Source organism: Streptomyces aureoversilis (assembly GCF_042657885.1).
GTDB classification, from domain to species: Bacteria; Actinomycetota; Actinomycetes; order Streptomycetales; family Streptomycetaceae; genus Streptomyces; species Streptomyces aureoversilis.
The window spans coordinates 1-56,892 of record NZ_JBHSKJ010000029.1 but is presented as its reverse complement, the minus strand read 5'-3'; the positions used below and the strand labels follow the sequence as shown (position 1 = coordinate 56,892).

The window sequence follows — 56,892 nt, the reverse complement described above, 5'->3', positions numbered from 1 at the left end:
CGGGGGCGACGCCGAGGACGCCGTCGGCGCCGTCCGGCCCGTGCCCCCGCCCGGCGATGATCCCGGCCATGGCGGTGCCGTGCCGGGCCCAGGCGCGGTCGCCGGGGCCGGCGCCGAAGCCGATGAGGTCCTTGCCGGGCAGCACCTGCCCGGCGAGGTCGGGGTGGCCGTCGTCGACGCCGGTGTCGAGGACGGCGACGGTGATGCCGTCGCCCTTGGTGGTCTGCCAGGCCTCCTCGGTGTGGAGGGCGTCGAGCGCCCATTCCTGGACGCGTATGGAGTCGGCGTGCGCGGCCTCGGCGGCCGGCAGCACGGCGAGGGCGGAGGCGAGGAGGACCGTGAGCAGGGGCCGGCGGCCCCGGGGCGCGGCGGCGGTCACCGGGCGTCCTCCTGGACGGTCCGGCGCAGGGCCTGCCGGAAGCCGCTCTCCACGCGCCCGGCGAGGGCGGCGGCCTCGTGGCCGAGTCCGGCCTGGGCGGGGGCGGTGGTGGCGCCGGGCCGGGTGGCGAGGGCGGCGGGCTGCGGGGGCGTGCCGGTGCGGCCGTCGGCGAAGCCGGTGACGGCGTAGACCACGGCGGGGGCGTCGGTGAGGACGCTGAGGGCCCAGCTGGCGCGCTGCTCCGCGCCGAAGCGCTCGGCGGCGGTGCCGCGGGGCGCGTACGGGCGGGGCATCAGGTCGGTGCGCTCGTCGAGCCGTTCGTCGGTGAAGCGGCGGCGCAGGTCGCGCATGCCCCGGTCGTCGGCGGCGGTGACGAGCAGTCCGACGGTGGTGACGGCGGTGGAGGTGGCGTCGGTGTAGGTGGCGCGCAGCAGCCGCGTGCAGCCGACGGGGGCGAGCGCCTTCTCCAGGAGCGGGTCGAAGGCCTCCTCGCACCCGCTGTCGGGGGCGACGCCGATCCGGGTCCACACGCGTGCGGCGCCGCCGGGGCCCGCGGCGTCGCCGCGCAGGACGGGCGGGAAGAGTTCGTCGACGGGGACGGTCCGCCAGAGCGTGGCGCCGCGGGCGAAGGCGCGTTCGGCCGCGGTGCCGCCGCCGGTGCCGTCCGCGAGCCAACTCCCGGCGGCGGCCCCTCCGATGAGCCCGAGTCCGAGCACGAGGCAGACGGCGGCGGTGAGGGTGCGGGCGCCGCGGCCGCCGTCCGGCTGGGGCACGTGCGGCGGGTGAGGCGGTTGGGGCGGCCGGGGTGCGAAGTAGGAGGAGGCCGGGAGAGGGCGGACGGGCAGCGCGAGTGCGGGGTCCGTCTCGGTGCTCACCCTGCGCTCCCCCTCGTGAGCCGTCTCCCCGCTACCGGGGCTTGGTTGCCCTCCGGGACAGGCCGGTTCGTATCCGGACATCACGCCGCCGGGCTGCGGCCCACGGTGTGTGCGCCACTCTACGGGGCGGGCGGCGGGCGCTGCCATCTCGCCCGCGCAGGGCCCCTATCCAGCGCCGGACGCCTCTGGCAAGCTGCGCCCCATGCGTCTTCCCGCCGCACCTCCCGTCGCCTGCGCAAGCGCCGAGCGGGCCCGCCTGGACCGGGCGACCGCCTCCTACGACGCGCCGCTGGCCGTGGTCGACCTGCAGGCGTTCGACGCCAACGCGGCCGATCTGGTGCGCCGGGCGCAGGGGAAACCGGTGCGGGTGGCGACCAAGTCCGTGCGCTGCCGGGCGCTGCTGGAGCGCGCGCTGGTACGGGACGGCTTCACGGGTGTGATGAGCTTTTCGCTGGCCGAGTCGCTGTGGCTGGCGCGTTCGGGCATCGAGGACGTGCTGCTGGCGTATCCGTCGGCGGACCGGGCGGGGCTGGCGGAGCTGACCTCGGACCCGAAGCTGGCCCGGGCGGTCACGGTGACCGTGGACGACCCCGCGCAGCTGACGCTGATCGATGCGGCGCGGGCGGGCCGCGAAGAGGTACGGGTGTGCCTGGAGTTGGACACGTCGCTGCGGTTGCTGGGCGGCAGGCTGCGGCTCGGGGCCCTGCGTTCCCCGGTGCACGATCCGGAGCGGCTGGCGGATCTCGCCCGGTCCGTCGTGCGCAGGCCGGGGTTCCGGCTGGTGGGCCTGCTGGCCTACGAGGCGCATGTGGCGGGTGTGGGGGATGCCGTGGAGGGACGGCCCCTGTACTCCCGTTCGATCCGGCTGATGCAGGCCGCCGCCCGCAGGGAGCTGGCGGCGCGCCGGGCGGAGGCCGTACGGGCCGTGCGCGCGGTGGCGGACCTGGAGTTCGTCAACGGCGGCGGTACGGGCAGTGTGCAGCACACCGCCGCGGAGGACGCGGTGACGGAGGTGGCGGCCGGTTCGGGGCTGTTCGCGCCACGGCTGTTCGACCACTACAGATCGTTCCGCGGCCGGCCGGCGGCCCTGTTCGCACTGCCGGTGGTGCGCCGTCCGGGGCCGGGCGTGGTGACCGCCCAGGGCGGCGGGTACCCGGCGTCGGGCGCGGCCGGCGCGGACCGGCTGCCGCATCCGTACCTCCCGGCGGGCCTGCGGCTGGATCCCCGCGAGGGCGCGGGCGAGGTGCAGACGCCGCTGACCGGGCAGCCCGCCGACGACCTGCTGGTGGGCGACAAGGTGTGGTTCCGGCACGCGAAGGCGGGCGAGATGTGCGAGCGCTTCGAGGCGCTGCACCTGATCGACGGCGACCGCGTGGCGGAGACCGTCCCGACGTACCGCGGCGAGGCCCGTACGTTCCTGTGAGTCCGTGTGTGAGTCCGCGCGCCCGCACCTGCCGGGTCCCGGGCCGTGCGCTGTGCTCCTGTGGCAGGAGGGGATACGGGGACCGGTGCGCCGTCGGCGACCGGTCCCCGTAGCGCGCGAGATCCCAGGGCGGCTCGGGGAGCCTCAGAAGGCCTTGTCGACCTGGTCCGGGATCACGGAGCCGTCGGCGCGCCGGACGGGCATCTTGGTGCCGTCCTCGGCGGTCGCGCCGGTCGTGGAGCACGGGTACGTGCCGGACTTGCGCGGCATCGGCTCGATGAACATCGGGTTGGCGACCCAGCGGCGGTCCGCGTCGTCGTAGGCGCGGCACATCAGCTCGGACTTGTTGCGGTTGATGGCCACGTGCGCGCCGGTGGCGTCGTTGACGAACGTCACGTCGGTGTCGGCGTCGCCGGCGCCGAGCGCGATGCGGTGACCGAAGTCCTGCTGCTGCCAGGCCTTGGCGCCCTTGATCTTGAAGATCTCCTGGTTGATCATGCAGCGCTTGCCGTCCATGTACGGCAGGGCGTCGCCGCGGCCGGTCTCGACGCCGCCGCAGCCCTTGATGGCCGTGGTGAGGCGGCCGTGCTGGGTGATGCTGCGGATGCCGATGGTGTGCTTGCGGTCCAGGCCCACGCCGCTCGACCAGGCCTCGGCGATCGGCTCGGCGGAGGCGGAGACGATGTAGACGTCGAAGCCGGCCGCCTTGAGCGTGCGGATGAGGTCCTTCTGCTGGTCGTAGTAGCGGACGTAGCCGGCGAGGGTGTGGGTGCCGACGGTCTGCTTGGCGCCGATCGGCGCCGCGAGCTGCTCGGCGCGCGCCTGCTTGGCGAAGGAGGTCAGGGCGGCGGGGGTGTGACCGGCGAACAGCTGGGGGATCCAGGCGTAGGCGGGCACGGTGCGGCGGTGGTTCCAGTCGCCGGCGAAGGCGGCCTCCCCGGCCATGGTCTGCGACTTCTCGCGGATCTCGAAGATCTCGTCGGCGCAGGCGGTGTTCTTGGAGGTGGGCAGCGGCCGGCCGGGGCGCACGGCCGTGCCGCACGCCTTGGCCAGGGCCTTGTCGGCGGCCGGGGTGAGCCAGGCGCTGGTGTCCTTCCAGCTCTTCGGCTGCAGGATCTTGTCGTGCTTGAGGGCCCAGGCGAGCGTGGCGTCGGTGATGTCGTTCTTGACGACGGTGTTGTCCCAGTCGAAGGCGGCGACGGGGCGGGGGCCCTTCTTGCCGGAACAGGTGCCGCGCTCGTCGATCATCTTCTGGAGCCTGGCGCGGTTGTCACCGGCCCAGGGGAGCTTCTTGTCGAGCTGGGGGCAGTTGCGGCGGGGGGCTTCGTGGGTGGGGGCCGCGGTGGCGGGAACCGTCGTGGCGAGGGCCGCGGCGGCAGCGAGGCCGACGACGATGGCGGACTTGGTGCGCATGTGCTCTCTTTGCGGTGGTGCGTGCGGTGGCAGGGAATCCACGGCGGGACCGGTCCGCGGGCCTGCGCCCGCGAACCGGTCCTACCGTTTGATCATGGACCCTACAGCGGGGTCACGTACGCGCCCGCGATGCCACCGTCGACGAGGAACTCGGCGGCGTTGACGAAGGACGAATCGTCGCTGGCGAGGAAGGCGACGGCGGCCGCGATCTCCTCGGGCTCGGCGAACCGGCCGACGGGCACGTGCACGAGGCGGCGCGCGGCCCGCTCGGGGTCCTTGGCGAAGAGCTCCTTGAGCAGCGGGGTGTTCACCGGCCCCGGGCACAGGGCGTTGACCCGGATGCCCTCGCGGGCGAACTGCACGCCGAGCTCGCGGGACATCGCCAGCACGCCGCCCTTGGAGGCGGTGTAGCTGATCTGCGAGGTGGCGGCGCCCATGACGGCGACGAAGGAGGCGGTGTTGATGATCGAGCCCTTGCCCTGGCGCTGCATGTAGGGCAGGGCGGCCTTGCAGCACAGGTAGACGGAGGTGAGGTTGACCTCCTGGACCCGCTTCCAGGCGTCGAGCCCGGTGGTGAGGATGGAGTCGTCGTCGGGCGGGGAGATGCCGGCGTTGTTGAAGGCGACGTCGACCGAGCCGTAGGTGTCGTAGGCGGTCTTGAAGAGCGCCTCGACCTCCTCGGGGCTGGTGACGTCGACCTTGACGAAGAGCCCGCCGGTCTCGGCGGCCGCGGCCTTGCCGGCGGTCTCGTCGATGTCCGCGCAGACGACGCGGGCGCCCTCGGCGGCAAAGCGGCGGGCCGTGGCCAGGCCGATGCCGCTGCCGGCTCCGGTCACGACGGCGGTGCGGCCGACGAGTCGGCGGCAGACGGGGGTCTGGTCGGTCACTTGTTCACTCCTCGGTGCTGATGAAGACGTTCTTGGTCTCGGTGAAGGCGGCCAGCGCGTCGGGGCCCAGCTCACGGCCAAGGCCGGACTGTCCGAAGCCGCCGAACGGCGTCCAGTAGCGGACGCTGCTGTGGGAGTTGACGGAGAGGTTCCCCGCGGTGACGGCCCGGGAGACGCGCAGGGCGCGGGAGACGTCGCGGGTCCAGAGCGACCCGGAGAGCCCGTAGTCGGTGGCGTTGGCGATCCGCACCGCCTCCGCCTCGTCCTCGAAGGGGATGACGACGGCGACCGGGCCGAAGACCTCCTCGACGGCGGTGCGGTCCTGCGGCCCGCCCTCCAGGACGGTGGCGGGGTACCAGAAGCCCTTGCCCGCCGGGGCCTCGCCGCGGATGGCGGCGGGGGCGGACTCGGGCACGTAGGACCGTACGCGCTCGCGGTGCGCGGCCGAGATCAGCGGACCCATCTGCGTCGCGGGATCCGCCGGGTCGCCCACGACGAACGACGTGACCGCCGGCTCCAGCAGCTCCATGAAGCGGTCGTACACGGAGCGCTGGACGAGGATGCGGCTGCGGGCGCAGCAGTCCTGCCCGGTGTTGTCGAGGAAGGAGCCGGGGGCGGCCGCGGCGGCCCGCTCGACGTCGGCGTCCGCGAAGACGATGTTGGGGCTCTTGCCGCCGAGTTCGAGCGTCACGCGCTTCACGCCCGCCGCGCACTTGGCCATGATCTGCTTGCCGACGGCGGTGGAGCCGGTGAAGACGACCTTGGCGACGCCGGGGTGTTCCACGAGGGCGTCACCGGCGACGGGCCCGGCGCCCGGGAGGACCTGGAAGAGGCCCTCGGGCAGCCCCGCCTCCAGACCGAGCTCCGCCAGCCGCAGGGCGGTCAGCGGGGTGGTCTCGGCCGGCTTGAGGAGCACGGCGTTGCCCGCGGCCAGGGCCGGGGCGAGGCCCCAGGCGGCGATGGGCATCGGGAAGTTCCACGGGGCGATGACGGCGACGACGCCGAGGGGCTCGTGGAAGGTGACGTTCAGGCCGCCCGCGACGGGGATCTGCGCGCCGGTGAGCCGCTCCACTCCCCCGGCCGCGTACTCCAGCAGGTCGCGGGCGTTGCCCGCTTCCCAGCGGGCGTTGCCGATCGGGTGCCCGGCCTCGCGGACCTCCAGCTGTGCGAGCTCCTCCAGGTGCGCGTCGACGACGGCGGCGAAGCGGCGCAGCTGCCGGGCGCGGTCGCCGGGGGCGAGCCGGGACCAGCTGCGCTGGGCTTCGGCGGCGCGGCGGACTGCTGCGTCGACGTCTTGCGGCGTCGCCGCGGGGACGGTGGCGACGAGTTCCTCGGTCGCCGGGTTGATGATGTCCAAGGCGGTGTCCTTACATCCGCTCGAAGGAGCGGAACCGCTCCCAGTCCGTGACGGCCGTGTCGTAGGCCTCCTGCTCGACGCGTGCCATGTGCAGGTAGTGCTCGACGACTTCGTCGCCGAAGGCCTCCCGGGCGATGGGGCTCTGCTCCCACAGCGCCGCGGCCTCGCGCAGCGTGGCGGGGACGTGCTGGGCATCGCCCGCGTAGGCGTTGCCGGTGCAGACCTCGGGCAGCTCCAGCTCGTGCTCGACGCCGTAGAGCCCGGCGGCCACCATGCCCGCGACGGCGAGGTAAGGGTTGACGTCCCCGCCGGGCAGCCGGTTCTCGAAGCGGTGGGAGTGGCCGTGGCCGATGACGCGCAGGGCGCAGGTGCGGTTGTCGGGGCCCCAGGCGACGGCGGTGGGCGCGAAGGAGCCGGGCCGGAACCGCTTGTAGGAGTTGATGTTCGGCGCGTAGAGGAGGGTGAAGTCGCGCAGCGCGGCCAGCTGGCCGGCCAGGAAGTGCTGCATCGTCCTCGACATGCCGTACGGGCCCTCATCGTCGGCGAGGACGGGCCGCCCGGCCTCGTCGCGCAGCGACAGGTGGATGTGACAGGAGTTGCCTTCACGGGCGTCGTACTTGGCCATGAAGGTGAGCGCCATGCCCTCCTGGGAGGCGATCTCCTTGGCCCCGGTCTTGTAGACGGCGTGCTGGTCGCAGGTGGTGAGGGCCTCGTCGTAGCGGAAGGCGATCTCGTGCTGGCCGAGGTTGCACTCGCCCTTGGCGGACTCCACGGTCATCCCGGCGGCGCCCATCTCGTTGCGGATGCGGCGCAGGAGGGGTTCGACGCGGCCGGTGCCGAGGACGGAGTAGTCGCAGTTGTACTGGTTGGCCGGGGTCATGTCGCGGTAGCCGCGGCCCCAGGCCTGCTCGTAGGTGTCCTTGAAGACGATGAATTCCAGCTCGGTGCCGGCGTACGCGCTCCAGCCGTGCTCGGCCAGCCGGTCGAGCTGGCGGCGCAGGATCTGCCGGGGGGAGGCGAGGACGGGCGAGCCGTCGTGCCAGGCGAGGTCCGCGGTGAGCAGGGCGGTGCCCGGGTTCCAGGGGGTGCGGCGCAGGGTGGAGAGGTCGCCGCGCATGGCGAAGTCCCCGTAGCCGCGCTCCCACGACGACATGGCGTAGCCGTCGACCGTGTTGAGGTCGACGTCCACGGCGAGGAGGTAGTTGCAGCCTTCGGTGCCGTGGTCGAGGACGTCGTCGAGGAAGAACCGGGCGGCGAACCGCTTCCCCTGGAGTCGTCCCTGCATGTCGGTGAAGGCGAGGACGACGGTGTCGATCTCCCCGGTGTCGACCAGCCTGCGCAGCTCCTCGACGGCGAGCGGGGGCGTGCGGTCTGCCACAGTGATGCCTCCTGTCGGTGCGACCGGAGGTCTTAAGGTAGGGCTGTAGACCATTAAAGGGAAGGGGTCAGATGAACGATCATGCGACGGACCGCCTGGCGCCGGTGCTGCGGCCGGTCCGCGCGGGCAACGGATTCGAGGAAGCGCTGGAGCAGATACTCCAGATCATGCGGCTGGGCCTGGTGGCCGAGGGGGAACGGCTGCCCGCCGAGCGCGAGTTGGCCGACCGCCTGCGGGTCAGCCGGGTGACACTGCGCGAGGTGCTCAAGGTGCTGCAGGACCAGGGCCTGGTCGAGAGCCGGCGCGGCCGCTACGGCGGCACGTTCGTGCTGGCGCGGCCGGCGACCGCGGGCGAGGAGGAGCTGCGGCGCCGGGTCGCCGACGTGGACGTGGAGGACACGCTGCGCTTCCGGGAGGTGCTGGAGGTGGGCGCGGCCGGGCTGTGCGCCGCGCACGGGCTCCCCGAGGGCGGGGCCGGGCGGCTGCGCGCGGCGCTGGCCGCCACGCACGACGCGCCGCTGGCCGAATACCGGCGCGTGGACACCCTGTTCCACCTGACGCTGGCCGAGCTGTCGGGATCCCCGTCGCTGGCCGCGCACTACGCGGCGGTGCGGGCGACGGTCAACGACCTGCTGGACTGCATTCCGCTGCTGGTGCGGAACCTGGAGCACTCCCAGCTGCAGCACACCGCGCTCGTGGAGGCGGTCCTGGACGGCGACGCGGAAGCGGCGCGCGAGGTGATGCGCGAGCACTGCTGCGGGACGGCGGCGCTGCTCCGGGGCTTCCTGGCGTAGCCCGCACGAGCCCGGTTAACCCACACGAGCCCCTCTCGTAACCAGTCTTTTACGCAAGGGGGTTGCCGAATCAGCCACGCCGAGGCAAAGGTATGGCGCAAAACCTTTACCTCCCGAGGCAGGAGCGGCAGCATGCCCGAACGCACGGAGACACCCACGGCACCGCCACGCGCCTCGGACCGGCCGGCGGACTATCTGGAGAAGCGCACGCTGCGCCGCGGCAGCGCCGGCCCCCTGCTGCTCACCGGCCTCGGCGTCGCCTACGTCGTCTCCGGCGACTTCTCCGGCTGGAACTTCGGCCTCGCGCACGGCGGCTTCGGCGGACTCGCCGTCGCCGCCGCCCTGATGGGCCTGATGTACACCTGCATGGTCTTCGCCCTCGCGGAGATGGCCGCCGTGCTGCCGACGGCGGGCGGGGGCTACGGCTTCGCGCGGCGCGCGCTCGGCCCGTGGGGCGGCTTCCTCACCGGCACGGCCATCCTCATCGAATACGTCCTCGCACCCGCCGCGATCTCCCTCTTCATCGGCGACTACGTGGAGTCGCTCGGCCTGTTCGGGCTCACCTCGTCCTGGCCGGTGTACCTGGCCTGCTTCGTCGTCTTCATCGGCATCCACCTGTGGGGCGTGGGCGAGGCCCTGAAGTTCAGCTTCGTCGTCACCGGCATCGCCGTCGCCGCGCTGCTCGTCTTCGCGGCGGGCGCGTTCACCGACTTCGACGCGGGGCGGCTGCACGACATCCCCGTCGACACCGGCGCGCTCGGAGCGTCCTCCTGGCTGCCGTTCGGGCTCCTCGGGATCTGGGCGTCCTTCCCGTTCGGGATGTGGTTCTTCCTCGGCGTCGAGGGCGTGCCGCTCGCGGCCGAGGAGACCAAGGACCCCGTGCGCTCGCTGCCCCGGGCCATGGCCACGTCCATGGGCATCCTGCTGGTCCTCGCGCTCCTGACCTTCCTCGCCTCCACCGGCGCGGGCGGGGCGGACGCCCTCAAGGACGCCGGGAACCCGCTCGTGGCCGCCGTGCAGCCGGACGGGCGGCCCACCGTGCTCGGCCGCATCGTCAACTACGCGGGGCTCGCCGGCCTGGTGGCCTCCTTCTTCTCCCTCATCTACGCCGGCTCGCGGCAGCTCTTCGCCCTCTCCCGGGCCGGCTACCTCCCCCGCTTCCTCTCCCTCACCAGCCGCCGCAAGGCCCCCTGGCTGGGCCTGGTGGTGCCGGGCGCACTCGGGTTCGGGCTCGCGGCGGCGAGCGGCGACGGGGCGCGGATGCTCAACGTCGCGGTCTTCGGCGCCACCGTCTCCTACGCACTGATGTCCCTCTCCCACATCGTGCTGCGGCGCCGGGAGCCGGGGCTGGAGCGGCCCTACCGGACGCCGGGAGGCGTGGCGACCTCGGCGCTCGCCTTCGTCCTCGCCTGCGCGGCCCTGGTGGCGACCTTCCTGGTGGACGTGACCGCCGCCCTCGTCGCCCTCGGGGTCTACGCCGTGGCCGCCGTGTACTTCGCCTGCTGGAGCCGGCACCGGCTCGTCGCCGGGGCGCCCGAGGAGGAGTTCGCGGCGCTCGCGGCGGCGGAAGCGGAACTGAACCGCGACTGACCATGTGATCAACGTCGTAGCGTACGGAACGACCACGTACGGAAAGGACCCGCTCCATGCTCCGCCAGCCACTGATCGGTGTCACCACCTACCTCACCCGGGCCCGCTGGGGCGCCGCGTGGGACCTGCCGGCCGCGCTCCTGCCCGCCTCCTACGCCCAGCACGTCCAGCGGGCCGGCGGCCTCGCCGTACAGCTGCCCCCGGACGAGCCGGCCGCCGCCGGCGACCTGGTGCGGCGGCTCGACGGCCTCGTCCTCGCCGGCGGCGAGGACCTCGACCCCGTCCTCTACGGCGAGCAGCCGCACCCGCGCGCGGGCGTCCCGGTCCCCGAACGCGACGCGTGGGAGCTGGCGTTGCTGGGCGCCGCGCTGGAGCAGGGCGTCCCGGTGCTCGGGATCTGCCGCGGCATGCAGCTGATGAACGTGCACGCCGGCGGCTCGCTGTGCCAGCACCTGCCGGACGAGGTGGGGCACGAGGACCACAACCCCGTCGTGGGCACCTTCACCGACCACCTGATCAAGCCGGAGCCGGACAGCCGCCTGGGCCGTCTCCTCCCCGAACCGTGCGACGTCGCCACGCACCACCACCAGTCCGTGTCCCGCCTGGGCGACGGCCTCGTCGCGACGGCCCACGCGGAGGACGGCACGATCGAGGCACTGGAACGCCCGGGCGACCTCTTCGCGGTGGGCGTCCAGTGGCACCCGGAAGCGCGGGACGACTTGCGTCTGATGCGAGCCCTGGTGGAGGCGGCGACGGCCCACTGACCTCCGGCCAACGCCGGCTCGGCACCGCCGGACACGTCGTATGCGGTGACTCGCCGTTGCGGCGGAGAGAAAGTGCCCGGCACGCACTTGCGCGACCGCCCGCATCCCCTTCCGCCGCAACGGCGGCCGGCCCGATACAACCTGACCGGCGGTGCCCGCCCTCACCAGCTTGCCGACCACGTCGTACGCGGTGCCGCGCCGTCGCGGCGTAAGGCAGTCGGCCGACACGCGCCCGTCAGGAGGCGCGGGTCAGGCCCAGCAGGTCGCGGGCCGGGCCCGTGGGGCGGTGGCCCGTGGGCCAGACGGCGCGGAGTGCGCGGTGCAGGTCGAGGTCCGCTACGGGGATCTCGACCAGGCGGCGGGCCGCCAGCTCCTCGCCGATGGCGAGCTCGCTCAGGACGCACGGGCCCGCCCCACTGACCGCGGCCGCCTTCGCCGCCGTCGTGGAGGCGAGTTCGAGCAGCGGCTCGGCGAGCCCCCCGTGCGCGGCGAGGGCCGCGTCCAGCACCTGCCGCGTGCCCGAGCCCCGCTCGCGGAGGATCAGCGGCGTGGCCGCCAGCTCGGCCGCGCCGATCGGGGCCCGCCGCCGGGCCCAGGGGTGGGCCGGCGCCGTGACGACCACGAGCCGGTCGCCGCCGACGACCGCGCCGTCCAGCCCGGCCGGGGCGGCGAGCCCCTCGACGAAGCCCAGGTCCGCCTCGCCGGCCCGCAGCCGCTCCGCGACGGCCGCCGAGTTCCCGGCGAGGAGCGTGACCGCCGTGCCGGGGAGCCGGGTGCGCAGGGCGACCAGCCAGCCCGGCAGCAGGTACTCGGCGATGGTCATGCTCGCGGCCACCCGCAGCCGCGAGTCCCGCTGCCCGCGCAGCGCCTGCGCCCCGGCGTCGAAGGCCTCGGCCGCCTCCACGATGCGCCGCGCCCAGTCGGTGACGAGCACCCCGGCGTCCGTCAGCCGCGATCCGCGCGGCGACCGCTCGACGAGGCCGACGCCGAGCATCCGCTCCGTGCTGCGGATCCGCCCGCTGGCGGCGGGCTGGGTGATGCCCATCTCGCGCGCTGCCCGCCCCAGGCTGCCCAGCCGCGCGACGGCCAGCAGCAGCTCCAGCGCCGCGAGGTCGGGCACGCGGTGTGCGAGCGGGCCCCGCCGGCCGCCGTCGTCCTCGTTACTCATAAATTCAGCTTATGTCCTCATAGAGACAAGGCCCCTGGTGGCCGGGGGCCCCGCCGCCGACGCTGGACGCATGAGCACCTCCGCCACAACCGCCCGCACCGCCTCTCCCCTCCGCCACCTGGGCCCGAACTGGTACGCCGCCGTCATGGGCACCGCGATCGTCGCGAGCGCGGGCGCGGCGCTGCCCGTACGTCCGCCGGGTCTGCGCGGGGCGTGCGAGGCGGTGTGGGCGCTGTCGGCGGCGGCGCTGGCCGTGCTGCTGGTGGCGCGGGCCGTGCACTGGGCCCGCCACTCCGACCAGGCGCGCCGCCACCTCGGCGACCCGGCCGTGGCACCGTTCTACGGCTGCGCGGCGATGGCGCTGCTGGCGGTCGGCGGGGCCACCCTGTCCGTGGGCTCAGGGGTCGTTGGCCAGGGCGCGGCGGTCACCGCGGACGCCGTGCTGTGGGTGGCGGGCACCGTGACCGGGCTGGCCGCGGCGGCGGGCATCCCGTACCTGATGGTGACCCGGCACCGCATCGAGCCGGGCCAGGCCTCCCCCGTGTGGCTGCTGCCCGTGGTCGCTCCGATGGTGTCCGCCGCACTGGGCCCCGCCCTGGTTCCGCATCTGCCGGCCGGCCAGTGGCGGGCGGCGATGGTGCTGGCCTGCTACGCCCTCTTCGGGATGAGTCTCCTGGCGACCCTGCTGATCCTGCCCGCGGTCTTCGCGCGGCTGATCCACCACGGCCCGCTGCCGCTCGCGCTGACCCCGGCCCTCTTCCTCGTCCTGGGCCCGCTGGGCCAGTCGACCACCGCGGTCGGCAACCTCGCCGACGCCGCGCGGGGCGCGCTTCCCGCCCCGTACGCGGACGCGGCGGCGCCGTTCGCCGTGCTGTACGGGGCCCCGGTGATGGGTTTCGCGCTGCTGTGGCTGGTCCTGGCCGCGGCCATGGTGCTGCGGGCGTTCCGGCAGGGCATGGGCTTCGCGATGACCTGGTGGGCGTTCACCTTCCCCATGGGCACCTGTGTCACCGGTGCCGCGGCCCTGTCCCGCCACACGGGCCTGCACGCCCTGACCTGGCTGTCGGCGGGCCTGTACGCGGTGCTGGTCACCGCCTGGGCGGTGGCGGCCGCCCGCACCGTGCACGGCCTGGTCAGCGGCCGGCTGCTCGCAGCGCCGCGCCCAGCACCTCAGCCGCTTCCCGCAGTGAGGGTCCGTACCACGTGAGGTGACGCCCGCTGACGAGCGCGCACGGCAGCCCGGGGAAGGACTCCGGGCCGTCGTCGCGCGTGAAGCGGTAGGGCTCGTCGGGCAGGACGGCGAGCTCGGCGCCGCACGCGTTCAGCTCGTCGAGGGGGATGCGCGGATAGCGCTCGGGGTGGCCCGCGTGGACGTTGGCGACGCCGAGCCGGGCGAGGACGTCGCCGGCGAAGGTGTCCCGGCCCAGGACCATCCACGGCCGCCGCCACACCGGCACCACGGCCGGTACGGCCGGCCCGGCGGCGCGCACGTCCCGCCACGCGTCCTCCGCGTCGGCCAGCCACGCGGGCCTGGCCAGGCCGCAGCCGCGCACCAGGACCCGCTCCAGCTCGGCGAACGCCTGGGGCAGCGTGCGCACTTCGGTGACGAGCACCTCCACCCCGGCGGCGCGCAGCGCGCCGAGGTCGGGTGCGCGGTTCTCCTCCTCGTTGGCGAGGACGAGGTCGGGCGCGAGGGCGGCGATGCGCGCCGTGTCGGGGTTCTTCGTGCCGCCGATCCGCACGACGTCCAGGCCCGCCGGGTGGTCGCACCAGTCGGTGGCGCCGGCGAGCAGCCCGGGCTCGGTCGCGGCGACGGCCTCCGTCAGCGACGGCACGAGGGAGACGACACGGCGTACGGCGGGGCGGCTGCTCCTGGGCGGGACCACCGCCCCACCGTACGCCTGTTCGTCAGTGGTGGACAGGCGCCAGCTTGTCGGCGAGGCCCGGGTGGGCGTCCAGCCAGCGGCGCGCGGACTCCTTCTCCTTGCCCTTGCCGCCGTTCTGGATCTCGACCTCCAGGGAGGCGAGGTCCTTCTCGGACAGCTCGAAGTCCTTCAGCCAGGCCGTGACCTCGGGGAAGTCCTTGCCGAAGTCCTTCTTGCCGACGGCGTGGATCTCCTCGCCCTTGCCCCAGGCCCCCTTGGGGTCCTTGAGCTTCTTCAGCTGGTGCTTGCCGTAGGCCCAGTGCGGCGACCACAGGGTGGTGACGATGGGCTCCTTCTTCTTGATGGCCCGGTCGAGGTCGGCGAGCATCGAGGAGGTGGACGAGGAGACGACCTTGTACTCGCCGTCCAGCCCGTACTCCTTGAGGACCTTGTCGTTGAGCGTGCCCATCATGCCCGCGCTGGACTCGATGCCGACGATCTTCCCGCCGAACAGGGCGCTCTTGCCCTTGAGGTCCTCCAGCGAGTCCACGCCCTTGACGTAGTCGGGCACGGACAGCTCCAGCGAGGTGGGCCCGTACCAGGCGCCCAGGTCGGTGAGCTTGTCGCGGTAGCGGTCCATGTACTGCTTGTGGGTGGTCGGCAGCCAGGAGTCGAACTGCAGGTCCATCTGGCCCTGCGCCAGCGCGGTGTACAGCGGCCCGGGGTCGAGCTGCTTGACGTCCGGCTTGTAGCCGCGGTCCTCGAGGATGTTCTGCCACAGGTAGGTGGTGGCGACGGCCTCGTCCCAGGGGAAGTAGCCGAGCTTGATGCCCCGGCCCTGGCCCACGTCCGCGCCCGCGGCCACGTTCTGCCGGTCGTCGCCGTTGCCGGCGAGGTTCATCCCGCCGGCGACCAGCGCGAGGACGACGACGCCGACGGCGGCGACGGCCGTGCCGGGCCGGTAGCGCAGGAAGGCGAGCCCGCGGGCGGCGGAGGCGGCCTTGGCTGCGGCGCGCCGGCCGAGCGGGGAGACCCGCTGGTTGAGGGCGCCGGTCATGCGGTCCAGGTAGATGGCGAGGACGACGACGGCCAGGCCGCTCTCGACGCCGCCGCCGATGTCGACCTTGGTGACGGCCGCGTACACGGCCTCGCCGAGGCCGCCCGCGCCCGCCATGCCGGCGATGACGACCATGGACAGGGCCAGCATGATGACCTGGTTGACGCCCGCCATGATCGTGGGCAGGGCGAGGGGCAGCTGCACCCGGGTCAGGGTGTCGCGCGGCGTGGTGCCGAAGGCGGTCGCGGCCTCGACGAGCTCGCCGTCGACCTGCCGGATGCCCAGCTCGGTCATGCGCACGCCGGGCGGCATCGAGAAGACGACGGTCGCGATCAGGCCGGGGATCGGACCGATCGAGAAGAACATGACGCCGGGGATCAGGTAGACGAAGGCGGGCATCGTCTGCATGACGTCCAGCACGGGCCGCAGCGCCCCGCTGACCTTGCTGCTGCGCGACGCCCAGATGCCGAGCGGCACGGCGACCAGCAGCGTGATCAGGCTCGCGACGAGGACGAGCGACAGCGTCGCCATCGCCGCCTCCCACAGGCCGAAGGAGTCGACCAGGGCGAAGCCGGCGAAGGTGAGCACGGCGGGCAGCAGCCCGCGCAGCCACCAGGCGACGACGGCCAGGATGCCGGCCATCAGCAGCGGCTCGGGGGCGCCGAGGACGGCGTTCACCCCGTCGTACATACCGGTCAGGACCGTGTTGATGACGTCGAAGAGCCCGCTCAGGTGGGTCTGCAGCCAGCTGACGGCGTCCTCGGCCCAGCTTCCGAAGTGGATCCTAGGCACGGGCGCTCACCTCCGCCTCGTCGGCGCGGGCAGGCGTGGCGGCCTCCACGGCCTCCGCGGCCTCCCTGGCCTCCACGGGCTCGCCGGGCCGCGGTGCGGGCACCCCCGGCTCCTCGCCGAGCGCGGCGAACAGCAGGTCACGGGTGACGACGCCGGCCGGCTCGCCCCGCTCGTCGGTGACGGTGACGGGGGCGGCGCTGCGGGCGAAGGAGGCGAACAGGTCGGCCACGGGCGTCGACGCGGGGACGGTGGCCGCCCCCTCGGCGCCGGAGGCCCGGCCCGCCCGGTCCATGATCGAACCGGCGGTCAGCACCCGGCTGCGGTCGACGTCCTGGATGAAGGAGGCCACGTAGTCGTTGGCCGGGCGCACGAGGATGTCCTCCGCGGTGCCGTTCTGCACGATCCGGCCGTCGCGCATGACGGCGATCCGGTCGCCGAGGCGCATGGCCTCGTTGAGGTCGTGGGTGATGAAGACGATGGTCTTCTTCAGCCGCGTCTGCAGGTCCAGCAGCTGGTCCTGCATGTCGCGGCGGATCAGCGGGTCGAGCGCGCTGAAGGACTCGTCCATCAGCAGCAGGTCCGCGTCGGTGGCCAGCGCGCGGGCGAGCCCGACGCGCTGCTGCATGCCGCCCGAGAGCTCGTCGGGCCAGGAGGCCTCCCAGCCCTTGAGGCCCGCGAGCTCCAGCGCCTCGGCGGCGCGCTCCTCGCGCTCCGCGCGGGCCACACCCTGCACCTCCAGGCCGTAGGCCGCGTTCTCCAGCACGCTGCGGTGCGGGAAGAGCGCGAAGTGCTGGAAGACCATGCTGATCTTCCGGGAGCGCACCGTGCGCAGGTCGCGCGGGGACAGGGCGGTCAGGTCCTCCCCGTCGAAGAGGACGCGGCCGGCGGTCGGCTCCAGCAGTCCGTTGAGCATGCGCAGCAGCGTGGACTTGCCGGATCCGGACAGACCCATCACCACGAAGATCTGGCCCGCCTCCACCTCGAACGAGGCGTCGATGACCGCTGCGGTGGTGCCGTCGGCACGCAGCTCGTCGCGGTCGGCGCCGCCTTCGAGCCGTCGGACGGCGGCTTCGGGTCGTCTGCCGAACACCTTGTACAGATGCTCGGCCTGGAGCCTGGACACATACACCTCTCGGGTCGAACTCAGGACGGCCCTGCCTCCCCCTGTGGCAGGGCCGTGGAGCGGTGCGGCATCGGTCCGCGTGCCCGCTTCCGGCACACGTGCCGAGGACGGGGTCCGCTCCGGTGCCGCGCCTGCCCCCGATCAATCCGGGCAAACGGAACAGTGACCCGGTTCACATCGGCGGGGTGGGGTTGCGGGAGGCGTGTCAGTGGTCTGCGGCATGATCGACCCGTGACGCGACGCCTGATGCTCCTCGACACCGCCTCCCTGTACTTCCGCGCCTACTTCGGCGTGCCCGACTCCGTCCGCGCCCCCGACGGCACCCCGGTGAACGCGGTGCGCGGCCTGCTCGACTTCATCGCCCGCCTGGTCCAGGACCACCACCCCGACGACCTGGTGGCCTGCATGGACTTCGACTGGCGGCCCCACTGGCGGGTCGAGCTCATCCCCACCTACAAGACGCACCGGGTGGCCGAGGAGACCGAGACCGGCCCCGACGAGGAGGAGGTGCCCGACACCCTCTCCCCGCAGGTCCCGGTGATCGAGGCCGTGCTCGACGCGATCGGCATCGCCCGGGTCGGCGCCACGGGGTACGAGGCCGACGACGTGATCGGCACGCTCGCGGGCCGCGCCGCGGGCCCGGTCGACATCGTCACCGGCGACCGCGACCTCTACCAGCTGGTGGACGACCGGCGCGGGGTGCGGGTGCTGTACCCGCTCAAGGGCGTGGGCACGCTGCAGACGGTCGACGAGGCGCTGCTGCGCGAGAAGTACGGGGTGGACGGATCCGGGTACGCGGACCTCGCGCTGCTGCGCGGCGACCCCAGCGACGGGCTGCCGGGCGTGCCCGGCATCGGCGAGAAGACGGCCGCGAAGCTGCTGGCCTCCTTCGGCGACCTGGCCGGGATCCTGGCGGCCGTGGACGACCCGGCGGCGAAGCTCACCCCGGCGCAGCGCACACGCCTGACGGAGGCCAAGCCCTATCTGGCGGTGGCCCCGAAGGTCGTCCGGGTGGCGTCGGACGTCCCGCTGGCGCCCTTCGATCCGGCGCTGCCGACCGAGCCGCGGGACCCGGAGACGCTCGACGCCCTGGCCGAGCGGTGGGGGCTGGGCGGCTCGCTGCAGCGGTTGCTGGGCGGCCTCGCCGGCTGAGCTGTTAGGTTAGGTGAACCTAACTTTTCAGGATCAGGGGATCAGGGGAGACACCATGGCAGAGCGTCCCGTCCGGCAGCGGCCGAAGCTGAACCAGGCCCGTGTAGTGCGCACCGAGCGGCTCACGCCGCACATGGTGCGCGTGGTGCTCGGCGGCGAGGGCCTCGCGGACTTCGGCGCGGGCGAGCACACCGACCACTACGTGAAGCTGCTCTTCCCCGTACCCGGTGTCACGTATCCCGAGTCCTTCGACATGGAGATCATCCGCCGCGACCTGCCCCACGAGCAGTGGCCGAAGACCCGTACCTACACGGTGCGCTCCTTCGACCGCGAGGCGCGCGAGCTGGCCATCGACTTCGTCGTCCACGGCGACGAGGGCCTGGCCGGCCCGTGGGCGGCCTCCGTCCGGCCGGGCGCCGAGGTGTTCTTCCGCGGCCCCGGCGGCGCGTACTCCCCCGACCCGGGCGCCGACTGGCACCTCCTGGCGGGCGACGAGAGCGCGCTGCCGGCGATCGCCGCGTCCCTGGAGCGGATCCCGGCGGGCGCGCGCGTGCACGCCTTCGTCGAGATCGCGGGCCCGGAGGAGGAGCAGAAGCTGGAGCTGGCCGAGGGCGTCGAGGTCACGTGGCTGCACCGCGGCGACGCGCCCGTCGGCGAGCCCCTCGTCGCGGCCGTGCGCGCGCTCGACTTCCCCTCCGGCGACGTCCAGGCCTTCGTCCACGGCGAGGCCGGCTTCGTGAAGGAGCTCCGCCGCTACCTGCGCGTGGAGCGGGAGGTGCCGCGCGAGCGCCTGTCGGTGTCGGGCTACTGGCGCCGCGGCCACGACGAGGACGGCTGGCAGGCGTCCAAGCCCGAGTGGAACCAGCAGGTCGAGGCCGAGCAGGAGGGCGCGGCGGCGGCATAGCCGCGACCGGCCGCCCGCCGCCTTCCCGAGCCCCCCGCAGGGGTTTCGGGAAGGCGGCGGGTCAGGGGAAAATCCCGCCGACGCGGCGGCGGGCAACCCCCACCGGAGGTGACCCGGGCCGGGCTCAGCCCACCGACGAGTACGCCACGACACCCCGCAGCAAGCCGTCCACCGCGCGCCGCGCATTGCGCGCCACCGTGCTGCCGTCCTGCGGCGCCGCCGCCGCGATCTGGCCCAGCACGTCGATCAGCTGCTTGCACCACCGCACGAAGTCGCCGGCCGGCATCTCGACCTCCCGCAGGACCTCGTCCAGGCCGTGCCCGGACGCCCAGCGGTACGCGGCCCAGGCGAAGCCGAGGTCCGGCTCGCGCTGGCCGACCCCCTCCGCCTGGTTGATCTTGTGCTGTTCCTCCAGGGCGTCGAGCCGGCCCCAGATGCGGACCATCTCGCCGAGGGCTTCCTTCGCCGGGCCCGTGGGCAGCTTCGGGGGCGCCGCGTCGTCGGCCATGCGCGCCTCGAAGACGAGCGCCGAGGCGCACGCCGCCAGCTCGGCCGGCTTCAGCCCCTCCCACACGCCGTCGCGCAGGCACTCGGAGGCCAGCAGGTCCAGCTCGCCGTAGAGCCGGGCGAGCCGCTTGCCGTGCTCGGTGACCTCGTTCCCGTGCAGGTAGTCCAGGTCGGTCAGGAGCGCGCAGATCCGGTCGAAGGTGCGGGCGATGGTGTTAGTACGCCCCTCGATGCGCCGCTCCAGCTGGCGGGTGTCCCGCAGCAGCCGGTGGTAGCGCTCCGCCCATCGGGCGTGGTCCTCGCGCTCGGAGCAGCCGTGGCAGGGGTGCGCGCGCAGGGCGGCGCGCAGCCGGGTGATCTCGGCGTCGTCGGCGCCGGACGCCCGGGGCCTGCGGTGCCGGTCGGGCACGATGTGGCCCGCCTTGGTGCGCAGTGCGGAGGCGAGGTCGCGGCGCGACTGCGGGGAGCGCGGGTTGAAGGACTTGGGGATCCGCATCCGCTCCAGCGGCTCGACCGGCACGGGGAAGTCCATGGCGGCGAGGCGCTTGACCTGCCGCTCGGCGGTGAGCACCAGCGGGCGCGGGCCGTCGTGGGCGTCGAAGCCGCGGTGGCGGTCGGCGCGGGCGGGCGGCAGGCCGGGGTCCAGCACGAGGGCCAGGCCCGCGTACTTGCCGGTCGGGACGTGGATGACGTCGCCGGGCTTGAGCCGCTCCAGGGCCGTCGCCGCGGCGGCGCGCCGCTGCACCGCACCCTGCTTGGCCAGCTCGTTCTCACGGTCCTTCAGCTCGCGGCGCATCCGGGCGTACTCCTCGAAGTCGCCCAGGTGGCAGGTGACGGCTTCGCGGTAACCCGCAAGGCCCTCCTCGTTCTTCTGCACCTGCCGGGAGATGCCGACGACCGACTTGTCGGCCTGGAACTGCGCGAACGACGTCTCCAGGAGCTCGCGCGAGCGGTGCCGCCCGAACTGCGAGACGAGGTTGACCGCCATGTTGTACGACGGCTTGAAGCTGGAGCGCAGGGGGTACGTGCGAGTGCCCGCGAGGCCCGCGAGCGCGGCCGGGTCCATGGCGCGCTGCCACAGCACGACGGCGTGCCCCTCGACGTCGATGCCGCGGCGCCCCGCCCGGCCCGTCAGCTGGGTGTACTCGCCGGGCGTGATGTCCGCGTGGGTCTCGCCGTTCCACTTGACGAGCTTCTCCAGCACCACCGTGCGGGCCGGCATGTTGATGCCGAGGGCCAGCGTCTCGGTGGCGAAGACGGCCTTGACCAGACCCTTGACGAAGAGCTCCTCGACGACCTCCTTGAAGGTCGGCAGCATGCCCGCGTGGTGGGCGGCGATGCCGCGCTCCAGGCCCTCGAGCCACTCGAAGTAGCCGAGGACGTGCAGGTCCTCGTCGGGGATGGCGGCCGTGCGCTCCTCGACGATCGAGCGGACCCTGGCGCGGGCCTCGTCGTCGTTGAGCCGCAGGCCGGCGTAGAGGCACTGCTGGACGGCGGCCTCGCAGCCGGCGCGGCTGAAGATGAAGGTGATCGCGGGCAGCAGGCCCTCGGCGTCGAGGCGCTCGATGACCTCCGGGCGGCCGGGCGTCCAGATGCGGCTGCGCTGGCGGCGCTCGCGCTCGCGGTCGGCCTCGCGCACCATCTTGCCGCGGCGGCGCTCGCGCGGGTTGTAGGTGCGGCTGTTCTCCATGCGGGCCATGCGCAGCAGGTCGGGGTTGACCTCGCGCCGGGCGGCGCCGCGGCCGCCGTGGTCCGTCTCCTCCTCGAAGAGGTCGTACATCCGCCGGCCGGCGAGCACGTGCTGCCACAGCGGGACGGGCCGCTCCTCGGAGACGATCACCTCGGTGTCGCCGCGCACGGTGTCCAGCCAGTCGCCGAACTCCTCGGCGTTGGAGACGGTGGCCGACAGGGAGACGAGGGTCACCGACTCCGGGAGGTGGATGATGACCTCCTCCCAGACGGCGCCGCGGAAGCGGTCGGAGAGGTAGTGCACCTCGTCCATGACCACGTAGCCCAGGCCGATGAGGGCCTGGGAGTTGGCGTAGAGCATGTTGCGCAGGACCTCGGTGGTCATCACGAGCACCGGGGCGTCGGCGTTGACGCTGTTGTCGCCCGTCAGCAGGCCGACCTTGGCGGCGCCGTAGCGCCTGACGAGATCGCTGTACTTCTGGTTCGACAGCGCCTTGATGGGCGTCGTGTAGAAGCACTTCCGGCCCTGCGTGAGGGCCAGGTGGACGGCGAACTCGCCCACGATGGTCTTGCCCGAACCGGTCGGCGCGGCGACCAGCACACCCTTCCCGCCCTCCAGGGCCTTGCAGGCGTCTATCTGGAAGGGGTCGAGTTCGAATTCGTACATCTCGCGGAACGGTGCGAGCGCGGTGGCCTGCTCGGCAGCGCGCACCCGTGACAGGGCGTAGCGCTCAGCAGGGGACATGTCGTCGGTCATCTTGTCTACGAGACTACCGGTGACCCCCGACAGCGCACCCGATCTTTTATGCAGCCTTTTCCGCAGCTCCGAGCAGGCGCACGGCCTCCGGCACGGTCTCGGCGGTCAGCGGCAGCGGGCCGAGCGGCTCGCCGTCCGCCCAGCCGGTGATCCCGGCCGCGGACAGTGACACCTTGGCGACGCGGTGCACGGTGACCGCGGGGTGATCGAGGTGGGTGCCGCGGTAGACCCGGGGGAAGACCTTCAGCAGGGTGGAGCGGCTGCACGGGCCGACGACGGTGATGTCGAACAGCCCGTCGTCCATGCGGGCGTCCGCGCAGATGCGCATGCCCCCGCCGTACGAGGAGCTGTTGCCGACCGCGACGAGGGTCGCCTCGACCTCCTGCTCCGGGCCGTCGTCCAGCCTGATCCGGTACGGGACGGGGCGCAGCGCCGCCAGCTCGGCGAGCAGGGCCACGTCGTAGCGCAGCCGGCCGGTGGGGAAGCGCATCCGGTTGCCACGGTCGTTGACGCGCGAGTCGAAGCCGGAGGCGAGCACCGTCGCGAAGTACGTCCCGCCGGCCCGGCCGAGGTCCACGGGGCGGCCGCCGTCGCCCTTGAGCGACCGGGCGATGAGCCGGCCGGCCGCCGCGGGGTCGCGGACGGGCAGCCCGGCGGCCCGGGCGAAGTCGTTGCCGGTGCCGGCGGCGACCACGCCGAGCGGGACGGGGGTGCCGGCAACGGCCTGGAGGGCCAGCGAGACCATGCCGTCGCCGCCGACGGCGATCAGCGCGCCGGTGCCGCCCGCCACGGCCTCGCGGGCCCGGCGCAGGGCGTCGGCGGCGTCCTCCCCGAGGACGGTGCGCACGGAGAACCCGGCGGCCCGCAGCGCCCGGGCGGCCGGCTGGGCGGCGGCCGCCCCGCGCCCGCGGCCTGCCGCCGGGTTGACGAAGAGCGTGATGTCGCTGGTCACCCGCCGGACCCTACCGGGTCGGAATGCGCCGAGGGGCGGCCGCTGCGTCAGCGGCCGCCCCTCGGCGGTGTCCGTGCGGCACGCTCCGTCCGGGCGTGCCGGCCCGGTTCACGTCACGTCGTCGTAGCTGTTGCGGGCCGCGTGGCTGCGGTCGTCGCCGGACCGCTCGTGCAGGGCCGGCATCGGCTCGGAGTCGCCGACGGACTGCGGGGTCAGGTCGAGGGGGGAAGCCTCGTCGTCGGACAGCAGCCGGTCGGGGTTGCGGCGCAGGCGACGCTTGTCGTTGAGCATCGAGAAGCCCACCGCACCGAAGTACAGGATGATGATCGGCACGGCCAGGATGCACATGCCGAACGGGTCGGTGCTGGGAGTCGCGATCGCGCCGAAGACGAAGACGCCCATGACGACGCCGCGCCACCACTTGATCATGGTCTTGCCGGTGACCATCCCGGCGATGTTCATCATGACCAGGAGCAGCGGCAGCTCGAAGGCGAGGCCGAAGACGAGGATCATCCGGACGGTGAAGTCGAGGATGTCGTCGAGGTTGAGGGTGTTGGCCGCGGAATCGGGTGTGATCTTCAGCAGCACCCGCATGCTCATCGGCATGATCTCGTAGGCCAGGTAGGCACCGGCGACGAAGAGGGGGGCGGCCGTCGCCACGAAGGCGATCGTGTACTTCTTCTCGTTCTTGTGCAGGCCCGGTGCGAGGAACGCCCACAGCTGGTAGAGCCAGATCGGCGAGGAGAGGGTGACGCCCGCGAGCAGGCACACCTTCACGATCGTCGTGAACGGCGAGGCCAGGCTGTTGAACACCACGACCGCGCAGTTGCCGCCGTGGCTCTGCGCCAGGTCACGGCCCGGGCACTTGGGAACGGGACTCGAGAGGAAGTCCGTGAGCTGCTTCTGGTAGAACGCGGCGACGATGGCGACCACGACGATCGCGATGACCGCCTTGGCCAGCCTGTTGCGCAGCTCACGCAGGTGCTCCGCGAGCGGCATCCGCCCCTCGGGGTCCTTCTCCTTCTTGCGGGCAGACTTGGGCAACCCACGTCCCTATCTCGTGCGGCAGACGGACGCCCCGCGGGCGGCCGCCTCGATCGTCCCTGAAAAAGTGCTGCTCAGCGCTGCTGCGCTGGTCAGTGCTGCGTGGAGCGGTCGCTCGGCTCGGTGACCGGACGCGCGCCGGCCACATCGCCGGGAGCCGCCTTGATCGTACGCGGGGCCTGGCCGGCGGGCGGGTCGGCCGGGGCGGAGGCGTTGTCCTGGCCCTCCGACTTCATGGCCTTCGCCTCGCTCTTGAGGATGCGGGCGGACTTGCCGAGGGAACGCGCCATGTCCGGGAGCTTCTTCGCACCGAACAGCAGGACGATGACGACGAGAATGAGGATGATCTCGGGGGCGCCGAGCCTACCGAACATTTGCGTTTACCTTCTCACCGAGGCGGCATGGGGTGGGGTACTGCCGACTGATCGGACATTTGTCCATCAGCCGTACGGCAGCGATCGTAACGCGCAGGGGTAAACGCCGGGCAATCCCCTTGCGTACTCCCGGCTGCGGCCCCCCGCCTCGTCGCCGGGGCCGCCGAAACAGCGTACCGCCCGGTCAGCGGCCCCAGGAGAGAGCGGGAGCGACGTTGTCAGAACCGCTCATTCCTGGCGCAAAGTGTGCGCGGCCTGCGCACTCGCCGCGGCGAGCGGCGTCGCGGCCCGCTCCAGGTCCTCCGCGGCCCGGCTGATCCGCTGTGAGCTCTCCGACACCTGGCGCGCCAGCCGCCGCACTTCGACCAGCACCCGGGCGGCCAGCACCCCGAGGACGGCGATCCCCAGGAAGGCGAGGGCTACGGCGAGCATGGGCCAGAACATGAGGTGAACCTATCGGGATGTCGGAATGGCTCAAAACAACTGTTTATCGGAGTGTTTCGTACGGACTGTGTTCGTACGCACCGGTCCCGGCAGCGGGCCGGGGCTCACACCGTCGAGTGCAGCCGGAGCGTCCGCACCCCGCCGCCGGTCAGCAGCTCGACGATCCGCTCCCCCGCCGGCTTGCGCACCGCGGAGCCGCAGTCCGGGCAGGTGAAGGAGTAGAAGGTGGTCCGCCGGCTGCCGCCGATCGCCAGCCGCAGCGCACTCGCGGCCAGCTCGAAGCGCCCGCGGCAGTCGGGACAGGCCGCCTTGAACAGCGCGGCTCCCGGCACTCTCCCGTCCATCGCGTCCACCCTCACTCCCCGTACGCCGCAAGGGCCTCGCGGGCCGCGTCCCGCGCGCTGGCCGCCAGCCCGGCCGGCGAGACGATCCGCCCGTCGCCGCCGAGCCGCAGCGCGAGCCGGCGCAGCGAGGCCGGGTCCGGGGTGCGCAGCGTGATCCGCAGGCCCCCGTCGGGCTGCTCCTCGGCGCTGTCGTGCGGGTAGTACTCGGCGACCCAGCGGCCGCCGGGGCCCACCTCGATCACGACCTCCGGGTCCTCCGCGGCCGGCTGCACCAGCCCCTCGGACAGGTCGCGCAGCTCGACCGGCGGCGGATCGGACGGCTCGTCGAGCAGCCGGATTTCGGCCACCCGGTCCAGGCGGAAGGTGCGCCGCGCCTCCGACAGCCGGCACCACGCCTCCATATAGGTGTGGCCCACGACGAACAGCCGGACGGGGTCGACCTCGCGCTCGGTGAGCTCGTCGCGCGCGGGCGAGTAGTACTTGATCCACACGCGGCGGCGCTCGGCGATCGCCCGGTCGACGTCGGCGAAGACGCCGCCCTCGGACTCGAAGGTCACCGACAGCCGGGAGCTCGCGCCCGCCGCCTCGCCGGCCGCGGCCTCGATCTTCGCGGTGGCCCGCACCAGCGCCTGCCGGCCGCTCTCCCGCAGACCGGGCAGCGTGGCCACCGCGCGCGCGGCCACCAGCAGGGCCGTGGCCTCGTCCGCGGCCAGCCGCAGGGGCTCGCCCGTGCTGCTGCCCGAGGCGTCCGGGTTGTGCCACCAGATGCGGTCGCCGTCGGTGTCGATGTCCAGCAGGTCACCGCCGCGGAAGCTGGTGCCGCACATCGGCAGGACGTCGAGGTCGCCGATCAGCTCGTCCTCGGTGATCCCGAAGGCGCGCGCCACGTCGGTGACCCGGGCGCCGGGGCGCTCCCGCAGATAGGTGACCAGCGACAGCATCCGCCGCGTCTGGTCAATGGCGTTTCCGGCCATCAGAAGTCGGTCCGTTCCTCTCAGCCCTCGTCGCGGGCCCTTCGGCCCGTATCCGCTCTCTCAGCCCTTGGCCACGGCGCGCAGCCGGTCGAGCACCTCGGCCCGCAGCTCCGCCGGTTCCAGCACCACCACGTCCGGCCCGAACTCCACGAGCCAGGCGTCCAGCCCGTGCCCGTAGGGGATCTCCAGCTCGTCCCAGCCGTCGCCCAGCTCGCGCGTGGCCAGGGCCCGGGCCCGCAGCGGGTACCCGTGGTCCGCCCGCACCTTGATCAGGGCCGTGCTCGTCGCCGTCTCGCCGGCCCAGCGCTCGACGGTCTCGCGGACGGTCACGTGGTCGGGCACCGGAGCCGTGAAGGGGATGCCCCGCGACCGCACCTTGCCGGTGATCCGGGACAGCCGGAAGACGCGCTCCGCCTTGCGGTCGCGGTCCCAGCCCGCCAGGTACCAGTGGCCGCGCCAGCACTCCAGCGTCCACGGCTCGACGTGCCGCTGCTCGGGGCGGGCCGAATTCGCCTTGCGGTAGTCGAAGGCGACGGGGCGCCGGTCGCGCGCGGCCAGCATCAGCGGCTCGAAGGCCGCCTCGTGGACCGGGATCCGCGTCTCCAGGGCGCTGTGGCCGTAGGCCTCCTCCGCGAGCGGCATCCCGGCGGCCCGCAGCTTCTGCAGCGCCCCGCTGGCCGCGGCGGCCAGACGGGCCTGCTGCCACACGCTGGCGGCCAGGCCCAGGGCGGCCGCCTCCTCGACGTCCAGCGTGATGGGGGGCAGGCGGTTGCTGTCGCGGCGGGCCAGATAGCCGGTCTCGCCGTCGACGCTCTCCACCGTCTCGATGATCAGGCCGAGCTCGCGCAGGTCGTCCTTGTCGCGCTCGAACATGCGGTTGAAGGCGTCCTCGCTGCCCGCGGCGTTGTCCGGGGCCCCGGAGGCCGTTCCGGACGCCGTGCCGTTCCCCGGCCCGAAGGCTTCGAGGTAGGCCTCGATGGAGCCCCTGAGCTCCCGCTTGCTCAGCGGACGGCGCGTCCCCAGCAGGCACAGCGCCAGGTTCATCAGCCGCTCGGCCTTGGCAATCGCCATCGACGCCCTCTCTACTTGTGCTCTCAACCGCTGACCGTACCGCTCCGGCCTGCAAGCGCAAAAGCCGAGGCCCCACGCCCGCAGGCGTGGGGCCTCGGCCCGCACGGAAAGGGTCAGCCCTTGACGGCGACCAGGTCGCAGACGAAGATCAGCGACTCGCCCGGGGCGATGCGGCCGCCACCGGCACCGCGGTCGCCGTACGCCAGGTGCGGCGGGATGACCAGCTTGCGGCGGCCACCGACCTTCATGCCCTGGATGCCCTGGTCCCAGCCCGCGATGACCTGGCCGGCGCCGAGCTGGAACTCCAGCGGCGTGCCGCGGTTCCAGCTGGCGTCGAACTCCTCGCCCGTGGAGAAGGCCACGCCCACGTAGTGGACCTTGGCCAGCTGGCCGGCCTTGGCGACCTCGCCGTCGCCCTCCCAGATCTCGGTGATCTCCAGGTCAGTGGGCTCCGGGCCCTCGGGGAAATCAATCTCGGGCTTGTCGATGCTCACGAAAGTGCTCCTACGAACGAATCTTGTAGACAACCGTGCAAGTCTGGCAGATCCCGGTCAAAGATCAGACCTTGCCCACGATATCGACGACGAACACCAGCGTGTTCTTGTCCAGGCCGCTGCCGGCCTGGCCCTCGTAGCCCAGCTTCGGCGGGATCACCAGCTCGACCCGGTCCCCGACGCGCTTGCCGACCAGGCCCTTGTCCCAGCCCTGGACGACCGAACCGGTGCCGATCTGGAAGCTCGTCGCCCCCGAGTGGTCCCAGGAGGAGTCGAACTTCTTGCCGTCCTCCCACTTCACACCGGTGTACTGGGCGATCAGCCCCTCGCCCGCCTTGATCTCCGGGCCGTTGCCCTTGATCAGCACCTGCTCCTTGAGGTCCGAGGGCGCCTTGGTGTCCTTGGGGATGGTGATCTCCGCGGCCTTCTGCGGGAGCACCTTCACCTCGGGCATGCCCTCGTCCGGCTTGGCCTGGTCACCCTTGACCTCGCTCTTCGGGTCGACCTTCTGGGCACCGACCACGTCGACGACCCAGACCAGGCCGTCCTCCGGCTCCAGGCCCAGCTGCGGGTTGACCTGCTCGCCGATGGTCTCCTTCACCGTGCCCAGGACCTCGACCCGGCTGCCGGCCCGCTGGCCGATCACGGCGTCGGCCACCTTCGCGGGCACCTGCTGGCCCGGCTGGCCCGCGGCGAAGACGTCCTGGCGGCGCACGTCCTTGCCGCCCGGCGTCTGCCCCTGGCTCGACCAGGAACCGCCCAGCGGCTTGTCGTCCTTCATGCTCTGCACGGCGAAGTCGAGGCGGACGAAGCTGCCCTTCTCGACCTTGTCGCCCTTGCCCTCCGACAGCGTCTTCACGGTGAGCTCGTCGCCCGGCTTCGACCCCTTCTCCACGGAGATCTCGGGCTTCTGGCCGAAGTCCCCCTTCACCGAAACCTTCGCTTCGGAGGAGCCCTTGTCGTCACCGCACGCGGCGGCGGAGAACAACAGGACAGGCACGGCCAGCGCCGCGGCCAGGCGACGCGTGTTCATCGTGAGGTTCATCAGTCCAACTCGGGCTAGGGGGTGGCAGAGCAGTGCCCGCCACTTTACGGCCTGATCCTGTGTGATCAACCCTGCCCGACACGGCGGTACGCCGGGCCCCGCGGCCCGGCGCACCCCGCCCGCTCACATCCCTGCGATCAGCTTCTCCACCCGGTCGTCCACCGACCGGAACGGGTCCTTGCACAGCACCGTCCGCTGCGCCTGGTCATTGAGCTTCAGGTGCACCCAGTCGACCGTGAAGTCGCGCCGCTGCTCCTGTGCGCGGCGGATGAAGTCGCCCCGCAGCCGGGCCCGCGTCGTCTGCGGGGGCACGGACTTGCCCTCGAAGATCTTCAGGTCGTTGCACACCCGGGCCGCGCGGCCGCGCTTCTCCAGCAGGTAGTACAGCCCGCGGCGGCGGTGGATGTCGTGGTACGCGAGGTCTATCTGCGCGACCCTCGGGTGCGACATGGTGATGTTGTTCTTCGCCCGGTACTGCTCGATGAGCTGGTACTTCATCACCCAGTCGATCTCGGTGGAGATCCGGTCCAGGTCCTCGTCCCGGACGGCCTCCAGGGTGCGGCCCCACAGCTCCAGGACCCGCTCCACCGTGCCGGTGCGGATGCCGCGGCGCTCGCAGAAGTCCACGGCCTTCTCGTAGTACTCCTGCTGGACCTCCAGGGCCGAGGCCTCGCGCCCGCTCGCGAGCCGGACCTTCCGCCGGCCCGTGATGTCGTGGCTGACCTCGCGGATGGCCCGGATCGGATTCTCCAGCGTGAGGTCGCGCATGACCGTGCCCGCCTCGATCATGCGCAGCACCAGGTCCGTCGCGCCGACCTTCAGCAGCATCGTCGTCTCGGACATGTTGGAGTCGCCGACGATGACGTGCAGGCGGCGGTAGCGCTCGGCGTCGGCGTGCGGCTCGTCGCGGGTGTTGATGATCGGGCGGGAGCGGGTGGTCGCCGAGCTGACGCCCTCCCAGATGTGCTCCGCGCGCTGGCTGACGCAGTAGACCGCGCCGCGGGGCGTCTGCAGGACCTTCCCCGCCCCGCACAGCAGCTGCCGCGTCACCAGGAAGGGGATGAGGATGTCCGCAAGACGCGAGAACTCCCCGTGCCGCGCGACGAGATAGTTCTCGTGGCAGCCGTAGGAGTTCCCGGCGGAGTCGGTGTTGTTCTTGAAGAGGTAGACGTCGCCCGCGATCCCCTCCTCGTGCAGGCGCCGCTCGGCGTCGACGAGCAGGCCCTCGAGAATGCGCTCCCCCGCCTTGTCGTGGGTGACCAGCTCGACCACGCTGTCGCACTCCGGAGTTGCGTATTCGGGGTGCGAACCCACATCCAGGTAGAGACGCGCTCCGTTGCGCAGGAAGACATTGCTGCTGCGGCCCCAGGAAACGACACGGCGGAAGAGGTAGCGCGCCACTTCGTCAGGCGACAGCCGGCGCTGTCCCCTGAAGGTGCACGTGACGCCGTACTCGTTCTCCAGCCCGAAAATGCGGCGGTCCATGCCTGAACATTACGCCTGATGCCCTGCGCTGAAACCGGGTTCGACCGCACCGTTCCGATCATTTTCCGACCGGGCCACGATGGGCGACGGGGTCGCGGGAGCCTGCAGCCACCGGCGGGCCGCCACCATGACGAGCAGCGCCGCCGCGCCGCCGCCCACGGCGACCAGGTACCCCGCCCGCGCACCGCCACTCTGGACCGCCGGGCCGACCACGCCGGAACCGATGGCCGCGCCCACGCCGAAGGAGGTCACCAGCCAGGAGAAGGCCTCCGTGACGGTGCCCCGCGGCGCGTGCCGGTCCACGACGACGAAGGCACAGGCCAGACAGGGCGCCAGGAAGATGCCGGCGACACCCGCGAGCACCGTCATCATCACGGTGCCCGGGACCAGCAGCAGCGGCACGTAGCAGACCGCGAGCCCGGCCACGAGGAGCCGCAGGCGCTGCTCCGGCGTGCCCGGCCACTGGCGGTGGCCGTAGACCGTGCCGCCGATGAGGGCGCCCACGCCGATCGCGGAGAGGATGTACCCGGCGGTGGCGTCGTTGCCGGCGTCCTTGCCGTAGGCGATCGCCGCCACGGCGATCGAGCCCAGCGCGGTGCCTATGAAGAAGAACGTGCCGAGGACGACGCGCAGCCCGGGCGAGCGCAGCGCGCCCAGCCAGTGCGCCTCGCGCGGCGCGCTGCGCCACTCCCGTGAGGGCCGCGAGGTGACGACGGCGAGCGCACCCAGGGCGCCGAGGGCGTTGATCACGAACAGCGCGGCGGCCGGGGACCACAGGGCGACCATGCCGGAGATGATCAGCGGGCCGACGACGTACATCAGCTCCTGGGCGATGGCGTCCAGGGAGTACGCGGCGTGGATCCGCTCCTCGCTCTTGAGGACCGAGGGCCACAGCGCCCGCAGGCCGCCCTCCAGCGGCGGGGTGAAGAATCCGGACACCACCATGGCCGCGTACGCTAGGAAGGCCGGCTCCGGGCCGGTGACGGCGAAGACCGCCATGCCGAGCGCGGCCATCAGGGCCGACGGGAGCATGACGCGGGGCTGGCCGTAGAGGTCGACGGCCCGGCCGAGCAGGGGCTGGCCGACGGCGTTCGCCACACCGTAGACGGCGGACAGTGCTCCGGCGAACGCGAAGCTGCCGCCCTCGGCGAGGACGAACAGCGGGATCGCGAGCGCGGCCGTGGCATTCGGCAGGCGGCCCACCAGCGTGCCTGTGAGCAGGCGCGCGGCGTGCCGCGTTCTGAGCATCTCGCCGTAGCCGGCCGCCATCGGTGACTTCCTCTCTTCCCCGAGCCTCGGGTTTTACGTATAACTAGAAGCGTCATACGTATCATGGCCGCAGCCCGCGGGTCCAACGCCGCAGGCTGCGCCACCAGGGGAGGCACCGACAGTGACCAGCGGCGACGAGACAGGGCAGCGCCGCGACGAGCGGTGGCCCACGGCCCGCGGTCCCCGCGCCGGGGCCCGCGCCACCAGCCGCGACGTCGCCCGGGCCGCGGGGGTCTCCCAGGCCACGGTCTCCCTCGTCATGGGCGAGAAGTGGCGGGGCCGGGTCTCCGAGCGCACCGCCGAGGCCGTCCGCTCCGCCGCCCGCAGCCTGGGATACCGCCCCAACCTCGCCGCCCGCGACCTCCGCCTCGGCCGCACCCGCACGGTGCTGCTCGTCGTTCCGGCGCTGACCAACGAATTCTTCGCCCGGGTCCACACCGGCGTGGTCCGCGTGGCACGCGAGCACGGCCTCGGCGTCGTCCTCTACCTCTCCCCCGAGGGCACCGGCCCGGCCCGCGACCCGTTCGCCTCCGCCAGCGCCACCCTCGACGGCGTCCTCGCCTCCTCGATGGCCGCCGAGGCGCTCGGCTCGATCCGGGGCGGCGGCCTCCCGCTCGTCATGCTCGACAGCGACCCCGGGCACGAGGGCGCCTCCGCCACCGTCAACCCCGAGATCGCCGACGGCATGCGCCAGGTCGCGGAGCACCTGCTGGGCCTCGGCCACCGGCGGTTCCTGCACCTCGCCTCGGACATCGACACCTGGACGTTCCGGGTCCGCGCCCGGGCGCTGGCGAACGCCCTGCGCGGGACGGACGGCGCGGTCGTGCGGACCGAGCGGGCGCCCCTGACCGTCGCCGACGGGCTGCGCGCCACCGAGAGGGCCCTCGCCGAGCCCGGCCACCGCCCGACCGCCATCGTCTGCGACGACGACGTCCTCGCCGCGGGTGCGTGCAAGGCCGCCCGCCGGCTGGGCCTGCACGTGCCCGCCGACCTCTCCGTCACCGGCTTCACCGACCTGGCCCTCGCCACGGCCGTCGAGCCCGAGCTCACCACCGTGCAGCTGCCGGCCGAAGCGGTCGGCGAGGCCGGCATGCGCGCCCTCGTGGCCGTCCTCGACGGGCGGCCGCCGGCCCCCGAGGCCCTCCCGGTCCGGCTCGTCACCCGCGGCACCACGGCTTACGCCCGCCCGTAGCGCCCGTAGCCTCCGTAGGCTTCCGTCGTTTCCGGGCGGCGAAACAGCGTGCGCCCCGCCGGGATGACCGGCGGGGCGCACGCTGTTTCGGCAAGCAGAAGAATCAGCTCTCGGACGAGGCCGCGCCGCCCTCCTCGGACGAACCCTCCGGCTCCGCACCGGACTCGGCGGCACCGGAGGCGGCCGCGCCGCTGGACGTGCCCTCCTCCAGCAGACGCGACAGCTGACGGCCCAGCAGCCGCTTGAACTTCCGCTGCTGCGGCCGCGTCCGGTCCAGGACGGCGACCTCCAGCTGCTCGGAGGTGAGCGTGCGCTCGCCGCCGTTGTTGTCGCGGGTGAGGGACTCGACCGCGAGCTTCAGCGCCTCCGAGAGGGTCATCCCGTCGCGGTGCCGCTGATCGAGGTAATTGCTGATCTGATCGGCATTGCCACCGACGGCGACCGAACCGTGCTCATCCACGATCGAGCCGTCGTGCGGCAGCCGGTAGATCTGATCGTCCTCGGGCGCCGCGCCGACCTCGGCGACGATCAGCTCCACCTCGTAGGGCTTCTCGGCGGCGCTGGAGAAGATCGAACCCAGCGTCTGTGCGTAGACGTTGGCCAGGCCACGGGCCGTGACGTCGTCCCGGTCGTAGGTGTAACCGCGCAGATCCGCGTAGCGCACACCGCCGATCCGCAGGTTCTCGAATTCGTTGTATTTGCCGACCGCTGCGAAAGCGATCCGGTCGTAGATCTCGCTGACCTTGTGCAGGGCCCGGGACGGGTTCTCGGCAACGAAGACAACGCCATCGGTGTACTGGAGCACCACGACACTGCGGCCGCGCGCGATGCCCTTGCGGGCGTACTCGGCGCGGTCGGCCATGGCCTGCTGAGGAGATACGTAGAACGGCGTCGACACCGGTTATCCGTCCCTTTCTGTCAATGAGGGGTACATGCTGACCGGGGCCTCAGAGGAGGGCGGCCCGGGGGCCGTCCGGCTCCTGGAGGCGCCGGTCGTGGATCGCCCGGACGATCTCGGAGCACTCCGCCTCGGTGAGCTTTCGGAACCCCTCGTCGGTGATGACGGTGACGATCGGATAGATACGGCGTGCAAGATCCGGTCCGCCGGTCGCGGAGTCGTCGTCGGCGGCGTCGTAGAGCGCCTGGACGACGAGCGTGAGGGCCTGGCTCTCCGTCAGATCCTCACGGAAGAGCTTCTTCAGCGCCCCCCGGGCGAAGACCGAACCCGAGCCGGTGGCGGCGAAGCCGCGCTCCTCCGAGCGCCCGCCGGTCACGTCGTAGGAGAAGATCCGGCCCTTCTGGCGGTCCACGTCCCAGCCGGCGAAGAGCGGCACCACGGCCAGGCCCTGCATGGCCATGCCGAGGTTGCCGCGGATCATCGTCGACAGCCGGTTCGCCTTGCCCTCCAGCGAGAGCTGAACCCCTTCGACCTTCTCGAAGTGCTCCAGCTCCAGCTGGAAGAGCTTGACCATCTCCACGGCCAGACCGGCCGTGCCGGCGATGCCCACCGCCGAGTACTCGTCGGCCGGGAAGACCTTCTCGATGTCACGCTGGGCGATGACGTTGCCCATCGTGGCCCGCCGGTCACCGGCCAGCACCACGCCGCCGGGGAACGACGCCGCGACGATCGTCGTGCCGTGCGGGATCTCCACGGCGCCCTGCACCGCGGGGAGCGGCCGGTTGCCCGGGAGCAGCTCCGGGGAGTGCGAGGCCAGGAAATCCATGAACGACGAGGAACCGGGGGTCAGGAAGGCAGCCGGCAGATGCCCGGTGCTACGAGTGTTGGCTTCCACACGTTTCCTTCCACGTATGCAGCGGCCCGCCCCATGACGTCCGCTCGATCCTTGAACCGCCCCAGGGCCGCGTCGGAGCTGGGGCACAGTACGCCACGGACCTTACCGGTCCCATGATCATGATCGACAGGCGTGGGCGGCCGCCTACTCGCCGCCCTTCTGCACGAAGGAGCGCACGAAGTCCTCGGCGTTCTCCTCGAGGACGTCGTCGATCTCGTCCAGCACGGAGTCGACGTCGTCCGACAGCTTCTCCTGCCGCTCCTTGAGGTCCTCCGAGACCTGCGCGTCCTGCGCCTGCTCCTCGACGTCCTCTGTGGATCGCGTGGCCTTCTGCTGACCGCCGCCGGTGTCCTTGGTCGCCATATCCCTCACCCCGCTCGGTTCGACGTACAAGATCGGACGTACTCAGTCGTACTCAGCCCTGCAAGATCAGACCCTACAAGCAGGGTCCGACATCGGCCCTGTACTTGCTACAACGTCCCGGAACCACGGTGATGATTCCCTGAACGCCGTCCTCTCAGACCTGCTCAGCCCCCGGAGAGCACCCGGACCAGCTCCTCCGCGGTGCGGCAGCGGTCCAGGAGCTCCTTGACGTGGTTGCGCGTACCGCGCAGCGGCTCCAGGGTGGGCACCCGCTGCAGGGAGTCACGGCCCGGGAGGTCGAAGATCACCGAGTCCCAGGAGGCCGCGGCCACGTCGTCCGCGTACTGCTCCAGGCAGCGGCCGCGGAAGTAGGCCCGCGTGTCCTCGGGCGGGACCGTGCGGGCGCGCTCCACCTCGGTCTCGTCCAGCAGCCGCTTCATCTTGCCGCGGGCCGCGAGCCGGTTGTACAGGCCCTTGTCCGCCCGGACGTCCGCGTACTGCAGGTCCACCAGGTGCAGGCGGGCCGCGTCCCAGCCCAGGCCGTCGCGGCGGCGGTAGCCCTCCAGGAGCTCCCGCTTGGCCACCCAGTCCAGCTCGCCGGCCAGGCTCATCGGATCGTGCTCCAGCCGGTTCAGCACGTCCTCCCAGCGGCCGAGCACGTCCTTGGTCTGCTCGTCGGCATCCGCCCCGAAGCGGTTCTCGACGTACTTGCGGGCCAGCTCGTAGTACTCCATCTGGAGCTGTACGGCGGTGAGCGTGCGGCCGCTGCGGAGCGTGATGAGGTGCTGCAGGGTGGGGTCGTGGCTGACCTGGTGGAGGGTGCGCACCGGCTGGTCGACGGCGAGGTCGGAGACGATGAAGCCGTCCTCGATCATGGACAGGACCAGGGCGGTCGTGCCCAGCTTGAGGTAGGTGGAGATCTCCGAGAGGTTGGCGTCGCCGATGATCACGTGGAGCCGGCGGTACTTCTCGGCGTCGGCGTGCGGCTCGTCGCGGGTGTTGATGATCGGCCGCTTGAGCGTGGTCTCCAGGCCCACCTCGACCTCGAAGTAGTCCGCGCGCTGGCTGAGCTGGAAGCCGTGCTCGTGACCGTCCTGGCCGATGCCCACGCGGCCGGCGCCGGTGACCACCTGGCGGCAGACGAAGAAGGGCGTCAGGTGGCGCACGATGTCCGAGAAGGGGGTCTCCCGCTTCATCAGGTAGTTCTCGTGGGTGCCGTAGGACGCGCCCTTGTTGTCGGTGTTGTTCTTGTAGAGGTGGATCGGCTGGGCTCCGGGCAGCTGGGCGGCGCGCTCGGCGGCCTCGGCCATGATCCGCTCGCCGGCCTTGTCCCACAGGACGGCGTCCCGGGGATTGGTGATCTCCGGGGAGCTGTACTCGGGGTGGGCGTGGTCGACGTAGAGTCGCGCGCCGTTGGTCAGGATGACGTTGGCGAGGCCGATGTCCTCGTCGGTGAGCTGGCTGGAGTCCGCGGCTTCGCGGGCGAGGTCGAAGCCCCGGGCGTCCCGCAGCGGGTTCTCCTCCTCGAAGTCCCAGCGGGCGCGTCGCGCCCGGTGCATCGCCGCGGCGTAGGCGTTGACGATCTGGGACGAGGTGAGCATGGCATTGGCGTTCGGGTGACCGGGGACGGAGATCCCGTACTCCGTCTCAATGCCCATTACTCGCCGTACGGTCATGCGGCCCTCCTTGCCCGGCGGCGCCCCCTGGTGGGGTCGGCGCTCAAGTACCGCTGCGCATCCGGTCCGTGTCCGGCCCTCGATCCCCCATCGCGCTGTGCGGCGGTATCGAAGAGCCTAGAACGGCTTTGCGGCGGTGGGGAGATCATTACAGTCATTGCTCCGGTTCGTGGCGTACCCGGGCCATGGACGCTCCCCGTGGCGAAATCCTGGCGAGAAACCCGTCGGAAAACGACGCGGGCGGCGGGAAAACACATCCGGCCGCGGTTGTCCCGGGTGTGCCCCCGCCGGGGCGGGGGGCACGGGACATCCGCAGCCGGACGCTGGTGCTAGAGGTACTGGCCGGTATTGGCCACCGTGTCGATCGAGCGGCCGGTGTCGGCGCCCTGCTTCCCGGTGACGAGGGTGCGGATGAAGACGATCCGCTCGCCCTTCTTGCCGGAGATCCGGGCCCAGTCGTCCGGGTTGGTGGTGTTGGGCAGGTCCTCGTTCTCCTTGAACTCGTCGACGCAGGCGGCGAGCAGGTGGGAGACGCGCAGACCCTTCTGGTTGTGGTCGAGGAAGGCCTTGATGGCCATCTTCTTCGCCCGGTCCACGATGTTCTGGATCATGGCGCCGGAGTTGAAGTCCTTGAAGTAGAGGACTTCCTTGTCGCCGTTGGCGTAGGTGACCTCGAGGAAGCGGTTTTCCTCGGACTCGGCGTACATCTGCTCGACGACCGACTGGATCATGCCGGCCACGGCGGCCTTGGGGTCGCCCCCGTGCTCGGTGAGGTCGTCCGCGTGGATGGGCAGGGTCCGGGTCAGGTACTTCGAGAAGATGTCCTTGGCGGCTTCCGCGTCCGGGCGCTCGATCTTGATCTTCACGTCGAGGCGGCCGGGGCGCAGGATCGCCGGGTCGATCATGTCCTCCCGGTTGGAGGCGCCGATCACGATCACGTTCTCCAGGCCCTCGACGCCGTCGATCTCCGAGAGGAGCTGGGGGACGATGGTGTTCTCGACGTCCGAGCTGACCCCGGAGCCGCGGGTGCGGAAGAGGGAGTCCATCTCGTCGAAGAACACGATGACCGGGGTGCCCTCGCTCGCCTTCTCCCGGGCGCGCTGGAAGATCAGCCGGATGTGCCGCTCGGTCTCCCCGACGTACTTGTTGAGGAGCTCGGGGCCCTTGATGTTGAGGAAGAAGCTCTTCCCCGCGGGCTTGCCGGTGACCTCGGCGACCTTCTTGGCAAGGGAGTTGGCGACGGCCTTGGCGATGAGCGTCTTGCCGCAGCCGGGCGGACCGTACAGCAGCACGCCCTTGGGCGGCCGCAGTTCGTGCTCCTTGAAGAGGTCGGGGTAGAGGTAGGGGAGCTCGACCGCGTCGCGGATCAGCTCGATCTGGTTCCCCAGACCGCCGATCTTGGTGTAGTCGATGTCCGGGACCTCTTCGAGGACAAGTTCCTCGACCTCGCTCTTCGGGATGATCTCGTAGACGTAGCCGGATCGGGGTTCGAGGAGCAGGGCGTCCCCGGGGCGGATGGTGGTGTCCAGCAGCGGCTCGGCGAGCCTCACCACCCGCTCCTCGTCGGTGTGCCCGATGACCAGGGCGCGCTCGCCGTCCTCGAGGATCTCCTTGAGGGTGACGATGTCCCCGGCTCGTTCGAACTCCATGGCTTCGACCACGTTGAGCGCTTCGTTGAGCATGACCTCCTGGCCCCGCCGGAGGTCCTCCGCGTCGACGCTGGGGCTGACGTTCACCCGGAGCTTGCGGCCCCCGGTGAAGATGTCGGCCGTGCCGTCGTCGTTGGCCTTGAGGAAGACTCCGAAGCCGGCCGGCGGCTGCGCGAGCCGGTCGACCTCCTCCTTGAGGGCGACGATCTGGTCGCGCGCCTCGCGGAGGGTGTTGGCGAGCCGCTCGTTCTGAGCGGACACTCCGGCCAGGTTGGTCTGGAGCTCGACGATCCGCTCTTCGAGAATCCTCGTGTGACGCGGAGAGTCGGCGAGCTTGCGCCGCAGGACGGCGATCTCCTGCTCGTAATAGGCAACCTGGCTCGCGAGGTCGTCGGACGCTCGTCCCGGCCGGATGCCGCGGTTCATGTCGTCGTCGTGGGCTGCCACGGTCCTCACCTCCTCCAAGGGGAGCTGGACGCTTCCTGACCCTACCTGGGCCGGTGCAGGTTGAAACCCCTAGATCACAAACCCGGTCGGAGTGTGTCCGATCTTCACCCTTGCGCACGTCCCCACAGCAGGGGAATACCCACCCATCAACATCGGAAAGCGGGCGGTTGTATCGTCGAGTCGGTCAACACCCGTCAGGGCTGGCTCCAATTGATTCACGTACGCAGGAAACGGCAGGGCGAGATGACCGTGCAGAACGACGACCGCGCGGAGGCGGCCGGGGTCCCGGCGGCCCCGGGGGCCACGGCGACCGCAGCGGACGGCCCGGGGCCCGCCCCGGAGGCGGACGGCGAGGCCCTGGAGGTCTGGATCGACCAGGACCTGTGCACCGGGGACGGGATCTGCGCCCAGTACGCGCCCGAGGTCTTCGAGCTGGACATCGACGGCCTGGCGTACGTGAAGAGCGCCGACGACGAGCTGCTGCAGGAGCCGGGCGCGACCACGCCCGTGCCGCTGCCCCTGCTCACGGATGTCCGTGACTCGGCCAAGGAATGCCCGGGCGACTGTATTCATGTCCGCCGCATTTCGGACAAGGTGGAGATCTACGGCCCGGACGCCGGGTAACGGATCACACACTCCCTGCTACGGGCATCGGCCGGAGCACGAACTTCCCGTTCTTCCAGTGCCATTCGACGGTCCGGCTCCTGTCCGGGCAGCAACGGGGCACGTCCGGGCCGGAGTAGCCGAGCAGAGTGGCCGAAACGGTGCCCCGGGTGACGGTGAGACCGGTGACGGTCATCTTCTCCCGGGGGTCCACGAGCGTGGCCAGGACGCGGGGCCGCCCGCCCGGCTCGCGGGGCGCGGCGAGGACGTAGACGCCGCTGGGCGGAGTGCCGCCGCCGGCGCGGCAGCGCGCGACGGCCACCGTCTCGGGCCGGCCGTCGCCGTCGAGGTCGCTGGTGACCTGCTGGACGACGTCGGGCCCGCCGCCGGGGCCGCAGCGCAGGGGGAAGCGGGCCGGGAGCGGTGCGGAGGCCTCTGCGGTCGCGGCGGAGGCGGCGGCCGGGGCGGGCGCGGGATCCTCGCGCGGGCCGACGGCCACCGCTGCCGCGACGACGGCGGCCAGGGCCGCGGCGGTGGCCAGCCAGTGGCCGGGCCCGGAGCGGGTGTGCGGCTGCGCGGCGGGCTCAGGGGCGGGACGGGCACTGTCTGCCGGTGGCTGCACGCGCGCTGACTCCTGTGGCGGTGGCTGCGGGGATGCGGAATCGATCAGCATCGTGCCACACCCCCGCGTACCGGGGAACAGCGGGCACGCCGGTGGAGGGCGTGCGAAAAGGCCGGGCGGGTGACGCCGCGGCGGGCCCGGCGGACGGGCCTAACGAAGAGGCGCCGCCCCCGAGTTCCCCGCGGTGCGGGGTCCCGGTGACGGCGCCCGGCGTGCCGTGCACGCGATGACGGGGGTCAGCCCTTGTTGGGGCCCTCGTAGTCGTCGCCGTAGGCGCCCTTGGCGGGGCGGCGGCGGCGCATCGGCGGCTCGACGCCGTCCGCGAGGCGGCGGGCGGTGACGAGGAAGCCGGTGTGGCCGATCATGCGGTGGTCCGGCCGGACGGCGAGTCCCTCGACGTGCCAGTTGCGGATCATCGACTCCCAGGGCTGCGGCTCGGCGAAGCAGCCGATCTCGCGGATGGACTCGACGGTCCGGGCGAGCTGGGTCGTGGTCGCCACGTAGCAGCAGAGGATGCCGCCGGGGACGAGCGCCTTGGAGACGGCCTCCAGGCACTCCCAGGGGGCGAGCATGTCGAGGATGACCCGGTCGACGTCGGTGTCGGACAGGTTGTCCTGCAGGTCGCCGACCGTGAGCTGCCAGGCGGGGTGCGGGCCGCCGAAGTAGCGCTCGACGTTCGCCTGGGCGATCTCGGCGAAGTCCGCGCGGCGCTCGTAGGAGTGCAGCATGCCCTGGTCACCGATGGCGCGCAGCAGGAAGGCGCTGAGCGAGCCGGAGCCCACTCCCGCCTCGACGACGCGCGCGCCGGCGAAGATGTCGGCGAAGGCCAGGATCTGCCCCGCGTCCTTGGGGTAGACCACGGCGGCGCCGCGGGGCATGGACAGGACGTAGTCGGGGAGCAGGGGGCGCAGCGCGAGGTAGGCGACGTTTCCCGTGGTACGGACAACACTGCCTTCGGGGGCACCGATCAGCTCGTCGTGGGGGAAGGCACCCTTGTGGGTGTGGAACTGCTTCCCGGCTTCGAGCGTGAAGGTGTAGTGGCGTCCCTTGGGGTCGGTGAGCTGGACCTGGTCCCCGACCTGGAAGGGCCCGCGACGGCGGGCGGCACCGGTCGGTTCGGACATGTGACCAGCCTACCCGCCATCCGGCGGGGGTACGGACACGGCGGCGCCCGCCGGGGCGCGGCGCGCGGCACCGGCCCGGCGGGGCGTGCGGCCGCGGGCGGTCAGGAGGGCGTACGGGCCATCGCCGCCACGAAGGCCCGCTCGACGTCGGTGGTGGCCAGGACGCCGTAGACCTCCCCCGTGGCCTCCACCACCAGGTACTCCGTGGCGGGCGTGGCGCGCAGGGTGTCGAGGAGCTCCTCGCCGGAGAGGTCGGCGGAGACGCGCATGCCGTCCTTGAGGTCCTGGGCGAGGGAGCTGACCGCGACCCAGGGGCGGCGGTGCTCGGGGACGCCGACGACGGCGGCCTCCCGGACGAGCGCGGTGGGGTTGCCCTGGCCGTCGACGACGACCAGGGCGCGGGCGCCGGCCTCCCCGGCGCGGCGCAGGGCCTCGGACAGGGGCGTGGCGGCCTGCACGGGGACGGCGCGGCGGGTGAGGGCGCGGGCGCTCAGGCCGGGGAGGCGTTCGCGCAGGCGGGCCATGCGGAGGCTGTTGCCGGCGCCGGTCCAGATGATGGCGGCGAGGATGGCCGCGAGCAGGGCGTCGGTGAGGGAGTCGAGGCCGCCGAGGTCGTCGCCGGAGGCGCCGATGCCGCCGGCGCGGGCGAGCAGCGGGAGGCCGACGAGGACGGCGACCGCGAGGGCCCGGCCGATCCAGGCGGCGGCGACCGTGCCGGTCATGGGCTTGCCGCTGATTTTCCAGACGACGGCGCGGAGCATGCGGCCGCCGTCGAGCGGGAGCCCGGGCAGCAGGTTGAAGGCCGCGACGAGGAGGTTGGAGATCATCAGGCCTGCGAGCAGGACGCCGGGGACGGTGCCGGGCTCGACGACGAGCATGCCGAGGTAGAAGAGGCCCGCGAGGACGAGGGAGAGGAGGGGGCCGACGAAGGCGAGGACGAATTCGCGGCCGGGGGTCTCGGTCTCCTTCTCGATCTCGGAGACGCCGCCGAAGAACTGGAGCTGGATGCGCCGTACGGGGAGCTTGAAGCGCAGCGCGGCGACGGTGTGGGCGAGCTCGTGGACGAGGACCGAGGCGTAGAAGGCGACGGCGAAGAAGAGGGAGACCAGGTAGCGCGCGCGGCCCAGCTCGGGCAGGACGCGGTCGAGCTGGCCGCCGAAGACCCAGGTGATGAGGGCGGCGACGAGGAACCAGCTGGGGGCCACGTAGACGGGCACGCCGAAGGGGCGGCCCATGAGGATGCCGCCGCCCCTCTCGCGGGGGCGCTCGGGGCGGTCCCCGGGCTGCTGCCGGTCACCGGCGCCCCCGCCGCCGGACCTGCTCTGCCCGCTGTTGTCCACGGTGTCCCCTCGTCCGATGCGGCCCTCGCAGGCGACCGGCGGTCTCCCGATCATGCTGCGAAGGGGTCTGTGGTCGATGGTATGACGCCGGCTGTCGGTGGCGGGCCTTAGGGTTTTCTGTCATGGGTATGGACAGTGGGGCGCCTGCGGGGCGAGCCGGGGCCGGCGCGGGGCGCGGGCCTGCGGAGACGGACACGGGGGCGGTGCGGCCGAAGGCCCTGTCCCCGTCGCGGGCGGGCGATTTCATGCAGTGCCCGCTGCTGTACCGGTTCCGGGTGATCGACAGGCTGCCGGAGAAGCCGAGCGCGGCGGCCACCCGCGGCACGGTGGTCCACGCGGTGCTGGAGCGGCTCTTCGACGCACCGGCGGCGGAGCGCACGGCGGCGCGGGCCAAGGGGCTGGTGCCGGGCGAGTGGGAGCGGCTGCTGGCCTCCCGCCCCGAGCTCGCGGAGCTCTTCCACGGCGAGGACGGCGCGCACGACCCGCAGCTGCTGGCGAAGTGGCTGGGGGATGCCGAGCGGCTGGTCGAGCGCTGGTTCACCCTCGAGGACCCCACGCGCCTGGAGCCCGCCGAGCGCGAGCTGTACGTGGAGACGGAGCTGGAGTCGGGCCCGCTGCTGCGCGGCTTCATCGACCGGGTGGACGTCGCGCCGACGGGCGACGTGCGCATCGTGGACTACAAGACCGGCAAGGCCCCGGCCCCGCGGTTCCGCTCCGAGGCCCTCTTCCAGATGACGTTCTACGCGCTGGTGCTGTGGAAGCTGCAGGGCAAGGTGCCGCGCCGGCTCCAGCTGGTCTACCTGGGCAGCGGGGACGTCCTCACCTACGACCCGGTGGAGGAGGAGCTGCGGGCGGTCGAGCGCAAGCTGCGGGCCCTGTGGGACGCGATCGTGCTGGCCACGGAGACCGGCGAGTGGCGCCCGCGGCCGACGAAACTGTGCGGCTGGTGCGATCACCAGGCGGTCTGCCCGGAGTTCGGGGGCACTCCCCCGCCGTATCCGCTGCCCGTCGTGGCGCAGCGGGACGGGCGGGTGCCCGCCCAGGGGGCGGCGCAGGGCAGAATGGACCCGGTCTAGCGAAGGAGTTCCTGTGGCGATCCGCGTCCTACTGGTCGACGACCAGCCGCTGCTGCGCACCGGCTTCCGGATGATTCTCGAAGCGGAACAGGACCTCGCGGTGGTGGGCGAGGCGGGGGACGGTCTGCAGGCGCTGGACCAGGTGCGCGCGCTGCAGCCGGACGTGGTCCTGATGGACATCCGGATGCCCCGGATGGACGGCGTCGAGGCGACGCGCCAGATCACCGGCCCGGACCGCAACGGCCCGGCGAAGGTCCTGGTGCTGACCACCTTCGACCTCGACGAGTACGTGGTGGAGGCGCTGCGCGCGGGCGCGAGCGGCTTCCTGCTCAAGGACGCGCCGGCCAATGAGCTGGTCCAGGCGATCCGGGTGGTGGCGGGCGGCGAGGCGATGCTCGCGCCGAGCATCACCCGGCGGCTGCTGGACAAGTACGCGGGTCACCTGCCGTCGGGCGAGGAGCCCCTGCCGGACACGCTGAACACGCTGACCGACCGCGAGGTCGAGGTGCTGAAGCTGGTGGCGCGCGGCCTGTCGAACGCGGAGATCGCGGCGGACCTGTTCGTCAGCGAGACCACGGTGAAGACGCACGTGGGGCACGTCCTGACCAAGCTGGGCCTGCGCGACCGCGTCCAGGCCGCGGTGTACGCGTACGAGAGCGGCCTGGTCCGCCCGGGCGCCCAGTAGCCACCGCGCACGTCATACGGCAAGTGCCCTCCTCCGGAGCTCCGGAGGAGGGCACTGTGCTGTGGGGCTTCCCGGGGTCAGCCCTTCGAGGCCTTGCTGATCTCCCAGAAGCGGAAGACGGTGGAGGCGTCGAGGGACCACTGGAGGCCGGAGACCCGCTCGTTGGTCACGGCGTACTGCTTGCCCTGCCACAGCGGGAGGATCGGCACGTCCTGGGCGACGGTGTTCTGCACCTTGGCGTAGTCGCCGACGGTGGAGGGCCGGCTGCCGTTGGCCGCGGTGGCCAGGATGCGGCTGGTGATCTCCTTGGACTCGTAGTTGTTGAAGAGCACGTTGTCCTCGCCGAAGAACGGCGCGGTGAAGTTGTCGGGGTCCGGGTAGTCAGGCACCCAGCCCTTGACGTAGACGCCGTACCGGCCGGCGGCCACACCCTCCTCGTACTCCTTCAGCGGGACGGACTTCACGTCCGCCTCGAAGAGGCCGCTCTTGTTGAGCTGCTGCGCGATCGCCTGGAACTCCGGGACGGTGCCCGGGCCGTAACGGATCGGCGTGGCGTACAGCGTGAGCTTGACCTTGTCCTTGATGCCCGCGGAGTTCAGGGCGGCGGCGGCCTTGTCGGGCTGCGGCCGGTCACCGTAGGTGTCGTAGAACGGGGTCTTGTGGCCGGTGATGCCGCTCGGGACGATCGAGTACAGCGGCTCGGCGGTGCGCTTGTAGACGTCGCGGACCAGGGCGCTGCGGTCGACCAGGTAGGCGATGGCCTTGCGCACGCCGACCTTGCCGACCACCGGGTCCTTGGTGTTGAACACCAGGTGCTGGACCTCGGCGCTGGTGCCCTCGACCACCTTGAGGTTGTGCTTGCCGGCGGACGCGTCGATGTCGGCGATGTCCTTCATGGCCAGACCACGGTAGGCGAGGTCGATGTCGCCCTTCTGGACGGCATCCTTGAGCGCGACCTGCTCGCCGTGGAAGAACTTCAGCGTCACGCCGCGGTTCTGGACGACCGCACCGCCCTTGTAGTTCTTGTTGACCGAGAACTTGGCCTGCTTCTCGTCGTACGAGTCCAGCTTGTAGACGCCGGAGCCGACCGCCTTGCCGTCGGTGCGGAGCTTGTCCAGGGGGTATTCCTGGTGGTCCACGATCGAGCCGGCACCCGAGGCGATCTTCTGCGGGAAGGTGGCGTCGGAGCGCTTGAGCTCGAAGACGACGTTCATCTTGTCCGGCGTCTTGATGTTCTTGATCGAGGACAGCAGGGACTTGGCGGGACCCTTGTCGTCGTTGATCTTCAGGGTGCGGTTGAAGGAGTGGGCGACGTCCTCGGAGGTGAGGTCGTGGCCGTTGCTGAACTTCAGCCCCTCCTTGAGGGTGCACTGGTAGACGGTGCTGCTCTCGTCCTTGAAGCTGCACTTGTCCGCGGCGTCCGGCTGAGGGATGGTGCTCCCCTTGGGGAAGCTCATCAGCGACTGGAAGACGTTGTTGAACAGCACCCAGGAGCCCGGGTCGTAACCGGATGCCGGGTCGGTGGACACGACCTCGTCGGACATCCCCATGACCACCGACTCACCGGTGCCGCCGGCGTTGCCGTCTTCCGAACCGCACCCGGTGAGCAGGGCGGCGGCGAGCCCCGCACCGAGCGGGGCGGCAAGCCACTGGTCACGTTTCCTCACGTGCACGTTCCTCACAGTTTCCTTGTTCGTCTCTGAACAAATCGTGAACAGGTCGTCGGCAGAACCGGTCTGACGGCTGGGTGCCTCACACGCCGCGGGCCAGTTCCCACGGCTGCATTTCGGAGGCGGAGTTGAGCGCCCACTCGGCACCGGTGACGTTCTCCCGGACCGCCACGTACTGCTTGCCCTGCCACAGCGGCAGCACCGGCACCTCCTCGGCGACGATGTCCTGCGCCTGCTGGAAGTACTTCGCGGCGGCCTCGCGCTGCGAGGCCTCGCGGGACTCGGGGATCAGCTCGTTGCTGATCTTGCTGTTGCGGTACGGCGAGCGGAGGAAGTTGTCCCTGCCGATGAAGGGGGCGACGAAGTTGTCGGGGTCCGGGAAGTCGGGGAACCAGCCCATGCCGTAGGCGGCGTACTTGCCGGCCGCGGCCTCGGGGCGGAACTCCGACCACTTCACGCCCTGGAGCTTGACGTTGAACAGCCCGCTGCCGTTCAGCTGCTTCTGCAGGGCCTTGAAGGACTTCTCGGTCGTCTCACCGTAGTGGTCGGTGGTGTAGGTGAGGGTCAGCGGCACCGGGGTGCTCACATTGCCGGCGCGCAGGATGTTGCGGGCCTTCTCGGCGCTGGGGTCACCGTACTTGTTGGAGAACGAGTTCTGGTGCCCGGTGATGCCCATGGGCACGAGCGAGTACAGCGGGTCGTTCGTGCGGCCGTAGGAGTCGCGGGCCAGCGCCGCGCGGTCGACGACCTGGGCCACGGCCTGGCGGACCGCCTTGTTCTTCACCGCCGGGTCGTCGGTGTTGAAGGCGAGGTAGCTGATCTCCTGGCCGGGGGCCTCGAGCAGGCGCACGTCCTTGCCGGCCTCCGTGCGCAGGCGGTTGACCTGCTCGGGCGACAGGGTGCGGTTCATGATGTCGATGTCGCCGGCCTTGAGGGCCTTCTCCATCGCCGTGGCGTCGTCGTAGAAGCGCATCTCGACCTTGTCGTTCTGCAGCTGGACGGCGCCCTGGTAGTTCTTGTTCTTGTTGAGCACGGCCTTGACGACGCGGCCGTCCTTCTCCTCGGTCTGCAGCGTGTACGGACCGGAGCCGACGACCTTGAAGCCGTTGTCGAGCTTGTCCTTGTCGTAGGACTCGGCGTCGACGATGGCGGCGGCCGGGGTCGCGATCTTCTGCGGGAACGTCGCGTCGGGCGACTTCAGCTGGAAGACGACCTCGAGCTCGCTCGGCGTCTCCACCCGGTCGATGTTGCTGAGCAGCGAGACCGGGCCGTTCTCGAAGTTGATGGCGCGGGCGCGGTCGATGGAGAACTTGACGTCCTCGGCGGTGAGCGCGTGGCCGTTGGAGAACTTCAGGCCGCTGCGCAGGGTGCAGCGGAACTGCTCGCTCTTGCGGTCGCCGAAGGTGCACTTGGAGGCGGCGTCGGCGACCGGGGCGGTCCCGGAGCGGGGCAGCCGCAGGAGTGTCTGGAAAGTGCTGTGGAGAACGTTCCACGCGCCGATGTCGTACGCGGCGGCCGGATCGAAGGGCGCCGGGGCGTCCGTGGTCTCCTCGAACCGGTCGGTGGTGCCGATGACGATGGCGCCGTTGCCCTTGCCGGCTCCGTCGCTCCCGCCGCAGGCGACGAGCACGGGGGCCAGCAGGGCTGCCACGGTGGGCAGCACCAACGTCTTGCGGTTCATTGTGTGGGGTTCTCCCTGTGGTGCGTTCGGTTCCCGGGACCCTACCGGCGACCGGTGCGCGGGCCTACGGGCAAGCCGTGAAGTTCTCGCGAAAAGATTAGTGCCGGGCGCCACTGCCGCCGGAACACGGAGAAGTTGACGCGATATCACGCGGCGATAACAAGGGAGGTGATTCGCGATATCCGGACGCCGGAACGATCCACGCACACGATCATCAATCCGGACACAAGGGTGCGCTTCAACCCCTGCGGGGGCGTCACCGGGTGACCGTTCCCGCACGCACCGCCGTCGGATGCGGTGACGAAGGTCACTCGGACGACTTCCCGGCGGGCTGTGGGAATTAGGTCAGTGCATTCGTCACGGAAAACACTCGTTCCGGCGCCCAGAGTTCCTTGAACTTTCCCCGGGGCACGCTCAGTGCACGGGAGAGTGCATTCCCGTGATCAGTCCCCGGAGAAAACCGAGATCCACTTCCTCCAGGGAGCCCACGACGGTCCGCCCGGCGGCGGGCGGGATCGGGGCCACCGACGGCACCGCCACCACCCGGCAGCCGGCCGCCTCGCCCGCCGTCACCCCGGTCAGGGTGTCCTCCACGACCGCGCAGCGGCCCGGCTCCGCCCCCAGCCGGGCGGCCGCCAGCAGATACGGGTCGGGGTGCGGCTTGGTGCGCTCCAGCTCGTCGCCCGCGACGGTCAGGGTGAAGTTCTCCGGGCCCAGCGACAGCAGCACGCGGTCGATGATCTCCCGGTGCGAGGCCGAGACCAGGGCGGTGGGGATCTTGTGCGCGGCGAGCTCGGCGAGGAGTCTGCGGGCGCCCGGCATCAGCGGCACGCCGCGCCCGATCATCTCCGAGAAGCGCTTGTTCAGCAGGACGGACAGCTCCGTCACGGCGATCTTCGCGCCGGTGGCCCGGATGAGGAAGGAGGCGCTGCGCGTCATGGGGCCGCCGACGACGACCTCGCGCCACTCCTCCAGCAGCTGGTGGCCCAGCTCGGCGAAGACGGCGACCTCCACTTCCCACCAGAAGCCCTCGGTGTCGACGAGGGTGCCGTCCATGTCGAGCAGGACCGCCTGCAGGGCGGAACCTGCGGCCGCGCGGGGCGGGGCAGCGGGAATGCTGCTGGTCATCCGGGGCACACCTCCTGGGGGGACGAGAAGGCCGGCTCGCGCGGCCCCTCGCGGGGTGTGCGAACCGGCCTTCACCGGACCGACAAGTGTACGGCGGACGGTTGCGGACGTCTCTTCAATATCGGGGATTCGTCACATCGAGGGCCCCGCCCCGGGCCCCGTCACCGCCGCCGGCCGCTGCCTCAGGCCTCGTCCTCGGGCCCCTCGGGCTCCTCCTCGGGCGCCGCCGCCTCGTCCTTGGGCTGGCGCTGCGGGCGCGTGCGCCCGCTGGTGGTGTCGCGCAGATACGAGCCGTCGCCCTGCTGCGGGTCCCGGCGGCGCAGGTAGCGCTCGAACTCGCGGGCGATGGCCTCGCCCGAGGCCTCCGGCAGGTCCGCCGTGTCGCGCGCCTCCTCCAGGGACTGCACGTACTCGGCGACCTCGCTGTCCTCCGCGGCCAGCTGGTCGACGCCCAGCTGCCAGGCCCGCGCGTCCTCCGGCAGCTCGCCGAGCGGGATGCGCAGGTCGATCAGGTCCTCCAGGCGGTTCAGCAGCGCCAGGGTGGCCTTCGGGTTGGGCGGCTGGGAGACGTAGTGCGGGACGGCCGCCCACAGGCTCACCGCCGGGACGCCGGCGTGGGTGCAGGCCTCCTGGAGGATGCCGACGATCCCGGTCGGGCCCTCGTAGCGGGACTCCTCCAGATCCATGGTCCGTGCGAGGTCCGGATCGGAGGTGACGCCGCTGACCGGAACGGGACGGGTGTGCGGGGTGTCCCCGAGCAGCGAGCCCAGGACGACCACCAGCTCCACGCCGAGCTCGTGGGCGAAGCCCAGGATCTCGTTGCAGAACGAGCGCCAGCGCATGCTGGGCTCGATGCCGCGCACCAGGACGAGGTCGCGCGGGGCGCCCTTGCCCTCTCCGCCGCCGGTGCGCACCACGGACAGCCTGGTCGTCGGCCACGTGATCTTGCGGACGCCGCCGTCGAGCCAGACCGTGGGGCGGTTGACCTGGAAGTCGTAGTAGTCCTCGGCGTCGAGCGCGCCGAAGACCTCGCCCTTCCACTCCCGGTCCAGGTGCGCGACCGCGCTGGAGGCGGCGTCCCCCGCGTCGTTCCAGCCCTCGAAGGCACAGATCATGACCGGGTCGATCAGCTCGGGTACCCCCTCAAGCTCGATCACCCAGCGCCTCCTTCTCTGCAATCTGTTCTGCAGTGTTTTTATTGCTGCTCTGTTGTGCGACCACAAGACTACGGCTTCCCCGCTGCCCGGTCGCAGCCCCTGTACGGGCTCTTCCTCAGCCCCTTGCTCCCCAGCCGGTCCGGTAGGCGCGCCAGTCGTCCTCGGTGGCCGCGAAGTCGACGTAGAGCGCGAGCCCGAAGCGCTTGCGGTCCCGGTCCTCGCGGGTCAGGCCGAGCCGCGCGCCGCGCACGGCCGCCGCGGCCGTCTCGGCGTGACCGTGGTGACCCATGTCGTCGGTGTGGTAGAAGGGCAGGCCCATGAGCAGGTCGGTGCCGGCGGGCGTGACCTGCAGGGCGAGTTCCGTCTGGCGCGCGACGTAGCCGCCGTAGAGGCTCTCGATCGGCAGCGCGGTGTCGTAGGACATCATCGCGATCTGGTCGGTGCGGCGCGCGACCTGGCCGAAATAGCGCTGGGTCCACCACTTGGGGCTGCCAACGAAGTGCGCCGCGGCGTGCATCGCGGGCACCGGGTCGATCTGCTGGGCCGCGATCGACAGCACTCCCCCGGCGGACCGCACGGCCGGGTGCAGGGCGTCCAGCAGGGTGAGGAAGTCGCGGTCGCCGGTGCGCACGGGCTCGACGTCGAGGTGGACGCCCTCGAAGCCGGCCCGCATGACCTGCCGGGCGCTCTCGACGACGGCGGCCCGCGCGGTCGCCGAGTCCAGGCGCAGGCCGTTGCTGCCCTCGCCCGGGCGCACGAGCTTGTCGCCGAGCCACGCCTGGACGCGGATGCCGGGCAGTTCGCGGTGCAGGGAGTCGATCAGCTTGCGCGAGTTCGCGTACGCGGTGGCGGGCAGGGTGCCGTCGTGCTCCAGCGGGCCCGCGTGGACGTACAGGTCGCGCATGCCCGTGCCGTCGAGCCGGCGCTTGAGCGCGGCGAGGTCCGCCGGGCCGCGCCGTCCGTCGAGCCAGGCGTGGCCCAGCCACACGGCGTCCCGGCCGCGGGTGACGGCGTCCTCCGCGGGCGATCCGGCGTAGGACGCCCGCAGGGCGCTGCCCGCGGCGACGACGGGCACCAGCACCACCAGGGCCAGGGCGAGCGCCACGCGTACCACCGTCTTCCGGCCGGGACGCCACGCGCGCACCCTGGCCGCCAGGGACCGGCCGGCCCGATTCTTCATCTCGTCCCCCTCGTTTTCTGTAGGGACGAGAAAAACAGCAGGTCAGTTGCGGTGTGGCCGAAAAGGAACGCCTCGGGGGAAGGACGCTTGGCGTCCTTCCCCCGAGGCTGCGGCGCTACGGGCGGGTCAGCCCTTGTCGGCCAGCATGTCCTTCACGCGGGCGCGGACGTTCTCGTCGTCCAGGCCGCGGATGGTCAGGGTCGTGCGGCGACGCAGGACGTCGTCGACGGTCTCGGCCCACTCGTGGTCGCGGGCGTAGACGACCTGGGCCCAGATCTCCGGGCCGTCGGGGTGGATGCGCTCGCCGAGCTCGGGGTTCTCGTTGGCCAGGCGCGCGATGTCGAAGGACAGCGAGCCGTAGTGCGAGGCGAGGTGGCGGGCGGTCAGCGGGTCCATGCGGGCGCCGGGCTCGCGGTCGACGAGCAGGCGGTGGGCGACCGCGTTGGGGTTCGCGACACCGGGCAGCGGGGTGCGGCGGACCAGGCTGGAGATGGGCTCCATGTCCTCGGTCAGCGGGCTGCCGGGCACCTGGGCGAGCTTCTTCATGACCGTACGGCCGATGTGGCGGTAGGTGGTCCACTTGCCGCCGGCGACGGACAGCATGCCGCCCTTGCCCTCGGAGACGACCGTCTCGCGCTTGGCCTGGGAGACGTCGCCCGGGCCGCCGGGCAGCACGCGCAGACCGGCGAAGGCGTACGTCATCAGGTCGCGGTCGAGGTCCGCGTCCTGGATGGAGAACGCCGCCTCGTCGAGGATCTGCTGGATGTCCTCCTCCGTGGCGCGCACGTCCGCCGGGTCACCCTCGTACTGGGTGTCGGTGGTGCCCAGCAGCAGCTGGTCCTCCCACGGCAGGGCGAAGGTGATGCGGTACTTGTCGATCGGGGTGGCCATGGCGGCCTTCCACGGCGACTTGCGCTTCATCACGATGTGCGCGCCCTTGGAGAGGCGGATCGACGGCGCGGCGCCCTTGTCTTCCAGCTTCCGCAGGTGGTCCACCCACGGGCCGGTGGCGTTGAGGACGACGCGCGCGTCGATGCCGAACTCCGAACCGTCCAGGCGGTCCTTGAGCTCCGCGCCGGTGACCTTGCCGTGCGTGAAGCGCAGGCCGGTCACCTCGGCGTGGTTGAGGACGACGGCACCGGACTCGACCGCCGCGCGGACCGTCATGACGGCCACGCGGGAGTCGTTCATCTGGTGGTCGTAGTAGACCGCGACGGCCTTCAGGTTGTCCGTGCGCAGACCGGGGTTGTCGGCCTTGGCCTTGGCCGGGGAGATCACCTTGCCGACGCCGTCGCCGAAGGCGGACAGCGCCGAGTAGGCGAAGACACCGGCGCCGAGCTTGGCCGCGCCGACCGGGCCGCCCTTGTACACGGGCAGGTAGAAGGTGAGCGGGTTGACCAGGTGCGGGGCCACGTCCTTGGCCAGCACCCGGCGCTCGTGGTGGTTCTCCGCGACCAGCTTGACCGCGCCGGTCTGCAGGTAGCGCAGACCGCCGTGGACCAGCTTGGAGGAGGCGGAGGAGGTGGCGCCGGCGAAGTCGCCGGCGTCCACCATCGCGACCCGCAGACCGGACTGCGCGGCGTGCCAGGCCACCGAAGTGCCCAGGATGCCGCCACCGATCACCAGGAGGTCGTACGTCGCCTTGGACAGCCGTTCCCGGGTCTCGGCGCGGCCCGGGTTGGCGCCGGCAGCCGGGTGCGTTCCCAGGGTCGGAACGCTCTGCGGGGTTGTCATGATTACTCCTCGTCCTCGATCCAGCCCATGGTCCGCTCGACGGCCTTGAGCCAGTTCTTGTACTCGCGGTCACGCGTGTCCGCGTCCATGCGGGGGGTCCACTCGGCGGCCCGGCGCCAGTTGGCGCGCAGCGCGTCGGTGTCCGGCCAGAAGCCGACGGCGAGGCCGGCGGCGTAGGCAGCGCCGAGGCAGGTCGTCTCGGCGACCATCGGGCGCACGACCGGTGCGTCCAGGAAGTCCGAGAGGGTCTGCATCAGCAAGTTGTTGGAGGTCATGCCGCCGTCGACCTTGAGTGCGGTCAGCTCGACGCCCGAGTCCTTGGTCATGGCGTCGGTGATCTCGCGGGTCTGCCAGGCGGTGGCCTCGAGCACGGCGCGGGCGATGTGCGCCTTGGTCACGTAGCGGGTCAGGCCCGCGATGACACCGCGCGCGTCGGAGCGCCAGTAGGGGGCGAACAGGCCGGAGAAGGCCGGCACGAAGTAGGCGCCGCCGTTGTCCTCGACGGAGCTGGCGAGCGTCTCGATCTCGGCCGCGCTCTTGATCAGGCCCATCTGGTCGCGCATCCACTGCACGAGGGAGCCGGTGACGGCGATGGAGCCCTCGAGGGCGTAGACGGGCTTCTGGTCGCCGATGCGGTAGCCGACGGTGGTCAGCAGGCCGTTGTAGGAGTTGACGGGCTCGTCGCCGGTGTTCATCAGCATGAACGTGCCGGTGCCGTAGGTCGACTTGGCCTCGCCCTCGGAGAAGCAGGTCTGGCCGAAGAGGGCCGCCTGCTGGTCGCCGAGCGCGGAGGCGACGGGCACACCGGCGAGGGCGCCGCCCTTGGCCGTGCCGTAGACCTCGGCGGAGGAGCGGATCTCCGGCAGCACGGCGGCCGGGATCTCCATCGACTCCAGGATGCGCTCGTCCCAGTCGAGGCTGCGGAGGTTCATCAGCATCGTGCGGGAGGCGTTGGTGACGTCGGTGACGTGGACGCCGCCGTCGGTGCCACCGGTGAGGTTCCAGATGACCCAGGAGTCCATGGTGCCGAAGAGGATGTCGCCGGCCTCGGCGCGCTCGCGCAGGCCCTCGACGTTGTCCAGCAGCCAGCGGACCTTCGGACCGGAGAAGTACGAGGCCAGCGGCAGGCCCGTCTCACGGCGGAAGCGGTCCTGGCCGACGTTGCGGCCGAGCTCCTTGCACAGGGCGTCGGTGCGGGTGTCCTGCCAGACGATGGCGTTGTAGACCGGCTCGCCCGTGTTCTTGTCCCACAGCAGCGTGGTCTCGCGCTGGTTGGTGATACCGATGGCCTTGACGTCGGCGGCGGTGATGCCCGCCTTCTCGACGGCGCCGGCGACGACTTCCTGGACGTTGGTCCAGATCTCCGTGGCGTCGTGCTCGACCCAGCCCGGCTTCGGGAAGATCTGCTCGTGCTCCTTCTGGTCGACGGAGACGATGCGTCCGTCGCGGTCGAAGACGATGCAGCGGGAGGAGGTGGTGCCCTGGTCGATCGCCGCGATGAACGGGCCCTGGCTGTGCGCGTCGGTCATGGTGTCTCTAACTCCTGAGGTCTGAAGGTCTCGGCGGGGGATCAGAACGCGATCTTGTGGATGCCTGCGGCCAGGGCGGCGCCGATGAGCGGGCCGACCACCGGGACCCAGGCGTAGCCCCAGTCGGAGCCGCCCTTGTTGGGCAGCGGCAGCAGGGCGTGCACGATGCGCGGGCCCAGGTCGCGGGCGGGGTTGATGGCGTAACCGGTCGGGCCGCCGAGCGAGAGGCCGATGCCGACGACGACGAGGGCGACCATCAGGGTGCCCGTACCGCTCGTGGCCAGGCCCTTGGTCAGACCCATGGTGAGGATGAAGAGCACCAGCGCGGCCGTGCCGATGATCTCGGTGACGAGGTTCTGCACCGCGTTGCGGATCTCGGGACCGGTGGAGAAGATGCCGAGCACCGGGCCGGCCTGGGGCGTCGCGGTCTGGTCGACCATGCCCTCGGCGGGGTTGAGGCTCGCGACGAGCTCCGGGTCCGTCAGGTGGGCCTTGAACTGGCCGTAGTAGGCGAACCAGACCAGCGTCGCACCGATCATCGCGCCGAGCATCTGGGAGCCGACGTAGAGCGGAACGTCCTTCCACTCGACCGCGCCGTCGATGGCGAGGCCGAGGGTGACGGCCGGGTTGAGGTGCGCGCCGGACTTGGTGCCGATGTACGCACCGGCCAGCACGGCGAAGCCCCAGCCGAACGTGATGGCGAGCCAGCCCGCGTTCTGCGCCTTCGAACGCTTCAGGGTGACGGCGGCGCACACGCCGCCGCCGAGCAGGATCAACACTGCGGTACCGATGAGCTCACCGGTGAAGATGTCGGAGCTGGACACCCGCGACTCCTTTGTCCTTCGTCCAGGGGAAGGCGAACCCCGGGTCCCTCCGGTGGTCCGCAGCTCTCCGATGGAGAGCTTCGATCGGCCCGCGGCAGTGTCCACCATAGCGAATATTGTCGTTAGGTGTTCGACAATGCCGACCGATGAACGGCAGTTTTCTGCACGGTTAAGGGCCCGTCAAGAGCCCTGTGACCGAAAACTCTCTGCCGGAGTGGCTGAAAACCGCCGTTGCGGACACTCGGGGTTACCGACTAGTAGTACCCGGTAGTCGCCACCGGGCACACCAAAGGGCCGGACGTCAGAAGCGGCCCGCACCCAGGTCGCGGGAGACGGCGCGCGCACAGTCCCGGACGGCGGCGACCAGCTGCGCCCGCAGCTCCCCGTCCTCGCAGACCCGCTCCACCGCACCGGTGATCCCGACGGCGCCCACCGGCATCCGGTGCCGGTCGTGGATGGGGGCGGCGACGGAGGCCACCCCCTCCCAGGTCTCCTCGACGTCCGCGGCCCAGCCGCGGGCCCGGGTCAGGTCCAGCACGCCCTCCAGGTCGGGCAGGGCGGTGACGGTCTGCACGGTGAACGCCTCGCGCTCGGCCTCCAGCAGCTGGCTGTGCGCCACGGGGTCGTAGGCGCACAGCACCTTCCCCAGGGCCGTGCTGTGCAGCGGCTGCATCGCGCCGACCTCCAGCACTTGACGGCTGTCGTCCGGCCGGAAGACGTGGTGGACGATCAGCACGCCCTGCTGGTGCAGGACGCCCAGGTAGACGCTCTCCCCGCTGGAGCGGGCCAGGTCGTCCGCCCACAGCAGGGCGCGGGCGCGCAGCTCGTGCACGTCCAGATAGCTGTTGCCCAGCCGCAGCAGCTCGGCGCCGAGCTGGTAGCGCCCCGACGCGGGGTCCTGCTCGACGAAGCCCTCCTGCTGCAGGGTGCGCAGAATGCCGTGTGCCGTGCCCTTGGCCAGCCCGAGTGCGGAGGCCACATCGGACAGACCCAGCCGTCGTTCGCCCCCCGCGAGCAGCCGTAGCATCGCTGCCGCCCGTTCGAGCGACTGGATGGTCCGTGCCATCGCTCAACCTCCTCCGAAATGCCCGTTCGGCATTGCTGAACACTATCGGCCGATGCCGACCGGGAGATAGCTGACCGGCGGCGGAACCATGATCGCCGAGAGGGTCCGGCCGCTGCGCCCGGCCCCGTCGACCGCGTATCCATCGCGTATCCGAGGTGTGGGACACCCGCCCGAATTCCGCTTCCGGCAGTTACGCTGACGGCGTGCGTCTTCTTCCGGAGGACGCAAAGCCGACAGCCGTCGCAACCCCGGGAGCACTTCCATGGCCTCGTTCACGCCATCGACCGCAAGCACCGCCCGAGCCTCCGAACTGCGGGAGGCGCTCGCCTCCCGGGTCGTGGTGGCCGACGGAGCCATGGGCACGATGCTTCAGGCGCAGGACCCCAGCATGGAGGACTTCGAGCAGCTGGAGGGCTGCAACGAGGTCCTGAACGTGACCCGCCCCGACATCGTCCGCTCCGTCCACGAGGCCTACTTCTCCGTCGGCGTGGACTGCGTGGAGACCAACACCTTCGGCGCGAACCTGGCGGCGCTGGGCGAGTACGACATCCCCGAGCGGATCTTCGAACTCTCCGAGGCGGGCGCCCGCGTCGCCCGCGAGACCGCCGACGACTTCACCGCCCGCGACGGCCGCACGCGCTGGGTCCTGGGCTCGGTCGGCCCGGGCACGAAGCTGCCGACGCTCGGCCACGCCCCCTACACCGCCCTGCGCGACGCCTACCAGCAGAACGTCGAGGGCCTGGTGGCCGGCGGCGCCGACGCGGTCCTGGTGGAGACGACGCAGGACCTGCTGCAGACGAAGGCGTCGGTGATCGGAGCCCGCCGCGCCCTGGAAGCCCTGGGCGCCGACCTGCCCCTGCTGGTGCAGGTCACGGTGGAGACCACCGGCACGATGCTCCTCGGCTCGGAGATCGGGGCCGCCCTGACGGCGCTGGAGCCGCTGGGCATCGACATGATCGGCCTGAACTGCGCGACCGGTCCGG

General features: G+C 71.8%; 51 protein-coding genes and 1 pseudogene (1 of these 52 only partly in view). 12 read left to right on the top strand and 40 right to left on the bottom strand.

Annotated features, from left to right (window positions below; genetic code table 11):
* Together mycP and ACFPP6_RS33805 are read right to left on the bottom strand one after the other, a co-directional pair.
* A protein-coding gene (gene mycP, locus ACFPP6_RS33810) for a type VII secretion-associated serine protease mycosin (protein WP_382050417.1) crosses the window boundary here: on the bottom strand, positions 1-379 show its start. 815 nt of this gene lie to the left of the window's left edge; 379 of the gene's 1,194 nt are visible here — the first part of the coding sequence; it begins with the start codon at positions 377-379; the stop codon falls past the left edge of the window.
* Complete coding sequence (locus tag ACFPP6_RS33805; protein WP_382050415.1) at positions 376-1,254, bottom strand: hypothetical protein; 879 nt, start codon at positions 1,252-1,254, stop codon at positions 376-378. The genes mycP and ACFPP6_RS33805 overlap by 4 nt, the downstream gene beginning before the upstream one ends.
* Before the next feature lie 202 nt (positions 1,255-1,456).
* Between ACFPP6_RS33805 and ACFPP6_RS33800 the strand changes: the two genes are divergently transcribed.
* The gene (locus ACFPP6_RS33800) at positions 1,457-2,677 is read left to right on the top strand and encodes an amino acid deaminase/aldolase (protein ID WP_382050413.1); all 1,221 of its coding nucleotides are present in this window, start codon (positions 1,457-1,459) and stop codon (positions 2,675-2,677) included.
* Positions 2,678-2,821: 144 nt separating this feature from the next.
* On the opposite strand, the gene ACFPP6_RS33795 is transcribed toward ACFPP6_RS33800, so the two are convergent.
* From ACFPP6_RS33795 to ACFPP6_RS33780, 4 genes are all read right to left on the bottom strand, one after another.
* A complete protein-coding gene (locus ACFPP6_RS33795; protein ID WP_382050411.1) occupies positions 2,822-4,090 on the bottom strand; it encodes an HAD family hydrolase in 1,269 nt (422 codons plus the stop codon).
* A gap of 101 nt (positions 4,091-4,191) precedes the next feature.
* The gene (locus ACFPP6_RS33790) at positions 4,192-4,977 is read right to left on the bottom strand and encodes a 3-oxoacyl-ACP reductase (RefSeq protein ID WP_382050409.1); all 786 of its coding nucleotides are present in this window, start codon (positions 4,975-4,977) and stop codon (positions 4,192-4,194) included.
* A 4-nt stretch (positions 4,978-4,981) separates the two neighbouring features.
* Positions 4,982-6,334 carry an aldehyde dehydrogenase family protein gene (locus tag ACFPP6_RS33785; RefSeq protein ID WP_382050407.1) on the bottom strand — a complete coding sequence of 451 codons (1,353 nt, stop codon included), beginning with the start codon at positions 6,332-6,334 and terminating at the stop codon, positions 4,982-4,984.
* Positions 6,335-6,344: 10 nt separating this feature from the next.
* Positions 6,345-7,712 (bottom strand): glutamine synthetase family protein, encoded by a 1,368-nt coding sequence (locus ACFPP6_RS33780; protein WP_382050405.1) that lies wholly within the window; start codon positions 7,710-7,712, stop codon positions 6,345-6,347.
* 71 nt (positions 7,713-7,783) lie between these two features.
* Here ACFPP6_RS33780 and ACFPP6_RS33775 point away from each other — a divergent pair, with 71 nt between their 5' ends.
* The 3 genes from ACFPP6_RS33775 to ACFPP6_RS33765 all read left to right on the top strand — a co-directional run bounded on the left by ACFPP6_RS33775 (position 7,784) and on the right by ACFPP6_RS33765 (position 10,860).
* On the top strand, positions 7,784-8,506 hold the full coding sequence (locus ACFPP6_RS33775; RefSeq protein ID WP_382050403.1) for a FadR/GntR family transcriptional regulator: 723 nt from the start codon (positions 7,784-7,786) through the stop codon (positions 8,504-8,506).
* 132 nt (positions 8,507-8,638) lie between these two features.
* Complete coding sequence (gene eat, locus ACFPP6_RS33770) at positions 8,639-10,096, top strand: ethanolamine permease (protein ID WP_382050401.1); 1,458 nt, start codon at positions 8,639-8,641, stop codon at positions 10,094-10,096.
* A gap of 56 nt (positions 10,097-10,152) precedes the next feature.
* A complete protein-coding gene (locus ACFPP6_RS33765) occupies positions 10,153-10,860 on the top strand; it encodes a gamma-glutamyl-gamma-aminobutyrate hydrolase family protein (RefSeq protein ID WP_382050399.1) in 708 nt (235 codons plus the stop codon).
* A 235-nt stretch (positions 10,861-11,095) separates the two neighbouring features.
* On the opposite strand, the gene ACFPP6_RS33760 is transcribed toward ACFPP6_RS33765, so the two are convergent.
* Complete coding sequence (locus ACFPP6_RS33760) at positions 11,096-12,028, bottom strand: LysR family transcriptional regulator (RefSeq protein ID WP_382050397.1); 933 nt, start codon at positions 12,026-12,028, stop codon at positions 11,096-11,098.
* A gap of 70 nt (positions 12,029-12,098) precedes the next feature.
* Between ACFPP6_RS33760 and ACFPP6_RS33755 the strand changes: the two genes are divergently transcribed.
* Positions 12,099-13,235, top strand: coding sequence for a TDT family transporter (locus ACFPP6_RS33755; protein WP_382050395.1), 1,137 nt, complete (start codon positions 12,099-12,101; stop codon positions 13,233-13,235).
* Here the strand turns inward: ACFPP6_RS33755 and ACFPP6_RS33750 are convergent.
* Genes ACFPP6_RS33750 through ACFPP6_RS33740 form a run of 3 tightly spaced genes read right to left on the bottom strand, consistent with a single transcriptional unit; the run spans position 13,162 to position 16,865 of the window.
* The gene (locus ACFPP6_RS33750; RefSeq protein WP_382050393.1) at positions 13,162-13,914 is read right to left on the bottom strand and encodes a helical backbone metal receptor; all 753 of its coding nucleotides are present in this window, start codon (positions 13,912-13,914) and stop codon (positions 13,162-13,164) included. The genes ACFPP6_RS33755 and ACFPP6_RS33750 overlap by 74 nt on opposite strands.
* 22 nt (positions 13,915-13,936) lie before the next feature.
* On the bottom strand, positions 13,937-15,742 hold the full coding sequence (locus ACFPP6_RS33745) for an ABC transporter permease/substrate binding protein (RefSeq protein WP_382050391.1): 1,806 nt from the start codon (positions 15,740-15,742) through the stop codon (positions 13,937-13,939).
* Positions 15,735-16,865 carry a quaternary amine ABC transporter ATP-binding protein gene (locus ACFPP6_RS33740; protein ID WP_382050389.1) on the bottom strand — a complete coding sequence of 377 codons (1,131 nt, stop codon included), beginning with the start codon at positions 16,863-16,865 and terminating at the stop codon, positions 15,735-15,737. Before ACFPP6_RS33740 ends, ACFPP6_RS33745 begins: the two co-directional genes overlap by 8 nt.
* A gap of 246 nt (positions 16,866-17,111) precedes the next feature.
* Between ACFPP6_RS33740 and ACFPP6_RS33735 the strand changes: the two genes are divergently transcribed.
* Both ACFPP6_RS33735 and ACFPP6_RS33730 read left to right on the top strand, forming a co-directional pair.
* Positions 17,112-18,017: a 5'-3' exonuclease gene (locus ACFPP6_RS33735; RefSeq protein WP_382050466.1), complete on the top strand. Its 906-nt coding sequence runs from the start codon at positions 17,112-17,114 to the stop codon at positions 18,015-18,017.
* A 55-nt stretch (positions 18,018-18,072) separates the two neighbouring features.
* Positions 18,073-18,921: a siderophore-interacting protein gene (locus ACFPP6_RS33730; RefSeq protein ID WP_382050387.1), complete on the top strand. Its 849-nt coding sequence runs from the start codon at positions 18,073-18,075 to the stop codon at positions 18,919-18,921.
* 124 nt (positions 18,922-19,045) lie between these two features.
* Here ACFPP6_RS33730 and ACFPP6_RS33725 read toward each other — a convergent pair whose 3' ends face one another.
* From ACFPP6_RS33725 to ACFPP6_RS33670, 12 genes are all read right to left on the bottom strand, one after another.
* On the bottom strand, positions 19,046-21,874 hold the full coding sequence (locus ACFPP6_RS33725; RefSeq protein ID WP_382050385.1) for a DEAD/DEAH box helicase: 2,829 nt from the start codon (positions 21,872-21,874) through the stop codon (positions 19,046-19,048).
* 46 nt (positions 21,875-21,920) lie between these two features.
* Positions 21,921-22,826, bottom strand: a complete 906-nt coding sequence (locus tag ACFPP6_RS33720; RefSeq protein ID WP_382050383.1) for a diacylglycerol kinase — start codon at positions 22,824-22,826, stop codon at positions 21,921-21,923.
* A gap of 108 nt (positions 22,827-22,934) precedes the next feature.
* Positions 22,935-23,825, bottom strand: coding sequence for a twin-arginine translocase subunit TatC (tatC, locus tag ACFPP6_RS33715; protein WP_382050464.1), 891 nt, complete (start codon positions 23,823-23,825; stop codon positions 22,935-22,937).
* A gap of 137 nt (positions 23,826-23,962) precedes the next feature.
* Positions 23,963-24,244 carry a Sec-independent protein translocase subunit TatA gene (gene tatA, locus ACFPP6_RS33710; protein ID WP_168096926.1) on the bottom strand — a complete coding sequence of 94 codons (282 nt, stop codon included), beginning with the start codon at positions 24,242-24,244 and terminating at the stop codon, positions 23,963-23,965.
* A 228-nt stretch (positions 24,245-24,472) separates the two neighbouring features.
* Entirely contained in the window at positions 24,473-24,688 is a 216-nt protein-coding gene (locus ACFPP6_RS33705; RefSeq protein ID WP_058045174.1) for a hypothetical protein, read from the bottom strand.
* A 104-nt stretch (positions 24,689-24,792) separates the two neighbouring features.
* On the bottom strand, positions 24,793-25,032 hold the full coding sequence (locus ACFPP6_RS33700) for a hypothetical protein (protein ID WP_058047005.1): 240 nt from the start codon (positions 25,030-25,032) through the stop codon (positions 24,793-24,795).
* Positions 25,033-25,043: 11 nt separating this feature from the next.
* Positions 25,044-26,006 carry a helix-turn-helix transcriptional regulator gene (locus tag ACFPP6_RS33695; RefSeq protein ID WP_382050380.1) on the bottom strand — a complete coding sequence of 321 codons (963 nt, stop codon included), beginning with the start codon at positions 26,004-26,006 and terminating at the stop codon, positions 25,044-25,046.
* 60 nt (positions 26,007-26,066) lie between these two features.
* Positions 26,067-27,077: a helix-turn-helix transcriptional regulator gene (locus tag ACFPP6_RS33690; RefSeq protein WP_382050378.1), complete on the bottom strand. Its 1,011-nt coding sequence runs from the start codon at positions 27,075-27,077 to the stop codon at positions 26,067-26,069.
* Positions 27,078-27,190: 113 nt separating this feature from the next.
* A complete protein-coding gene (locus tag ACFPP6_RS33685) occupies positions 27,191-27,571 on the bottom strand; it encodes an FKBP-type peptidyl-prolyl cis-trans isomerase (protein ID WP_382050376.1) in 381 nt (126 codons plus the stop codon).
* A 64-nt stretch (positions 27,572-27,635) separates the two neighbouring features.
* Positions 27,636-28,604 (bottom strand): FKBP-type peptidyl-prolyl cis-trans isomerase, encoded by a 969-nt coding sequence (locus ACFPP6_RS33680; RefSeq protein ID WP_382050374.1) that lies wholly within the window; start codon positions 28,602-28,604, stop codon positions 27,636-27,638.
* Between the two features lie 135 nt (positions 28,605-28,739).
* The gene (gene pafA, locus ACFPP6_RS33675; protein ID WP_168094223.1) at positions 28,740-30,101 is read right to left on the bottom strand and encodes a Pup--protein ligase; all 1,362 of its coding nucleotides are present in this window, start codon (positions 30,099-30,101) and stop codon (positions 28,740-28,742) included.
* 9 nt (positions 30,102-30,110) lie between these two features.
* Positions 30,111-31,370, bottom strand: coding sequence for an MFS transporter (locus ACFPP6_RS33670; RefSeq protein ID WP_382050372.1), 1,260 nt, complete (start codon positions 31,368-31,370; stop codon positions 30,111-30,113).
* Positions 31,371-31,491: 121 nt separating this feature from the next.
* Between ACFPP6_RS33670 and ACFPP6_RS33665 the strand changes: the two genes are divergently transcribed.
* On the top strand, positions 31,492-32,562 hold the full coding sequence (locus tag ACFPP6_RS33665; RefSeq protein ID WP_382050370.1) for a LacI family DNA-binding transcriptional regulator: 1,071 nt from the start codon (positions 31,492-31,494) through the stop codon (positions 32,560-32,562).
* Between the two features lie 103 nt (positions 32,563-32,665).
* Here the strand turns inward: ACFPP6_RS33665 and prcA are convergent, their stop codons facing one another.
* The 6 genes and pseudogenes from prcA to arc all read right to left on the bottom strand — a co-directional run bounded on the left by prcA (position 32,666) and on the right by arc (position 38,490).
* Complete coding sequence (gene prcA / locus ACFPP6_RS33660; protein ID WP_382050368.1) at positions 32,666-33,460, bottom strand: proteasome subunit alpha; 795 nt, start codon at positions 33,458-33,460, stop codon at positions 32,666-32,668.
* A 49-nt stretch (positions 33,461-33,509) separates the two neighbouring features.
* The gene (gene prcB / locus ACFPP6_RS33655; protein ID WP_382050366.1) at positions 33,510-34,355 is read right to left on the bottom strand and encodes a proteasome subunit beta; all 846 of its coding nucleotides are present in this window, start codon (positions 34,353-34,355) and stop codon (positions 33,510-33,512) included.
* Positions 34,307-34,480 (bottom strand): annotated as a pseudogene (locus ACFPP6_RS33650) (endonuclease domain-containing protein); the annotation flags it as partial. The pseudogene ACFPP6_RS33650 and the gene prcB, both read right to left, overlap by 49 nt.
* A 19-nt stretch (positions 34,481-34,499) precedes the next feature.
* Positions 34,500-34,718 (bottom strand): ubiquitin-like protein Pup, encoded by a 219-nt coding sequence (locus tag ACFPP6_RS33645; RefSeq protein WP_058045164.1) that lies wholly within the window; start codon positions 34,716-34,718, stop codon positions 34,500-34,502.
* A 164-nt stretch (positions 34,719-34,882) separates the two neighbouring features.
* Positions 34,883-36,394, bottom strand: coding sequence for a depupylase/deamidase Dop (gene dop / locus ACFPP6_RS33640; RefSeq protein WP_382050364.1), 1,512 nt, complete (start codon positions 36,392-36,394; stop codon positions 34,883-34,885).
* A 329-nt stretch (positions 36,395-36,723) separates the two neighbouring features.
* Entirely contained in the window at positions 36,724-38,490 is a 1,767-nt protein-coding gene (gene arc / locus ACFPP6_RS33635) for a proteasome ATPase (protein WP_256791511.1), read from the bottom strand.
* A gap of 357 nt (positions 38,491-38,847) precedes the next feature.
* On the opposite strand from arc, the gene ACFPP6_RS33630 reads away from it, so the two are divergent.
* Positions 38,848-39,114, top strand: coding sequence for a ferredoxin (locus ACFPP6_RS33630; protein ID WP_058047003.1), 267 nt, complete (start codon positions 38,848-38,850; stop codon positions 39,112-39,114).
* A gap of 4 nt (positions 39,115-39,118) precedes the next feature.
* Here ACFPP6_RS33630 and ACFPP6_RS33625 read toward each other — a convergent pair whose 3' ends face one another.
* From ACFPP6_RS33625 to ACFPP6_RS33615, 3 genes are all read right to left on the bottom strand, one after another.
* Positions 39,119-39,715 carry a hypothetical protein gene (locus tag ACFPP6_RS33625; protein WP_382050361.1) on the bottom strand — a complete coding sequence of 199 codons (597 nt, stop codon included), beginning with the start codon at positions 39,713-39,715 and terminating at the stop codon, positions 39,119-39,121.
* Between the two features lie 236 nt (positions 39,716-39,951).
* Entirely contained in the window at positions 39,952-40,839 is an 888-nt protein-coding gene (locus ACFPP6_RS33620) for a tRNA (adenine-N1)-methyltransferase (RefSeq protein WP_058045161.1), read from the bottom strand.
* Positions 40,840-40,940: 101 nt separating this feature from the next.
* The gene (locus tag ACFPP6_RS33615) at positions 40,941-42,179 is read right to left on the bottom strand and encodes a site-2 protease family protein (protein ID WP_382050461.1); all 1,239 of its coding nucleotides are present in this window, start codon (positions 42,177-42,179) and stop codon (positions 40,941-40,943) included.
* A 128-nt stretch (positions 42,180-42,307) separates the two neighbouring features.
* Here ACFPP6_RS33615 and ACFPP6_RS33610 point away from each other — a divergent pair, with 128 nt between their 5' ends.
* Entirely contained in the window at positions 42,308-43,255 is a 948-nt protein-coding gene (locus ACFPP6_RS33610; RefSeq protein WP_382050460.1) for a RecB family exonuclease, read from the top strand.
* Positions 43,256-43,268: 13 nt separating this feature from the next.
* Positions 43,269-43,940 carry a response regulator gene (locus ACFPP6_RS33605; protein WP_058045158.1) on the top strand — a complete coding sequence of 224 codons (672 nt, stop codon included), beginning with the start codon at positions 43,269-43,271 and terminating at the stop codon, positions 43,938-43,940.
* 77 nt (positions 43,941-44,017) lie between these two features.
* Here the strand turns inward: ACFPP6_RS33605 and ACFPP6_RS33600 are convergent, their stop codons facing one another.
* From ACFPP6_RS33600 to ACFPP6_RS33560, 9 genes are all read right to left on the bottom strand, one after another.
* The gene (locus ACFPP6_RS33600; protein WP_382050358.1) at positions 44,018-45,607 is read right to left on the bottom strand and encodes an ABC transporter substrate-binding protein; all 1,590 of its coding nucleotides are present in this window, start codon (positions 45,605-45,607) and stop codon (positions 44,018-44,020) included.
* Between the two features lie 85 nt (positions 45,608-45,692).
* Complete coding sequence (locus tag ACFPP6_RS33595) at positions 45,693-47,291, bottom strand: ABC transporter substrate-binding protein (protein WP_382050356.1); 1,599 nt, start codon at positions 47,289-47,291, stop codon at positions 45,693-45,695.
* A gap of 414 nt (positions 47,292-47,705) precedes the next feature.
* Positions 47,706-48,419, bottom strand: coding sequence for an HAD family hydrolase (locus ACFPP6_RS33590; protein WP_382050354.1), 714 nt, complete (start codon positions 48,417-48,419; stop codon positions 47,706-47,708).
* 182 nt (positions 48,420-48,601) lie between these two features.
* Entirely contained in the window at positions 48,602-49,576 is a 975-nt protein-coding gene (locus tag ACFPP6_RS33585; RefSeq protein ID WP_382050352.1) for a PAC2 family protein, read from the bottom strand.
* A 115-nt stretch (positions 49,577-49,691) separates the two neighbouring features.
* Positions 49,692-50,756, bottom strand: coding sequence for a glycoside hydrolase family 18 protein (locus tag ACFPP6_RS33580; RefSeq protein ID WP_382050350.1), 1,065 nt, complete (start codon positions 50,754-50,756; stop codon positions 49,692-49,694).
* A gap of 126 nt (positions 50,757-50,882) precedes the next feature.
* On the bottom strand, positions 50,883-52,490 hold the full coding sequence (locus tag ACFPP6_RS33575) for a glycerol-3-phosphate dehydrogenase/oxidase (RefSeq protein WP_168093429.1): 1,608 nt from the start codon (positions 52,488-52,490) through the stop codon (positions 50,883-50,885).
* A 2-nt stretch (positions 52,491-52,492) separates the two neighbouring features.
* Positions 52,493-54,019 carry a glycerol kinase GlpK gene (gene glpK, locus ACFPP6_RS33570; protein ID WP_168093430.1) on the bottom strand — a complete coding sequence of 509 codons (1,527 nt, stop codon included), beginning with the start codon at positions 54,017-54,019 and terminating at the stop codon, positions 52,493-52,495.
* Positions 54,020-54,060: 41 nt separating this feature from the next.
* Positions 54,061-54,843, bottom strand: a complete 783-nt coding sequence (locus ACFPP6_RS33565; RefSeq protein ID WP_382050347.1) for an MIP/aquaporin family protein — start codon at positions 54,841-54,843, stop codon at positions 54,061-54,063.
* 301 nt (positions 54,844-55,144) lie between these two features.
* On the bottom strand, positions 55,145-55,909 hold the full coding sequence (locus ACFPP6_RS33560; RefSeq protein WP_382050345.1) for an IclR family transcriptional regulator: 765 nt from the start codon (positions 55,907-55,909) through the stop codon (positions 55,145-55,147).
* 262 nt (positions 55,910-56,171) lie between these two features.
* Between ACFPP6_RS33560 and ACFPP6_RS33555 the strand changes: the two genes are divergently transcribed.
* Positions 56,172-56,892 (top strand): homocysteine S-methyltransferase family protein (locus tag ACFPP6_RS33555; protein ID WP_382050343.1); only part of this gene is annotated, 721 nt, incomplete at its 3' end.

Coding starts and splice junctions, on each gene's coding strand:
- ACFPP6_RS33800 (WP_382050413.1), top strand. CDS start 1,457: ATGCGTCTTCCCGCCGCACCTCCCGTCGCCTGCGCAAGCGCCGAGCGG.
- ACFPP6_RS33795 (WP_382050411.1), bottom strand. CDS start 4,090: ATGCGCACCAAGTCCGCCATCGTCGTCGGCCTCGCTGCCGCCGCGGCC.
- ACFPP6_RS33775 (WP_382050403.1), top strand. CDS start 7,784: ATGAACGATCATGCGACGGACCGCCTGGCGCCGGTGCTGCGGCCGGTC.
- eat (WP_382050401.1), top strand. CDS start 8,639: ATGCCCGAACGCACGGAGACACCCACGGCACCGCCACGCGCCTCGGAC.
- ACFPP6_RS33765 (WP_382050399.1), top strand. CDS start 10,153: ATGCTCCGCCAGCCACTGATCGGTGTCACCACCTACCTCACCCGGGCC.
- ACFPP6_RS33760 (WP_382050397.1), bottom strand. CDS start 12,028: ATGAGTAACGAGGACGACGGCGGCCGGCGGGGCCCGCTCGCACACCGC.
- ACFPP6_RS33755 (WP_382050395.1), top strand. CDS start 12,099: ATGAGCACCTCCGCCACAACCGCCCGCACCGCCTCTCCCCTCCGCCAC.
- ACFPP6_RS33735 (WP_382050466.1), top strand. CDS start 17,112: ATGCTCCTCGACACCGCCTCCCTGTACTTCCGCGCCTACTTCGGCGTG.
- ACFPP6_RS33730 (WP_382050387.1), top strand. CDS start 18,073: ATGGCAGAGCGTCCCGTCCGGCAGCGGCCGAAGCTGAACCAGGCCCGT.
- ACFPP6_RS33725 (WP_382050385.1), bottom strand. CDS start 21,874: ATGACCGACGACATGTCCCCTGCTGAGCGCTACGCCCTGTCACGGGTG.
- tatC (WP_382050464.1), bottom strand. CDS start 23,825: ATGCCGCTCGCGGAGCACCTGCGTGAGCTGCGCAACAGGCTGGCCAAG.
- tatA (WP_168096926.1), bottom strand. CDS start 24,244: ATGTTCGGTAGGCTCGGCGCCCCCGAGATCATCCTCATTCTCGTCGTC.
- ACFPP6_RS33705 (WP_058045174.1), bottom strand. CDS start 24,688: ATGTTCTGGCCCATGCTCGCCGTAGCCCTCGCCTTCCTGGGGATCGCC.
- ACFPP6_RS33700 (WP_058047005.1), bottom strand. CDS start 25,032: ATGGACGGGAGAGTGCCGGGAGCCGCGCTGTTCAAGGCGGCCTGTCCC.
- ACFPP6_RS33695 (WP_382050380.1), bottom strand. CDS start 26,006: ATGGCCGGAAACGCCATTGACCAGACGCGGCGGATGCTGTCGCTGGTC.
- ACFPP6_RS33690 (WP_382050378.1), bottom strand. CDS start 27,077: ATGGCGATTGCCAAGGCCGAGCGGCTGATGAACCTGGCGCTGTGCCTG.
- ACFPP6_RS33680 (WP_382050374.1), bottom strand. CDS start 28,604: ATGAACACGCGTCGCCTGGCCGCGGCGCTGGCCGTGCCTGTCCTGTTG.
- pafA (WP_168094223.1), bottom strand. CDS start 30,101: ATGGACCGCCGCATTTTCGGGCTGGAGAACGAGTACGGCGTCACGTGC.
- ACFPP6_RS33670 (WP_382050372.1), bottom strand. CDS start 31,370: ATGGCGGCCGGCTACGGCGAGATGCTCAGAACGCGGCACGCCGCGCGC.
- ACFPP6_RS33645 (WP_058045164.1), bottom strand. CDS start 34,718: ATGGCGACCAAGGACACCGGCGGCGGTCAGCAGAAGGCCACGCGATCC.
- dop (WP_382050364.1), bottom strand. CDS start 36,394: ATGACCGTACGGCGAGTAATGGGCATTGAGACGGAGTACGGGATCTCC.
- ACFPP6_RS33620 (WP_058045161.1), bottom strand. CDS start 40,839: ATGTCCGAACCGACCGGTGCCGCCCGCCGTCGCGGGCCCTTCCAGGTC.
- ACFPP6_RS33610 (WP_382050460.1), top strand. CDS start 42,308: ATGGACAGTGGGGCGCCTGCGGGGCGAGCCGGGGCCGGCGCGGGGCGC.
- ACFPP6_RS33595 (WP_382050356.1), bottom strand. CDS start 47,291: ATGAACCGCAAGACGTTGGTGCTGCCCACCGTGGCAGCCCTGCTGGCC.
- ACFPP6_RS33590 (WP_382050354.1), bottom strand. CDS start 48,419: ATGACCAGCAGCATTCCCGCTGCCCCGCCCCGCGCGGCCGCAGGTTCC.
- ACFPP6_RS33580 (WP_382050350.1), bottom strand. CDS start 50,756: ATGAAGAATCGGGCCGGCCGGTCCCTGGCGGCCAGGGTGCGCGCGTGG.
- ACFPP6_RS33575 (WP_168093429.1), bottom strand. CDS start 52,490: ATGACAACCCCGCAGAGCGTTCCGACCCTGGGAACGCACCCGGCTGCC.
- glpK (WP_168093430.1), bottom strand. CDS start 54,019: ATGACCGACGCGCACAGCCAGGGCCCGTTCATCGCGGCGATCGACCAG.
- ACFPP6_RS33560 (WP_382050345.1), bottom strand. CDS start 55,909: ATGGCACGGACCATCCAGTCGCTCGAACGGGCGGCAGCGATGCTACGG.